The following is a 56,182-nucleotide window of genomic DNA, read 5'->3' on the forward strand; positions in this document are numbered from 1 at the left end:
ACTACATCGCCAGATCGCTCCTGGAGACCGGCGGGTTCAGGCCGCGACTACACCCTGGATCCTGAAGAGCCTAATTGGCGGCACGGTGACAGAGGTAGATGGCGCTGCGCGGTTCCCCAGTTTGGCTTTGTGGCGGCCGGCGGGGACGGTAGACCCTCTCAGTTGGAGTAGGGAGGCGCCCCGGGCTGTGCTGCCAATTATGTCCGCCGTGTTCGTGGACGATCGGACCGTCCGGTGGTGCTCAATCGCGTTGTTCTACCGCATCCTCGTCTGGTCGATGCTGCGGCCGAGGTGGGCTTCCTCGGTGACGTGGACGGCCGTGTGTGTCAGGGTCGCCAGCAGTGTGATGTCGGAGACGAAGTCGCCGGGCAGGTCGCCCGGGTGGGCGACCAAGCGCGGCCAGCCGTACCCATGCGCCTTGCCCGAGTAGGCGTTGAAAATCCACAGCAGATGCTCGACGAGCAACCGCTGTGGGTCGTCGACGGGGAGGTCGTTGTCCTTCCCGGGGTGCGCAGCGATTCGATCGGCGAGGATCTCGGCCGCCTCACGAAGCATGGTCGCTTCGCCCAGCCGCTCGGTGAGTTCGTGGATGCGGGTACGGCGAACCCGTTGAGCGCTCAGCACTTCTGGGGGTGGGACCAGGCCTGCGAAGTCGACATAACTGGCGTTTCGGTCGTAGCACTGAAAGAGAGAATCGGTTTCCTGTCGCATGACCCGCAGGATGTTGGTTTTCCGTTTCTCGGGCTCAAGAGGGCCGAACATGAAGATCGGGCGCGCACCGGCGAGCAGCGAACCGCGCATGAGCGCTGCGAGGACCATGGGGGTGGTGGTCGGCCGAGGGTCCAGGACGAAGCGCCGGATCTGCGTCAAGCATTGGACGGAACTGTCCAGTGCGCTGAGAGTGGTGAGCCGAGGATCGACGGTCGGATCAGGTAACTCCTCGTGAACCCAGCGATGGAGCTCCGTTCCCGGTTCGCCGAGCAACGCAGGGTCCTCGGGTAGACGGGCCATACGTTCCTCGGCGATGGCAATGACGCGCATGGTCTCCGCCAGGCGCTCGATCGCCCCGGGAGCATCAAGACCGAGATTCATTTCGCCGAGTCTAGCGCCGGGCCGGAAAGCAACCAGGGCTTTGAAACAGCAGTGGGCCGGGAAGGGGGCGTTACGCGTTACGTATTGCCGATGACGAGTGTGCTGGCGGCGGCCTCGACGACGTCGTTGGTGATGGTTTCGAGCTCATTGATCTTCAGCACCCGCTCGATCTGCGGGAAGAGGCGCTCCAGCAGACGGAAGTTCCCGCGGGTGATGCGGGCGATGGCGGTGACGGCCTGGGCGTCGGTGAAGTCCTCCGGGTCCAGGGCCTTGCCCAGCGACCGCCAGTGGCGGTGCAGCACGAACAACAGCTCATCGTGGCCCAGGGGGCGGTACTGGTGGGCGAAGCCCACCCGGCTGTAGAACTGGGGGTAGTGGCTGAACTGCCGCTCCAGCCCGGGCATCCCGATCAGGATCAAGGCGATGTTCTCCCGGTCGTAGCGGTCCCGCAGCAGTTCCAGGGCGGTGGGGCGCAACCGTTCGGACTCATCGACGATGAGCAGCTCGACGTAGTGCTTGCCGTGCTGCCAGTTCAGCGCGGCGGCACCGGCCGGAGCGTGCAGGTGTTGTCGGATGCAGATGTTGGTGCGCGTGATGACCATATCGAGTTCTTCCTTCAGCGCCCGGGGTGTGGTGAGCACCCCGGGGGTGTAGAACACGGTGCGCCGTCTGGCCAGGGCGGCGTAGATCTTCGGGTCGCCCTCGGTGCGCGGGCCCCAGGAGGTCAGAAGGTCTTGGGCAGTGTCCCAGTGGGCGTGGCGGCGGGCGGAGACGGTCTTGCCCACCCCGGCGGCCCCGAAGCACAGGCCGATGGTGCGTTGCTTGCGCACCGCGTCGGCGAATTCGGTGAAGCGGCGGTGTTCCTTGGTGACGATGAAACGCGGACTCACCTCGGTGCTCCTTTCAGTCCTCCTGGTAGGTCTTCAGCTTCGGCCGCTTGGGCGGTGCGAGCGTGTATTGCGGTGGCGGTTCTGTGGTGGTGTGCCCGGCGACCACGACGATGCGTTCGTGGACGCCCGCCCGCAGCGCCCGGCGCTGGGCGTTGCGGGCGGCCTGGATCTCCTTGAGACCGATTTTCTGGCCGTGGTGATCCTGGTTGACGGCTTTGCAGATGAACTCGTCGTGGTCGAAGACGCGGATCTCGGTGATGTCGCGCGGGTCGTAGCGGATCACCACGGGGCGTCCGACGTAGCCGGCCAGGGTGGGCGAGAGGTAGCGCAGGCCTTGGAAATGGATCCCGTCTCGGCGCACCACCCTGGACCGGGCCAGGGTGAGCAGCAGCCCGTCGAGCTCCTCCAAGGATTCGGGCATCCGCGGCAGCCACCCCTCTGCGATCCACCGATCCCGGGGCGAGGCGCCGAGCTCACGGTGCGGGCGGTCATTGTAGACCGTGACGAAGCCTTCCAGGGCGGTGTCCAGCTGCGCCAGGGACAGCTCCGGTGCCGGGGCGGGGTGATCCTTGGTGAGGTGGCCGGGCAGATCGGTGAGGAACTCGGTGTTGACCGTGCCGAAGAACCGCTCGATTTTGCCCCGCCCCTGGGGGCGGGCGACGGTGGAGTGAATGAGCCGGATGTGCAGGTCCACCACGGTGCAGGTCAGATGATGGCTGGTGAAGTCCGTGCCGTGGTCAACGTAGAGCACCTCCGGGATCCCGCACATCGGCCAACCCGGGCGCGCCTTGGGCCAGATCGCCTGGCGCAGCGCCAGGGCGGTGTTCATCGCCGAGGGTGCACCCAGGAACACGGTGTAGCCGCAGATGGCCCGGGAGCAGTCATCGATGATGGCCGTCAGCCACGGCCGGACCGGCTTACCGTCCGCGCCCACCACGAGGATGTCCAGCAGGGTGTGATCGGCCTGCCACACCGCATTGGGGTGCTCGGCGGTGAACCGCAGCGCCAGTTCGTACTTGTCCCGGTAGGCCGCAGCCCCTTCCAGGGCGAGGGTCACCATGCCCGGGTCCAGGGCGGTGATGATCGACCGGACCACCCCGTAGGACGGTACCGGCCACCCCCTGTTGCCGCAGATGCTGGTGACCTTCCGGTGGATCGTGGTGATCGGCGGACGCGGCCGGGTCAGCGCCAGGCCCTCGATCAGTGTGACCAGTTCCGTAGGGAGGCGGTGGCTCCCGGCGTCGGCACGGGTGGGCGTGGCCAGTCCCTCGTAGCCGTGGGCGCGGTAGCGGGCGTGCCAGCGTTCCAAGGTGCGCAGCCCGATCCCGGTGTCCCCGGCGAGGATGGTGAGCGGGATGCCGTCTTCGACGTGCAACCGGAGGATCTCCCACCGCCGCCCCGCGTCCATGGCGTGGCCTACCTCGTGATCGTAGGGGTCGTTGCCCGACGTCGGGCCCGTGACGGCCTCGGGGTCACCGGTGGTTCGGGGGTGCGGGCCAGGGCCCGGTAGATGGTGGTGCGGCTAACCCCGAGGATCTCCCCGATCTGGGTCACGGTCAGATCCTGCTGCTCATACATCCGCCGCGCGGCCCGCACCTGGTCCGCCGACAGCGCCGGGGGCCGCCCACCCTTCCGGCCCCGGACCCGGGCAGCGGCCAGTCCAGCGGTGGTGCGTTCCCGGATCAGATCGCGTTCGAACTCGGCCAACGCGGCGAAGACGTGGAAGACCAGCCGGCCTCCCGAAGAGGTCGTGTCGATAGTCTCCTGCAAGGACCGGAAGCCCACGCCGCGTTCCTCCAGGGCCTGCAGCTGGTCGATCAGGTGTCGGATGGAGCGGCCCAACCGGTCCAGGCGCCACACCACCAGGGTGTCCCCGGGGCGCAACTGGTCCAGCACCTTCGTCAACTCCGGGCGCTGGGCGGAGGCCCCGGAGACCGTGTCCACGAACACCCGGTAGCACCCGGCGGCGCTTAGCGCGTCGATCTGCAACGAGGCGTCCTAGTCGGCGGTGGACACGCGCGCGTACCCGAGAAGATGTCCCACCCCATAAATGTACCGAAACCCGGCACGACCCGGCAGTACCGCACCATAGATACCGGCACAGGGTTCCGCTACAAAAGTGAGGCCATAGCGACCTCTGAACGGTACATTTTCGCCGGCCGACAGGTTTGTAGCGGAATCCTTCGTTTACGGGACGACAGGCGTGTCCAGTAGCACACCGGGCACTTTCCCGGGCGGGTCTTACTGAACACTCGAACAAGCGTGCGTACGCTGACCTGCATCGTTTCCACAAGGGGTTCGCCTTGCGGTGATCGATGTCAGAATCGGAGACATGGAGCCGGTCGAGCTTGAGGCTCTCCCTGGGCGTGGCGGAGAACTGTCCCGAGCGTGTGGAGGTGGAACTTGGTGGTCAGACGTTCACCGTCGCTGCTGGCCTGCGGCCGACGGCACTCCCTCGGTGTGCTCGCCGACGGAACGGTGGTCGCCGCTGGAGACGGCACCGCTGGTGAGTGCGCCGTCCAGCAGTGGCGCGACGTCGTCGCTGTCGCCGCTGGGAACGTGCACTCGGCGCGCAACACGGGCAGATCGCACTCCTTGGCGCTCCGGTCGGACGGGACAGTGCTGGCGACCGGGTGGGACGCGGACGGCCAGTGCCAGGTCGGGCAGTGGCGCGATGTCGTGGCCGTCGCCGCGGGGTGGCGCCGCTCGTTCGGCTTGCTCACCGAGGGGCGGGTCCTCGCTGCTGGACGGACTGCGGAGTCCGTGTGCGACGTCGCGTCGTGGCGGGAGGTCGTCGCGGTTGCAGCCGGCGACTGGCACACCGTCGGTGTCCGCGCGGACGGCACGGCGGTCGCCACCGGCATCGGTCGCTTCGGGCAGTGCGCCGTCCAGGACTGGCGTGACCTGGTCGACGTGGCGGCCGGCTACTTGCACACCGTCGGTCTGGGCAGCGACGGGACGGTCGTGTCGGCCGGTCGCAGCGACGCCGGCGCCTGCGACGTGGGCGGCTGGAGGGACGTCGTCGCGGTGGCGGCTGGTAGTCATCACACCGTCGGGCTGACCTCCGATGGCAGCGTGCGCGCGGCGGGCGCCAACGGTCACGGCCAGTGCGCGGTGAGCGGCTGGCGTGACGTCGTCTACATCGCGGCCGGTGCCGTGCACACGCTTGGATTGCGCGCTGACGGCACCGTCCTTGCTGCTGGTGACGACTCCGACGGTCAGTGCGCCATCATCGGGTGGGGCTGTAGGAGTCGATGACTGCGGAGCTACGACGCCCACGGGGCGCTCTGGATACGATGATCGGTTTACGCAACGTCAGCCAGCGCAGTCCCGCCTGCATCGACGGGAGTAGAGGCCGCCACGGAGCGTCGACAGAACCCCGCCACATAACGGCGATAGCCACACGAGTCGGGATTTTGAAAGCTGTGGCCGGCCCTCGTCGGCGGACCGGCCACTATGGATTCCGAGCCAGGGACCGGTAGAGCGTGGAACGGTCGATGCCCAGCTGACGAGCCACTTGGGCCTTGGGCACCTCGGTGGCGATCAGCTCACGCGCGCCCGGAGTGCTTGTAGCCCCGGGGTGGTCGCCGTGGCAACAGCGGTTCGACTCGCTCCCACAGCGAGTCCGGCACGAGATCCCCCATCATGCCCACCAGGGTCGCCGGGGACTCCCTCAGCGCTCAAGAGCTACGGCCAACTCAGTATGAATAGATTTTTTAGTCATCGTCGACCCGTTGCTCGGCCGCGGCCTTCCTCGCCTTGGCGGCAGCCTTAGTGTCCCCGGCACGCTCGAGGTCCTCGGTGAACTCTTCGAGTACGAGCGCGGCGGCCGCACGCTCACGGCGGATCTGGGCGTCGACCCAGGACAGGGGCGGTAGGGCGTCGATGAACGGCTCGAAGGGGTGGCGGGGCAGGGCGTAGGCAGGGGTGGCGATGTCGTCGGCGCCGACCGTGCAGTCGTTGCCCCAGTCCCAGAATTCGTTATTTCCGTAGGCGGTGTAAGGGACGCCCCACCCGTTCTCGCCCTGGGTGGAGCCCGAGCCCCACAGCCGCGTGCCGGCCGGCAGAGCCTGCAGGTCGGCGATGGTGAAGCACTTGGCCAGGGACCCGTAGAAGCGCTGCGGGTCACCCGGGTCGTCGTAGGTCAGTCCGGGCGGGCGCGGGCTGGTTAGGTCCTCCGCGGCGTCGTGGGCGCGTGAGGTCCAGAAGCCTTTGTCGGGGCCGAGGAAATCGTCGGGGTTGGTCATCTGCTGGTCATCTCCTAGGCAATGTGGCGTAGGTTGAGGCTACCTGCTGTGGGTCTGGATCTAGGAGATTGCTGCCTCTATCGCCACGTAGAGTCCCTGGAGTTTTCTTTCCTCCGCGTCATGGGATGAGACCGTTCCGGCGAGGTGCGGGTCGCCCGCAGCCACCGACACGAACCACGAACGAATCGGGGCATCCCTATGTCCCCTGCTGCCTATCGGCTACGGGGCCGTCGCCTGTCTGACCGGGATTTTGTTCAGCATGGTAGCCACGCAGCTGGTGGGATTGCTCTATGAGGCTCTTCCGCCGCAGACCGTTATTGCCGGGGCGATCATCGAGTTCGTCAACAAGGTCGTCGGCGTCTGCTTCGCTTTCCTAGGTACCGCGCTGAGCGCTGTGGGCAGTGTCCGGTAGCCGGGCCATATGTAAAGCCGGTAGGGGTGAGCCGTCCCCGCGCGGATGTCTTCTAGGGTGTGGCCATGAGCGAGCCCACCCGTCCCAGTGTCCTGGCCGATGCCCGCGCGATCGCCGCCGCCGATCCCGCCGGCCAAGGCACCGCGGCCACGCTGCTGAGCTATCCGGGGCTGCACGCGGTGGCCGCCCACCGCCTCGCCCACCGCCTGTGGTCCACCCGGTGGGGCAAACCGGCCGCCCAGGCGATCGCCACCGCCACGGCAAAGGCCACCGGGATCACCATCCACCCCGGGGCGGTGATCGGGCACCGGCTGTTCATCGACCACGGCAGCGAGGTCGTCATCGGCGAGACCAGTGTGATCGGCGACGACGTGACCATCTATCAGGGGGCCAGCTTCGTCGGCGACGGCACCCCGGGCCGACGCCACGCCCTCGTCGGGAACGGGGTGCTCATCGGCTCCGGGGCCAAGGTCATCGGCCCCGTCACGATCGGAGCCGGGGCGAAGATCGGCGCCGGGGCGGCGGTGACCGGCGACGTCGCGGCCGGCACCACGGTGATCGGCATCGAGGCCTGACTGTGAGGATTCCTTTTGCAGCCTGATGGTGCTGGGCTGTGGGCAGGTGACCACGAGCGTGACCCTTGGCCTGACTGGCTTCGTGCCTTGCTGAGGACTTGTCCGCTGGTGGTTGCCGGCCCCGGCCCGGTCGGAGCGACTGGCCTGATCAGGAGCTTGACCGTCCGGCGTTAGCGGCGCCGGGCGTGTCCCGTCACAGTCCTGCCGTGACTCCTCCCGGACCGGAACCTACGTCCGCTCCGGAGCTTGGGAGGAACGCAATGTCCAGTCTGACCGATCTACGAGAGGTCGTCGACGTCGTCATCGGCGTTGACACCCACGTTCACACCCATTCCGCCGCCGCCGTGGATACCGGCACCGGTGGCGTGCTCGGGGAGATCACCGTGGAGGCCACCGCCGACGGGTACGCCCGCCTGGTGGATTTCGCCGATGAGCACGCCCGGTTGCGGGCCTGGGCGATCGAGGGCACCGGCGGTCACGGGGCCGGGCTGGCCCGCCACCTGGCCGGCGGCGAGGAGATCGTGGTCGAGCTCGACCGCCCCCAGCGGGCCCAGCGCCGCAATGGGGCCAAATCCGACCCGCTGGACGCGATCCGGGCCGCGCGCGAGGCGCTGTCCCGGGCCCGGTGGGCACCCCGCGTCACGGCGGTGACCGGCAGGCGCTGTCGGTGCTGCTGGCCGCCCGACGCTCGGCGGTGGAGGCCGCCACCGACGCCCAGCGGCAGCTGTTCAGCCTGATCATCGCGGCCCCGGAACCGATCCGGGGCCGGTTCCGCGGGCAGAAGCTGCCCGGGATGCTCACCATCGCCACGGGACTGCGGGTGCATTCCTCCTGGGACGCGGAGACCACCGTGACCGTCACCGTGCTGCGATCATTGGCCCGGCGAGCCCGTGACCTGGCCCGGGAGGCCTCCGCGCACGAGAAGGCGATCCTGGGCATCGTGCGGTCCTGGCGCCCGGACCTGCTCGCCCAGCCCGGGGTGGGCCCGATCGTGGCCGCGACCGTGCTGTGCGCCTGGTCCCACCCGGGGCGGATCCATTCCGAGGCCGCCTTCGCGATGCTCGCCGGGGTGGCCCCCATCCCGGCCACCAGCGGCCAGGTCACCACCCGCCACCGGCTCAACCGCTACGGCGACCGCCAGCTCAACCGAGCCATGCACACCATCGCACTCTCCCGGATCCGCTACGACCCCACCACCCGCGACTACGTCGCCCGCCGCACGATCGAGGGCAAGACACCCCGAGAGATCAAACGCTGTCTCAAGCGCTACATCGCCCGAGACCTCTACCGCCTGCTCGAGCACCAACCCAGCCCGGCTTGACAGACCATAGGAGCGTCCCCACCCGTGGTGCCTCCGATCGCTGAGCTGCTGGGGAAGGATGGGGCCCATGAGGATCGGTGAGCTGGCGGAGGCGACCGGGGTCAGTGCCCGGTCGTTGCGCTACTACGAGGACCAGGGGCTGTTGCGCGCCCATCGCACCCCGGCCGGGCACCGCCGCTATACCTCGGATGATGTGGAGCGGGTGGTGCAGATCCAGCAGCTCTACGCCGCCGGGCTGTGCAGCCGGGTGATCGCCGAGCTGCTCCCCTGCCTTCACGCCCCACCCCAGGAGCGGACCGGGCACCTGGAGACCCGCCTGGCCCAGGAGCATCAACGCTTGGAGGCCGCGGTGCGGGAGGCGGTCCGGGCCCGGGACAGCCTGGAGGAGGTCATCACCGACTTCGGCAGGCCTTGATCCTCACACCGGTGTGAGGGTCCACCATGGGCCCATGGAACCTGAACAGCAGCACCCACCGGTCCGTCAGCTGCGCGTGGTGGTCGAGGACGAAGACTACGACGCAGCCCTGGCCTTCTTCCGCGACGCCCTGGGCCTGCCCGAGTCGGCTTCCTTCGCCGAAGGACCCGGCGACCGGGTGGCCATCCTCGAGGCCGGCCGCGCCACCCTGGAGATCACCAGCCCCGCGCACAAGCAGGTCATCGACCGGATCGAGGCCGAGGGCCGGCCCAGCCCGGCCATCCGCCTGGCCTTCGAGGTCGACGACACCCCAGAGACCACTGAGCGTCTGCAGGTCGCCGGCGGGGAGGTGGTCTCCGCCCCGGTGCGCACTCCGTGGCAGTCGCTGAACTCCCGGCTCAACGCCCCCGCCGGGCTGCAGATCACCCTTTTCCAGGAACTGCTCCCCGCGGACGAACGTGCCGCAAAACCCGGGTTCAGCACCGAGCACTGACTCTCAACGCAGCTCTTCAACCCGGGCATGAGAGCTACCCACAGGTGCTGGAGCCCGGGCAGGAACCCTTACCGCACCAATACCTCCAACGGCACTGGGCTCTCCGTAGATGTGGCCCTGACGCTCCCCACTTGAGCGTCATAGCCCCCAACATGGCCCCCGGCTAGCCTCCGACCATGAGCAAGCACGTACGCGGTCATGAAGCCTTGGCCCCGTCGAAGCAGAGCACCTCCGTGCCCACGGTCGGCCAGGTGCTGATCCGGGCCATGCCAGCGGCCATCGTGCTGGGGGCAGGTTTCCCGCTGCTGGCCTGGTGGTGGTCACTGAACGAGGATTCCCCGTTCTGGACCCTCATGGCTGTGCTAGGCGGGGGCTTCCTCTTAGGGTGGGGCATTCTGCGGATTACCCAGGCACCCCGTCCTCGTCTCGGCAAGAAGGCTGAGCGCAAGTCCCAGCAATACGCAATCGCCAGCACTGCGGAGAACGGCGTACCCCCCACTGACCCGTCGCAGCGAGCAGCGGCGGGTGCTCTCGCGTGCGAGTCCGTCGAGTGGATCCCCTTGGGTGCGGGCGCCGTCATGGGCCATGTCATCACCGCCTTCCTCACGGGTGATCCGACCTGGGGCGTGGTTGCCGCCGGACTCACGTTTAATTCAATGTTGAATATGCGCCAGACCCGGCGCAGCTGGCGCTACCTCAAGGCCATACACACCGCGCCCCGGACCATCTAATTGAGGCTTTTCAACATGTCGGCGGGGAGCCCCACAGGCGTGGCACGGTGGCCCCGACAGGAACCTCATTTGCCCCACCTGATGAGCGGGATGCGCGCAACGATCCTCGCTCCACGATGCAGTCGCTTGACCACCAGCGCGTCTCTTGCCCTAGCCATCCGGCACTCAGTCAAGTGGAGTAGAGTTCACGAGGCTTAGAGGGAGGTGCACGGAAAATGACTACGGTTGCGACCTGCTCTTCAGCACCAGCGGATCGCTGCGTGTTGGATGCCTTCCACGCTGAGGCGGAGCTTGCCAGTCCGGTCCGGTCATGGCTCCATGCGCAGCGAAATGTTTTGGCAGTAATAGATGAGGTGGATGCTGGAAATGGGATCGCTGACCTTGTCGCAGGACTATCTCCAAATCTGACTCTGCCCATTCGGACAGCCGTCCCCGACCCACTGCAGCTGCGCGTTCTTGAGCTGACTCAGCGACCGACATCCGAATCAAAATTGCGCTCCTGGGCGCCTCACGGGTGGCAGGGATTGCGTCAACGCGCCATTCAGCCCCTCATAGAGGGCGGTATGTTGACGGTTTCCTGTGAGGAAGATCCAACTTACCGGGCCGCCGCGGAGGCAAGCGATCCATTCACCGAGCTGATTGCTGTGGAACTGAAGTTGCGCGATTGGCGCCGCGGTATTGCACAAGCCGGTCGCTACCGACTATTCGCTGAGTGCAGCTATCTGGCCATGCCATATGAACGCATCACCGAAGCTGCCACCCACCAGGCAAGGCGAAATCGGGTCGGAGTGCTGGGGGTGGACCCTGACGGGGGAATCACTGTTGCCCTGAGGGCACCATCAAGTAGCCCCTTACAACCTCAACGCCGGCGATGGGCCGCTGAGCAGATGCTGGCAGCATTGCGTTCTCCCTCAAGTCGTTCAGCGGGTAGCCCAATCCGTTAGATAGCCCTACAAGACGCTGCTCCAGGCGTCCAGGAACGCCGCCGACTCCCCAGGACCCGCAACCGTAGGCAGGACTCCAAATGTTCCTTGGGCCGCGTGTACCCACTCCCGCATGTGCGAGACCCTGGATGCTGGGGGGCTACCAGCAAGTTTCCTTGCCTGGCAGCGCATGGCGGTCAAGTTGTGTTGTAGCAGAAGGATGCGCTGTTCAGTCGTCAGCGTTTCCAAAGTCGGGTTCTCGGCCAGCAACTCGTGGGCGTAGGGAGTGTCCAGTCCCACCCGTTCTGGAGCGACATCGACGAACTGGCGATACGTGGGCGTTGTGACTGCGGTTAGCAGTTGCGGCACGTAAATGCGGTCGTAACCGGGGCCACCGCTTGCTTCCGCCTCAGGATGCGGTGTCATGTTTTGCTGGACCCCAGAGACACCGACAGTCCATCCTGCATAGCCCAAGGCCAGCCCGAGCAGCCCCTCCGAGGAACGCCGTCCCAACACGACAGGAACTCCCGCCTCTCGCATGACCGCGATCAGGTCGGCCAACCCCTTGAGAGTTCCGACATCACTGAGCGGAGCCGATGACGACTGTTGGGTATGCACCAGTAGGTGCAGTGTCTCGATCGGTTGGGAGGTAAGGGCGGTCATCAGTTCATCGCGGGTCTGTTCCTGGGACAACCATGATGCGGCCACGGCGACAGTCGTCCAGATTGGTTCGAGCTCCCCCTCTCGCTCAGCGGCCCGTTCCTGGAGGAGCTCATCGGTGACGGCTGCGCATCGAAGGCTTTCCTCAATCCAAGTCAGCTCTCCGGAGCTGGCGTAGAAGTAAGGCGCCATTACCGTCTTGACAGCCCATTGGAGCTGGTATTCCAAGACCGAGCTGCAGAAGGCACGACGGGCAGCATCGTCGGCAAACCCGGTGATGGGCGCCCCGGCACCGTATGGGATCATGCGATAAAAGGAGGGACGCACCGGCATCGGCGATCGAGACAGGTACGAGAACGGATCGATGCTTTGGTGGCAGTCCAGGGGTGCGTCAGGCCCCACGAACTCCCCGATCCTCCCCCGCACCTGAGCCTCGACGACCACGCCGTCTGGGTCGAGACTCTTCAGGAAGTCCTCAGTGGCGTAGTTCTTCTTAGTGCCAACAGCAAGAAGAAATTGAGGTGCAGTGTCAAGGGAATGCTCCGGAACTACCAAGGAAGCCGCAATTTGCTCCAACTCTGCCCTCAAGACCGCTGGCTGCAGGTATCGACGGTGGGGCTGACGAGAAAGCATCTTAGCGAGAAGGTCGGAAAGGGTTGCAGGAACCAATGGGTTCAAGTCGCGTGCTGGCCTTGGCGTCTGCTCCGCAGGTGCGCGCCACGCCTCAAAGATGGATCTGCAGGTGAAGGGGTCGACTCCGGTAATGAGCCGGTAGGCGATTAGGCCGAGCACGTACTGGTCAGAGCGCCAGTCGCCATGGGTTGGATTGAGGCTGACCTGCTCGGGAGACATCCAGCCAGGAGTGCCTGGCGTGGGCAAAACCGTAATGGTCCGGTCGTCAAGATGGCGCGCCATCCCGAGGTCGACAATGACAACCTCGTCTGCTGGAGTGAGCAAAATGTTGTTAGGGCTTAAATCTCGGTGAGCAGTTCCAACAGCCCATAGAGCTGCAGCGCCAGAGATTGCCTGGCGAACCACTTCAACTGCCCGTGGCAGGTCGAATGTTGCCCCATCGGCGAGGATGCGTCCAAGGGTCCGGCCTTCGATGTAGTCCATGGCAAGCCATCGATACTCATTGCCATCATGGCTCACCACGCCCGTGCCTTGATACCCGACCACATTGGCATGTTCTACCCGTTGCAGAGCGTCGAGCTCCCGGGCTGTGCGCTCAACTTCCGACTGGGCAGAATCCACCACTTTAAGGGCATAAACTCTCTCGCCACTCGTGACCTTGAAGGTGCTAGCGAACCCTCCTGTCCCCAGGTGCTCGACAACCGCATCGTCAGAAACGACCTTGGTGGCGACTTGCTGGAGAAGCTGACGATCGGCCGGCATGCGTCCCCTTCCTGGGAGCGGACAAAAGGTAGAGGAATCAGCATTCGCGAATGATCATGCATGACTCTGCAACCATTATGGCCCTGGAAGTCACCCTCTTCCGCACCTGAGGCCTTGGTCAACTCCTCACTGGCCCCCTGTGCTGGGAGTCAACGTGTTCCAGGAGCTGCACTTATCACTTCGTGTGGTGACGCCCGCCCTCCTCCTGCGCGAACGTTAGGGGGACCACTGCTGCTCCAAGCCTCAGCGATGGTGCTGGCGCAAGAAACCAGCTGTGGTTGATGCCCGTATACCTCGCCCGCTGAAATGCCCGCTCAGGTACGGCAAATGCATCATGCTGTCCACAGGGAGCGACGGCATTAGATCGTCGTCGCCTGCGGCAGCTCCCGAATCCGCCGGTACAAGGTGGCCCTGGACATCCCGAGGTCCCGTGCCACCTGTGTGGCCGGCTCCCCACCATCAATCAGGCGCAGGGCGTTGCGGATCTGGGAATCCGTGAAGGTCTGGCGGCGCCCGCCCAGGTCCTTGCCGGCGGCCCGGCGCTTGGCCACCGAGTCGGTAATCCTCTCCCGCTTGATCTCCAACTCCATCTGAGCCAAGGCAGCCATGACGGTGAAGACCATCGAACCCATCGGGGTCGCGGTGTCGACATCTCCCCCACCGAGGTTGAGCACCCGCAGACCGGCACCCCTGCCCCGCAGTGCCTCGGCGAAGGTCAGCATGTTCTGCGTCGACCGCCCCAACCGGTCCAGCGTGGTGATCACCAGCGTGTCACCCTCCTCGAGTGCGGCCACCGCCTTGTCGAAGGCAGGACGCGATGCACGCCCTCCAGACACTCCACTGTCTACATAGATGTCATCGCGCCGTACACCGGCACCCAGCATGTCAGACACTTGACGATCTGCGTCCTGCTGCCGCGTCGACACCCGTGCATACCCGATCAACTTCCCCACGTCTACCTCATCTGTCTCGCAACTAACGTTGAGTATCCAATTCTAGGGGCATGGATAAAGCACAAGGATGCGAGACAGGCTGAACCGCGGAAACATGAGGATGTGACTCTCGACGGTAAATGGCGGTGTTCTGACAAAGTTAATTGGCGGCCGTGGTACTCCTGTGGCCTCAGATGTAGCTGCAGATCTGGGTGGCATCGCACTGGGTGGGGTCGCCTTGGGAGGCGGCCTGGTAGTGCTCGGCCACGGAGGCCCTTAGAGCGGTGAGCTCAGCGATGTGCTGGTCGAGGTCGGTGAGTTGCTGGGCCAGCTGAGCGGCTACGTGGGCGCAGGGGGCCTGCCCGGCGTCGCGGACCTGCAGGATCTTCCGGATCTCGGTCAGGGTGAGTCCGGCGAGTTTGCTGCGGCGGATGAACTGCAGGCGGGCGACGGTTTCTGGTGGGTAGTCGCGGTACCCGTTGGGACCGCGGTGCACCGGGGCGAGCAGTCCTTGCTGTTCGTAGAACCGTAGGGCTTTGGTGGTCATCTCGGCCGCTGCGGCGGCTTCACCGATCCGCACGATGTACCTCGATCCTGGACTGTCTTGTGGCCTTCCACGGTAGAGGAAGGTTCCGGCGCAGAGTTCTGCCTGACCCTGAGGGGCCGGTGGTCATCCGGGTTCGGTGCGGGAGCGGTCGGTTTCGACGGCCTGCCAAGTCTTGCGGGCGGCGATGAGCACCGGGTCCCACACCGGGGAGAAGGGTGGGGCGTAGGAGAGGTCGATGTTGAGCAGCTCCTCCACCGGGGTCTCGTGCCACAGCGCCACGGAGAGCACGTCGATGCGTTTGGCCGCGCCTTCTTCCCCGACGATCTGGGCGCCGAGCAGTCGTCCGGTGCCGCGTTCGGCGATGAGCTTGGTGCGGATGGGTTTGGCCCCGGGGTAGTAGCCGGCCCGTGTGGTGGAATCGACCACCGCGGTGACGGGATCGAACCCGGCTGCCTGCGCTTCGAGCTCCCCGAGGCCGGTGCGTCCGACTTCGACGTCGCAGATCTTGGTCACGGCGGTGCCGAGCACTCCGGGGAAGGTGGCGTAGCCGCCGCCGAGGTTGATCCCGGCGGTGCGGCCCTCCTTGTTCGCGTGGGTGCCCAGCGGGAGGGCCACGTGGCGGCGGGAGACGCGGTGGAACTTCTCCACGCAGTCCCCGCCGGCCCACACCCCCTCGATGCCGGTGCGCAGCCGGCGGTCCACCGTGATCGCCCCCGTCGCCCCCAGGGGGATCCCGGCGCGGGCGGCCAGGGCGGTGTTCGGGGTCACACCCAGGCCCAGGATCACCAGATCGGTGGGGATGGTGGCCTGGTCGGTGACCACGGCGGTGACCTTCCCGTTGTGGGTGTCGAAGCCGGTGACGGTCTCCTCCATCCGCACCTCCATCCCGAAGCCTTCCATCGCGGAGGCGATGAGCGCGCCCATGTCGGGGTCCAGGCCCGGCAGCGGGGCCGGGGGGCGTCCGATCACGGTGAGGTCCACGCCCCAGGCGCACAGGGCCTCGGCCAGCTCCAGGCCGATGTAGCCGGCCCCGACGACCACCGCCCGGCCCGGCCGGTCCTGCTCCAGCACTGCGCGCAGGGCGAGGCCGTCGTCGAGGGTCTGGACCCCGTGGATGCCGTGTGCCCCGATCCCGGGCAGGGGCGGGCGTGCCGGGGTGGCGCCGGTGGCGACCATGAGCTGGTCGAAGCCCTCCCACCTCTCCCGGCCGGCGGCCAGGTCGCGGACCAACACGGCGCGGCGGTGGAGGTCGATCTCCAGGACCTCATGGCCGGTGCGGGCGTCGATGGCGTGGTGGTCGCGGAACTGCTGCGGGGTGCGGGCGATCAGCTCCGTGGTGTCGGCGACGTCCTTGCCGATGAAGTAGGGAATGCCGCAGGCCGAATACGAGGTGTAGTGACCGCGTTCGAAGGCCACGATCTCCAACTGCTCCCGGGGTAGCTGGCGGCGGGCGGCGGAGGCCGCGCTCATCCCCGCGGCATCCCCGCCGATGACGACCAATCGCTGGACCATGACTACCCCTTTCGTGCAGTGGCTCGTGAAGCGTGGGCCTGAGGCCGTGCTCGATGTTCAAGGCCTCTGGCTCCACCCGTGGGTGGAGGGCCGGCCCGCTCGAGGCCGGTCCTCAGGCGGCGCAGCAGGAGAGTTTGGAGACGTCGGTGCGGAAGGACTGGGCGGCGATCTTGAGTCCTTCGGCCATCGTCAGATACGGGCACCACAGGGTGGCGACCTGATCCACCGTCATCGAGGCGGAGAGCATGTAGACGCCCGCCGCGGCAAGCTCCCCGGCGTCCTTGGCCACCGCGGTGATGCCCACGACGCGTCCGGTCTCTGCCTCGGCGACGATCTTGACGAACCCGCGGGTGTCACGGTTGACCAGCGCCCTCGGCACGTACTCCAGGGGCAGCACCCGGCATTCGCAGGCCAGACCGGCCTGCCGGGCCTGCTGGTCGGTCATGCCCACCGCCGCGATGGCCGGGGTGGTGAAAGTGACCCGCGGCAGGTGGGTGTAGTCGATCTCCTGGCCGGTGTGGTGAAAGGCGTTCTCCACTGCGGTGACCCCGTGGGCCGAGGCCACGTAGACGTACTGGGGGTGCCCGGTCACGTCCCCGGCCGCCCACACCCTGGGGTGGGAGGTGGCCATCCGGGCGTCGACCACGATCTCGCCGTGCTCACCGGTGTCCACCCCGACCGAGCCGAGGTCCAGGTTCTCGGTGACCGGACGGCGCCCGACCGCGACCATGAGCCGGGTCGCCCGCAGGGTTTCCTGCCCGCCCGGGCCCGTGACGGTGGCCACCACCTCCCCGGTATCCCGGTCGGGAGCCACGGAGGAGACGGTGGCCCGGCGGAGCACCCGGATGCCCTCCTCGGCGAACACGCCCATCAAGGTGCGGGAGACCTCCGGTTCCTCATGGGAGGCCAGCCGGGACCGCACGACCATGGTGACCTTCGAGCCCAGGCGGGCGAAGAGCTGAGCCTGCTCCATGCCCACGTACCCGCCGCCGATGATCAGCAACGACTCCGGCACCTCGTCCAGGTCCATGGCCGTGGTGGACGTCAGGTAGTCCACCTCCGCCAAGCCCTCGACGTCCGGGACGATCGGGGTGGAGCCGGTGGCCACCAGATAATGGGCCGCCCGCACCTGCTGACGGGTACCGTCGGCTCCGGTGACCTCCAGCGCCGGGTCCTCGGCGGTTCCGGTGAACACGGCTTCGCCGGTGGCCAGTTCCCAGCCGTAGTCGGCGATCAGATCGAGGTACTTGTCCGAGCGCATCCCCTCCACCAGCGCGTCCTTACCGGTGATCAGCCCGGGCATGTCCACTCCGGCGGCCGACGTGCTCAGGCCGGGGAACCGTCCTGTGGCGTCCAGCGCCATGTGGCGGGCCTCGGCGGCGGCCAGCAGCGCCTTCGACGGCACGCACCCGGTGTTCACACAGGTACCCCCGACCATGGCACGCTCGACCATCACCACTGATTTGCCGAGATTGGTGGCCCGGATCGCGGCGGCGAAAGCACCACCGCCGGAACCGATGATCGCCAGGTCCACTTCGTGCGTTCCAGTCTCAGGCATGGCCGGCCTCCGTAAATCCGTGATGAAGGCCCCGAGTGGCCTTCTGTGTGCTGCGCTCTGCGCCCAGCCTGCACCTTCCCCTAGAGAGGAAGGTCAAGACGTCGTCGCGGCAACGTCGTGTGCACGACCGTATTCGCCGCAGACCCGGCGGCCTTCTCGAGGAGTCGCTGCCAAAGGCCACTGTCTGGCTGGTGGATCTCAGGAGCCGGTGGCCGGCCTGTGTGGTCAGTGACCGATGAGGAGTGCGTCGCGGGCGGCTTCGACGACTTCGGGGGTGACGGTGGCCAGGTGATTGATCTCCAGGATGCGTCTGATCTGGGTGAGGAGGCGGTCGACGAGGCGGAAGTTGCCGCCGGTGATCCGGGCGATGGTGGCGACTGCGACCGTCTGGGTGAACTCGTCGTCACCGGCCAGTCCGTCGGTGTGCCAGCGGCGGACCAGGACGGCGGTGAGCTCTTCAGGGGTGAGCTGGCGGTATTCGTGGGCGAAACCGACCCGGCTGTAGAGCTGGGGGTAGCGCCCCAGGCGCTTGTCGATGCCGGGCATCCCGATGAGGATCATCCCGATGGTGTGGCGGTCGTAGTAGTCGCGAACCTGTTCCAGTCCGGTCGTCTTGAGCCGGTCGGCCTCGTCGATGATGAGCAGCTCGGTGAGCCCGGAGGACCGCGATTCGGGGTGCACGAACGGGTCGACCCGGCCGTGGCGGTGGTAGTCGATGGCGTAGGAGATCTGCTGGCAGGACCGCGGCAGGGCTTGGTCGACCTGGCGGGGGCTGGCGTTGACGGTCGGGGTCCACAGCGCGGTGCGGGCCTGCAGGACCCGCTCGGGAATGGGGCCGGGCCCGCGGTCCTCGCCCAGGTCTCGTTGCCACTGCTCCCATTCCGGGGCCCCGGCGTAGTGCCGGGCCGAGAGCGTCTTGCCGACCCCGGGTGGGCCCCAGCAAACGCCGATGTAGCGGTGGGCGCGGACGGTGTCGGCGAACTCGGTGAAGCGGCGGTGCTCCCGCGTGGGCAAGAACGCCGGTGCGCCCGGATACGGGGGTGAGGTGAGCCCGTTGATCTCTCCGAACGTGCCGGAGAGGAACCGCCGGCCGTCGTCGTCCTTGCCCAGCAAGCTCCGCGTGGAGTCGGGCTCAGTCGGTGGCATAGGTCCGCAACCGGTGTCGGGGCGCCGGCTCCGCTGGGGGGTCAGCCTCCGGGCCCGGCGCCGGGGCGGGTGGTGGTGCCCAGCGGTCGTCGGCGGGCAGGGCGTCGGCGAGGCTCCGCCGGGCGCGCACCTGCTGCTTGAGCGCGGCGCGCCGGGCGCCCCGGGCCTGTTGCAGCTGCTGGAGGGTGATGGTCTCGGCGGCCAGTTCGGGGGCGATCGCCCGACACAGGTAGGTGTCCTGGTGGTAGACGCGGACCTCGCCGGCGTCGCGGGGGTCGTAGCGGATGGTCACGGTCTCAGAGACATAGGCGGCCAGCACCGGGGAGATGTAGCGGGTGCCCTGGAAGCGGATGCCGTCGCGCTGGACGATGCGGGTGGTCGCGGCGGTGAGCAACAACAGGTCGAGGTCCTCGCCCCGGGCCGGGGCCCGGGGAATCCACCCGGCCCCGATCCAGCGGGCGGCCGGGGCCTGGCCGGTCTCGGAGTGCACCCGACAGTGGTAGTCCTCGATGAGGTAGCGCCCCAGCACCGCGTCGAGCTGCTCCAGGCTCAGGGCGGGTGGTGAGGTGGGCCTGCCGCCGGTGCCGTGCGGGATGTACCCGGGCAGGTGCGGGAGCACCTCGGTGGTGATCGTACCGTAGAAGCGTTCGATCTTCCCCCTCCCCTGCGGGACCCCGACGCGGGAGTGGATCAGCCGGATGTGGGTGTCCAAGCAGACCCGCTCCAGCCGGGTGCTGGTGAAATCGGCCCCGTGGTCGCTGTAGAGCACCTCGGGCAGCCCCTGCACCGGCCACCGCGGGTCAGGCTTGGCCCGCACCGCCTGGTGCAAGGCCAGGGCGGTCTGCTCGGCATTCGGGGCGCCGAGGAAGACCGTGTAGCCGGCGACCGCGCGGGAATAGTCGTCGAGGATCACGCTCAGCCACGGCCGCACCGGGCGCCCCCGGTGGTCGAGGATCGCCACGTCGAGCAGGGTGTGATCGGCCTGCCACTGCTCATTGGGCCTCACCGTAGTCCGGCGGTGCACCAGTTCGAACCGGTCCCGGTAGGCGGTGTCTCCTTCCAGGGCCAGGGTGCGCAGCCCGGGGTCGATGGCGGCGATCACGCTGCGCACGCTCGAGTAGCTCGGGGGCGCCCAGCCGCGCTCCGGGGCCAGGTCGCACACCCGGCGGTGGATGAACGTGGTCGTCGGTGCCGGCCGGCGCAGCGCCAGGGCCTCGATCACCGCGATCAGTTCCTCCGGCAGTTTGCGGTGGCCGCGGTCGCTGCGGACCTGGCGTTCCAGTCCGGCCGCCGAGGAGTCCGCCCGGTACTCGGCGGCCCAGCGCTGCAGGGTGCGGACCGAGACCTGGGCGTGGGCGGCGAGCCGGGACAGCGGCACCCCGTCGTCGAGGTGCTGGCGCAACAGTGCCGCTTTCTCCTGCGGACTCAGCTGCACCACCACCATCACCCCACGTGGATCAGCCCACCGGACCGGGCTCGGGTTCGGCGGCGGTGACCGGTCCGGCCGTCACCGGCTCCGGCGGTCGGGGCGGGAGGTGGCGGTAGAGACTGGTGCGGGTGATCCCGGTCTTGGCCACGATCTCGGCCATCGTGTGCCCGGCCTCGCGCAGGTGCACCGCGTAGGCCAGCTTGTCCGGGTCCACCACCGAGGGCCGCCCGATCCGCCGGCCCTTGGCCGTGGCCACCAATCGGGCGTGGGCGGCGCGCTCGAGGGTGTAGGTGCGTTCCATCTGCCCGAACAACGCCAGCAGCACCACCGCCAGCTGCGCCATCGGATCGTTCGGGTTGGTGGAGTCCACCTTGATCGGATCCGCGAGGTTCCGTACACCCACCCCTCGCTCGGCGAGGTCGTGGATGAGGTTGAGGGTGTCGCGCACGGTGCGCCCGAGCCGGTCCAGGGTGTGCACCACAATCACATCGCCCTCCCGTGCGTAGGCCAGGGCCGCAGTCAACCCGGGGCGCTCCGTGGTGGCCCCGGACTTCTTGTCCACATAGATCCGCTCCGGGGCGATCCCGACCTGCCGGAGGGCATCGATCTGGCGGTCGAGGTCCTGTTTGGCCGTCGAGACCCGCGCGTAGCCCAATTCCATGGGCTTAGCGTACCGGAAGTCGGTTCCGTACGGTCGAGATGGCACTGAATTCTAGGCCTAACTTCTGGCATTCGAATCCATATCCATAGTCCCTGAACATAGATCTCGACGCCGAGCGTCCCACTACCTAGGAAGTGGGACGCCCACCTGGGACCGACCAACACGTCGATCACCTCGAGCTCGGCCGGTCCGACGACTCCGATCGGGCGGCAAGACCTCGATGCCGCCATTTAGCTCCGTCAGAACACCGCCACTTGTCGCTGCGGTTCACACATGAGGACGAAAATTTCCCGGCTGAGACGTCTCGCATCCCATGGGTTACGCGACGGCGGCCTGGCACGGAGGCTTCCAGTTCCCGAGGGGACGACAAGCACCCCGCAGCCCGACCAAGCTGGGCTGTGCGTTACGGTGATCTAGAAACTGGTTGCAAATGGGAAAGGTGCGAGATGAATAAGGCACGGATTCTTGCGGTGACAACGGTAATCTCGCTCGGATTGGTCGGATGCGGCGGCGGGGTCGAGATCGAAGAGGATGCTGCTCCGGCGACTGCCAATTCCCCCGCAACCATGGAAGAGGAAAGCTCTGAGTCCTCTGACGTAGCCCAGTTTGGAGATACCGTCGTCTTTAACGATGGCCTTGCGGTCACTATTCAAAGCGGTGGGCTGATCGAAGCCTCTGAGTACGCCGCCGGGGCGGTCGATGGGAAGATCGCGACGGTCAAGGTCACCGTGGAGAACCGAGGGGATGATCCGATCGACGCAGCAGGCATCTCCGCATTCACCGCCACGGCTGGGGAATCTGGAGCACCGACCACTTCCGCAGCAGATGAAGGAATCGACAATCCCACCCTAGGCACTGTCCTGCCAGGAAACACCAAGACCGGGATGTATGGATTTGGGCTGACCGCTCAAGACGCCCAGCAGATCCAGATCGAGGTCTATGGCTCCGACAGCTCCAGCAGCGCCGTGTTCACCGGCGCTATCGAATAAGCCTACGCACCTCTCCCCCGCCACGTTGAACCACAAAACGGATAGCGCGGTTTACGAATTATTGGCATGTTGAGCGCTTACCCGGCCATGAGCAACCTGACGGATGACAAGACAAAAAGGGCTCTGGCCTACTGGCGGAATTTTTGATTCCTAAAGATGTCGGCCTTAATTCTCCGAACCTGCTGAAGAACTTCCCGCGGCGGGGCCGACAGGTCGAGGTGTCTTAGATGCAATGTGATTCCCCTGTGCCGCACTTGGTGACTGATCGGTGTCTGCGGTCCGTGCGCGTAGATCAGCGTGGCCTCCGGCAGGTCCGTGGCGGTGGCGTAGGCCAGCAACTGGTAAAGGTCGGTTTCATGGCCGGGTCCGGTGTCGCGTTTGTACTTCACATCACCTACGAATCGCCACCGTTCGTCGGTCCGCACGCCGAGGTCCGGAGCCAGGGGGACAAACCCGCTTTGCGCCAGGGACAGTCCTTTGCCTTTCCAACTGTCCGGGAACTCAGCAAGGGAGAGGCCAGCGGCCTCCCGCAAGGCCGTCCGCACGAACCGCTCGAACACCTCATGCAGTCGCAGGGTGAATCCCACCGTGCTCACCGACCCTCCACCAATGTCGGCCATGGAGTTCCCCAGCACCACTCGGGCCAGCCCAAGCACCTGGCGGTAGTGCTCATTCTGTCGGGTCCAACTCAAAGTATTCAGGGCTGCCAGCGGCTCCCGCAGCGGACGAACGTGTTCCAGGGTGCGCCATAGCCGGTCGACCCCGCCGGCCAGCACCGGGTCCGTCAGCCGGCCACGCCGCAGCACCGCTAAGGCCTGGCGGAGGATGCGGTTTTCTGTGATGTCGTCGTCGTGCACTTGGAAGCGGGAGGCGATCGGCAGCGGCGCCAGGCGCCGGGCTTGGACGTTCCACCGTATGCAACCCTTCACCATCGGCCGGTCCGCTTCAATCGTCCGGTAGGACCGCAGCAGCCCGCGCTGCAGGGTCTGCCGGCATGCCGCGACAAACAGCGCCGCCATACCGTCCTGGAGATCGTCCACCCCGGTGATCGCCGACCACGTCTCCTCCCACCGGAACGGGTCCGCGGCGTAGGCCGTCATGAACAGCACCCGGTCTATCGGGATTTTCGGGTGCACCACAATCGGGATACCGCCGACGCTTACGCTGCCCACTACCCCGCCGGGCCGCACGCTGACTTCCTCCCTGGTATCGATGGCTTTGATCTCGGCCTTGAAGCGGTCTTCCAGCACCCGTCGTTGGACGGAGGTCACTTTTAGGGGACCGGAGGGCTCCCACTCAGTCAGCTGCAGCATCGCCTGCCGTCTGCGTGACGGCGGCCTTGAGTGTCTCGAACTCAAGGTCGACGAGGACGTCCGGGCGGCTGTAGAAGACCTCCTGCAGCGTCGGCATGACGGTGTTGCTCCACGCCCGCCGCGCCCAAGTTTCGTCCATCTCCGTGTCCATGAAGTGGCTGGGGCCGACGTATTGGTCCCTGTCCCTGATGATGCTGTTCGCGCGGGCGAGGAGGTCGGCGAGCCAACTCAGCTCCGTATCATGTGTTTGGAGGTAATTCCGGAGCATGCCGTCCACCGGCACCTCACCCGGACGCAGATCGCGGATGTAAAACCGGCGGCGTAGGGCCGAATCCAAGACTGTGATGGAGCGGTCGGCGGTGTTCATGGTGCCGATGAGGAACAAGTTCTTCGGCAAACTGAAGTCGTTGCCCCTGCCGTAAGTCAGCGTGATCTTTTGGTCGCGATACTCCAGCAGATAGTAGAGCTCCCCGAATGCGGCCGGGACGTTGCCGCGATTAATCTCGTCGACGAGCAACACGTAGGTGTCTTTCGGGTGGGCCCGCGCCTGGCCCGCGATCCTGAGCAAGGGACCGTCGACCACTGTGAATGACGTCGGGTTGTCCGGATCTGGTCGCAGCCCTTGGACGAAGTCCTCATAGCTGGTCCCGGGGTGGAATTGGGTGACCGTAACCCGTGCGGGGTCGCCGGCGAGGAACTCGGCGAGCTTGCGGCCGATGTAGGTCTTTCCCGTGCCAGGAGGGCCCTGAATGATCAGTTGACCCTTGTGTTTCAGCAGGTCCACGGTCTCTTCGAGCCACTCTCGTCCATCCTCGTCCATGGACAGGGACGCCGCGAGATCCTCAAGCATTGTGGGCGGCGGCGGCTTCGCCACCAGAGTTGCTGCTGGCGAGGTAACTGCCGTGGTCGAGGTGGGATTGCTGATCTTGGGTGTCAACGCGACGGCCTTGCCTGCGCGCCATGCCTCAAAAATCTGCCAATCCGAAGTGGCCCAGTCTTCTGGTTGAGACGTCCGCACGAGGAGGTCGGCGAGAACCGCTGCGTTGAGATGGTTTCCCCATAGTTCCTGTGGGGTGCCTAGGGCACAGCGGATCATGTCAATGCACTCTAGATACAGGTCGTACTTCTCCCCTACTGTGGCCGCTTGCTGAGGTGCATAGCCACCCGTGAGCCGCTGGGTCGTGGGGGCTGTCATCGTTGGGTAGAGGGGCCAGTCCTCGGCGCCCTGAGACATCAGCAGGATGGACGTCACTGACAACTGCTGGGCCTCTGCGGGGCGGGCTTCCAAAGGTAGTCGGTCAAGGAACTTGTCGATGGCTTCGGCCCCCCGGAACTCGGTGTACGCGCTCAGGGCGTGCCGGGCGGCGTCCTCATTGTTTTCGACCCAGGTCAGGAACGGCTCGGCAATCCCGTTATTGGCGAACACTGCACGCAATGGCGCGCTAATAGCCCTACCGTGCTGGGCCGCGCGGATGACCTCGGCGGCATGCTGTGCCTGCTCAAGCCACTGCATACGCAATGTATCGAGGGCGTCGGAGAAGAGCGATGCCCAGGAAACGTAGTCATCCATCTTTTGGCTGGATTTCTGCCACTGCGCGCGGTATGGGGTGCGGTAGAAGTCGACGCAGAGCCGCTCGCCATAGCGGACGTTCGGCTCGAGCCGTCGGGCAATCTCATCTACGGCAAGTACGCCGCCCAACTGGCCCGCGAAGGCGTCGCTGATGGCTTGACGGTTGTTCCTGCTCAAAACCTTTGGGGCACGGTCAGGAAAGAGCAGATGCTCCAGAGCGTGACGCTGGGTCAAGACTGACTGGTCATCGAGGCCGTCCAACAGTTGCTTGAAGGTGTCCCAATGGGCAAGAGCCTCCGCACGTTCCGACGGAGGTAGCGCCTTCACCGCCACCACGAAGCGGATGAGATAGGCGAGCATCTTCCAGCGGTAGGTCTGGTACGCGGGGCCAGGGTCGGCCACACCGCAGGCCAGAGCCTGAGCGAGGTCATCGGGGATCGCGGAAGTTCCGGATTCTCGGAAATCCAGAATTATCTGCACCTGGTCCTGTTTTTTCGCTGCCTTGACCGCGCCCGGGGAAGCGATGAGGTAGTGGACGAACAGCAACTCCGCGGCCAGCTGGACGGCCGCAGGACTGACGTCGGCCAGCTGCTCCTCGAGCTTTCCGTAAAAAGTTCCTGTTCCAAGGTCTGGCCGCAAGACGTACGCCTCCACCAGTTCTTGCGCCGCCGCGGCACCGTCCAACAGCTCACCGCTGAACAAGCTGCGATTCTCAATGAGGGACTCATTGCGCCACCGCTCCGCCGCCTGGTACATCGGTTGCGCAGAAGGCAGCACCACCCTGCATCGACCGGTCATCACGTCGTCGTTGTCGCCCATGTCCACCATTCTGCCCATGCCGACCGAGCCTGATGGCCATCACTACCGCGGTGGCCATCAAACATTTCCGAGCTGAGTAAAGAACCCAGCTCATATGGGAAGGAGACCCAGTCCGTCTACGACGGGGACGTCCTCCCATCGCGAAGCTGTCAGCCCTTCGGGCCAGCGTTCACCCAGCGGTACAGGCCAGGAACTGACTCACACCGCAGATAGCCCTGATCGCGGTACTGGGAATCATCAAAAAACCGCTTGTATGTCACCGGACTTTCACCGCATTCGCGATGCAGAATCGCCCCAGCCTGCCCGGCAGTGAGACCAAGGTACTGCACCCCACCGACGAACACATTGTGGCGGTCCTTCGGCGCCGCCGCCGCTGGCGCGGCCGCTGTCCCAATGACTAGTGCCGCAACTCCCGCAGAAGACGCCATCGACTTAATCCAAGACTTCATTATTCCCCTAATGTTGTGTTACCCCACCACACCAACGTATGCGTATGGGGACTGCCCCGAGTTTGACTAACTCTCGGGGTTGACGGTTTTTAGGCGGCTCGGAGGCCGTGATTAATGGTCTCAAACTCGACCGGTGTGAGGCGACCCAGACGGCGTTGGCGGCGCCGGCGGTGGTAGGACTTCTCGATCCAGGTCACGATCGCCAGGCGCAGTTCTTCGCGGGTGGACCAGCGTTGCCGATCCAGGACGTTCTTCTGGAGCAAGGCGAAGAAGGATTCCATGGCGGCGTTGTCCGCGCACGCCCCGACTCGGCCCATCGACCCCACAAGGTCGTGGTGGGCGAGCTCGTGCACGAACTTCCGGGCTCGAAATTGACCGGGTTCAACCGGTGGTTGCAACACCGGCTTGTTGGAGCAACAGTAGCTGCTTGTTGAAGGCCTCGGCAGGGGTCTTCCAGCCCAGCGTCTTGCGGGGCCTTGTATTGAGTGCGTGAGCGACGGCTTCAATCTCCTGGGCCGTCCAGCTCGACAGGTCAGTGCCCTTGGGGAAGTACTGGCGCAGTAGTCCGTTGGTGTTCTCGTTCGTGCCGCGTTGCCAGGGGGACTGCGGATCGGCGAAGAACACCGGGATGCCCGTCTCGACCGTGAACTGTGCGTGAGCGGACATCTCCTTGCCGCGATCCCAGGTCAACGACCTCGCCAGTTGGGCGGGCAGCGTCGACATCGTGCTCGCCAGCGCGTTCTTCATCGTGATCGCGCCATAGCCGACCAGCGCGGGGCCGTTCTTGGGTGTTTCCTTGTGTCGGTATCCCTTCTCACGGGGGAGGTGGACCAGCATCGTGAACCTGGTCGTGCGGTCGACGACGGTGCCAATCGCTGAGCGCTCGAGCCCAATCAGCAGGTCACCCTCCCAATGGCCGGGAACAGCTCGGTCTCCGGCTTCTGCGGGACGTTCGCTGATCAGCGTTCCAGCAGTGACGTGCGCCCAAGTCTTGCGGCGTGACCGTTCCCGCGGCGCGCGCAACGCCCGGCCCGTGCGCAGACACCAGACAAGCTCGCGTTTGAGCGCGCCGCGGCCCTGAATGTAGAGGGATTGGTAGATCGCCTCGTGACTGATGCGCATGGACTCATCATCGGGGAAGTCGAGCCTCAACCGGTTGCTGATCTGCTCCGGACTCCACGCCGTGGACCACCCGCGGTGCTTACGGTGGGGCTTGTTAATCCCCGTGAACCGTGGAGGCTCGGGACCGATTATCACCTTGCCATCAGGCGTGGCGATCTGCCCCGATAATCGGTCCTGGACGTAGGTATGCAACCGCACGTTCGTGATCAGCTTCGCCGCCTTCGGGCGTTTCGCGACCATGTCGGCCTTCCACTGCGCAACCGACGCTCGATACCCGCGACTTCCGTAGCGGACGGCCGCATTCCGGGGCAGCTCACGGGAGATCGTCCCCGGGTTACGGCCTAGAGTTCGAGCGATCTCGCGCACGCCGCGTCCCTGAGCACGCAGGAATGCGATCTCCTCACGCTCAGCGAACGACAGGTAGCGTCCGGTTGGCGTGAACTTCAGATCGAATGGAGGCATGCCGCCAGCGTGGCGGAACCATCGCTGACCGACAGCTTGCGCCACGCCGACCACGGCAGCAGCCTCGATGGGCAATAGCCCCTTGGCGATCTCCGCCCAGAACGCCGCCTCGACATGCCGTTGGAACTTCGGATGCCCAGGGGACCGAAGCTTCGGTCGCTCCGCCCGATCTGCTGCCTGCTGACGACGAACCATCTGACACCTCCCGATCGAGGTGTTGCGACGACCAGTTGAATCCGCCGACTTCCGCGCCCTGGACACCCTGGGCGAACTGACGGTGCTGGGTGTCGCCGGGCTCACGATCGCCGCCCTGCTGCACGGGCGCCGCCCCGCCGCGGACGACCCCGCCCCGATCGACGAGCAATCTCCCGTGAGCGACCCGGAGACCAACACTGTGTTCGTGCGCACCGCCGCGCGCCTGCTCGGGCCCGTGATCGTGGCGATGTCCGTGATCCTGCTGCTGCGCGGACACCACGAACCCGGCGGCGGCTTCATCTCCGCGCTCGTGGGCGGGGCCGGCTTCATTCTGAGCTACCTGGCCGCGCCGTCCGACGAACGCGCCCGCGTGCGCCTGCCGTACCTGTGGTTGATCGGGGCCGGCGTGGCCGTAGGAACCGTCACGGGCCTGCTGGGGTACCTGGACGGGTCCTTCCTGCGGCCCCTGCACCCGCGCATCCTCGGATTCGAGATCACCACCGCGCTCGTGTTCGACGTGGGCGTGTACCTCGCGGTGATCGGCGTGATCCTGGCCGCGTTCAACCTGCTGGGGCGGCCGCCGTCGGACACCACCAAGGTGCTGCCCCGCGAACCCGAACCCGGTGCCGCGGGGCCGGACGACCAGCCCGGTTCCGGCGCGTCCCCGGGCGCGCGCGCCGGGGCCGGCGAGCGCCGTCGTGCCGCCCGGAGCGGTACCGCCGCGAGTCCCGCGACGACCCGTTCGTCACACACGACCCACGAGACCGGAGAGGTGACCCCCCGATGAGCGCAGCCGTGATCGCCGGACTCCTCGTGTTCGGTGCCGTGTACCTGCTCATGCAGCGCGAGATGCTGCGCGTGATCCTGGGCTTCGTGCTCCTGGGCCACGCGGGCAACGTGGTGCTCATGGCCGCGGGTGGCAGCGCGCGGCGCCACGAGCCCTTCGGTGCCCCCGAGGACCTGTCCACCGTGGCGGATCCCCTGCCCCAGGCGTTCGTGCTCACGGCGATCGTGATTGCGTTCTCGATCACGATCGTGATACTCGTGCTGGCCGTGACCGGCCAGGACGATGACGACGACACCGAGGCGAAGCCCGAGGAGGTGCGCTCATGAGCGGCGCCCTCCTCCCCCTGTTCGTCGCACTTCCCCTGCTCGTGTCCGCGGTGTTGTTGATCGTGGGCGACCGCCGCGTGCTGCACGCCGTGGGTCTCCTCGGGACCCTGCTGCTCGCGATCGCCGGAGGCGTGTGGCTCGTGACCGATTTCGCCGGCAGCGGCGCGGCACCGGGGCACCGAGCGGCAGGTCATGGGTGCGCGGTTGTACGTGACCCTGAACCTGCTCACCTCCACGATCTTCCTCATGGGCGTGGGCTTCATCTACGGCACCGCGGGCACCGTGAACATGGCCGAACTGGCCGGCCGCGCCGCGACCGACGGCACCGTGGCGATCTCGACCGCCGTGTGCTTGTTCGCCCTGGCGATCAAGGCCGCGGTGGTCCCCATCCACGGGTGGCTCGCGGTCGCCTATCCGGCCACCTCCCCCGCGATCACCGCACTGTTCTCCGGGCTGCACACCAAGGTGGCCAGCTACGCGATCTACCGGATCTACGCCGTGGTCTTCGACGGCGACGCCCATTGGCTGTGGATCGGCGTGGCACTGTGCTGCCTCACGATGGTCGCAGGCGTGCTGGGCGCCGTGGGTGAGAAGACCACACGCTCGATCCTGGCGTTCCACATGATCAGCCAGATCGGGTACATCCTGCTGGGGGTCGCACTGTTCACCCTGGCCGGGCTCGCGGCGGGCATCTTCTACCTGCTTCACCACATGATCGTGAAGGCCTCCCTGTTCCTGTCCACCGGCGCGATCGAGGTGCGCTACATGACCGGGAGGATCGGCGCGCTGTCCGGGATGGCGACGCGCGAACCGGTCATCGCGGTCGCGTTCTTCGTGGCCGCGCTGTCCCTGGCCGGGCTGCCGCCGTTCTCCGGGTTCGTGGCCAAGTTCTCGCTCATCCTCGCGGCGGTCGACACCGGTCACGTGATCGCGGTGATCGTGATGCTCGCGGTCAGTCTCGTCACGCTGCTGTCGATGCTCAAGATCTGGAACGGCGTGTTCTGGGGCTCCGCGGGCGAGTCGTCGCTCGAGAACGGGGGCGGTTCCGGGGCCCTGGCGGGGCCCGCCGTCGTCACCGCGTGCCTGACGCTCGCGCTGGGCCTCGGCGCGGAAGTGCTCATGGGCGTATCCACGACCGCCGCGGAGGGCCTGCTGGACACCTCGACCTACGTGAAAGCGGTGATGGACTCATGAGTTGGCTCACCTGGCCCGTCCGGGTCCTGGGATTCCTGGTGTGGTACGCCGGGCAGATCATCTCCTCGAGCACCGCAGTGCTGCGGGACAACCTGACCCCGGGGCAGAACTCGACTCCCGGTGTGGCCCGCGTGCGGACGCGCTGCCGCTCGGACCTGGAGGTGACCCTGCTGGCCGCCCTCATCACGCTCACCCCCGGCACGCTCACGCTGGGGATGCACGACGCACCCGTGGCGGCGCAGCGCCGTCGTGATGCGGAGGACATCCGCACGCTGTACGTCCACTCGCTGTACTCGGGTAACGCCGACAGCGTGCGGGTCGAGGTCCGGGAACTTGAGACACGACTGCTGCGCGCGGTGCGCCGCACGGGAGGGACGTCATGATCGGTGTGACCGTGGGGATCGTGATCCTCGCCGTGGCCTGCCTCGCGGCGGCCTTCCGGATCCTGCGCGGACCCTCGGAGGCGGACCGCGCGGTCGCGGGTGACCTGTTGCTGTTCGGGTTCGTGGGTCTGATCGCGTTGTTCGGTGTGCGCGTGGCCAACGAGTACACCTTCGACATCGTGCTCGTGGCCGCGCTCGTGGGATTCCTCAGCGCGCTGTCCCTGGCACGGGCTCTGACCAGGGGGAAGCGATGAACGAAATCCTGACCGTGCTGGGCAACGTCCTGATCGTGGCCGGGGCCCTCGTGTTCGCGACCGCCGCCCTGGGGGTGGCCCGTTTCCGGGACGCGTACATGCGGGTCTCGGCCGTGGGGACCGCGGGCGGGCTCGGCATCGTGTTCGTGGTGACGGGGGCATTGCTGCTGCAGCCGTCCGTGTCCAACGTGGTCAAGGTCGTGCTCATCATCACGATCCACCTGATCACGTCCGCGGTGGGGACCATGGCGATCGCGCGATCGGCATATCTCACGGGGACTCCCCTGAAGCGGTACGCGTTCGACGAGCTGGCCGCGGATTCGCTCGGCACGGAGCGGGACCCGGAACCCGCACGGAAGCCTGCCGTGGACTGAGGACCGCACGTCCCGCCCCCAGCACCGGGTGTGGATCGCGGTCCCCTCGTGGCGTACGACTGGCGCTTCAGCGCCCGGAACGGTCACCCGGGGTCAGTGTGCGGCCCGGCTGAGCCGGTCCACCGCCTCCACGACGGTCTCGGGCGCGCACGCGAGGTTCATCCGGGCGAAGCCCTTGCCCGCGTCACCGAACATGGGTCCATTGGACAGTGCCACCCCGGCGTGCTCGAGTGCGTAGGCGGCGGGATCATCGCCCCATCCCAGGGCGCGCATGTCGAGCCACGCGAGATAGGTCGCGTGACCTCGGCGCACGACGACGCCCGGGAGCTTCTCGCTCACTTCGCGCTCGAGCAGCTCGGTATTGTCCTGGATCGCGGTGATCGTCTCGTCCAGCCAGTCGAGGCTGTCACGGAAACCCTCCCGCGTGGCGAGCAGACCGAAGCTTCCGGTGCGGTTCGCCACCTCTTCCGGCAGGTGCTCGAGCCACCGCGCCATGGGCTCGGAATCCACCACGAACAGCGCGGTTTTCAGACCGGCCAGGTTGAACGCCTTGCTCCCCGACTCCGCGGCCACACCGTGTTGGCGCGCGGCATCGGACACCGAGAGGTACGGGGTGAACTCGGTCCCGTGATGTGTGAGCGGGGCGTGGATCTCGTCACTGACCACGAATCCGTCGTGCTCGGCCACGATCTCGGAGAGCCTTTCGAGCTCCTCGCGGGAATGCACGAGCCCCACGGGGTTGTGGGGATTGCACAGCAGCACGCCGCGGGCACCCGCGCGCAGGGCGGCGTCGATGCCGGGCAGATCAAGACGGTAGCTCGCGGCGTCGTCGAGCAGCGGGACCTCCACGACCCGCCCGCCGGCCTCGACCACGAGGTCGAAGAACGGCGGGTAGACGGGCGGGGTGATGATCACGCCGTCGCCTGGCGCCATGAGACGGCGCAGCGACTCCACGATCACCACGCTCACGTCCGTGGTGTACGAGATCCGCGCCGGGTCCGGGCGCCACCCCCACCGCTGCGCGGCGAAGTCCGCGAACGCCTCCGCAGCGCCTCGATCGGTCGAGGTGGCGTACCCGGTGTCGCTGTTCTCGATCGCATTCTGAAGCGCCTCCTTGATGGCCGGCGGCGTGGGGAAGTCCATTTCCGCGACGAACATGGGCAACACGTCCCGCGGGTACGTGCGCCACTTGGCGCTCGTACGACGCCGCAGGGCGGGCATGTCATCGGCGGTCGTCACGGTCCAGCTCCCGGTAGCGAACGGCACTCAGGACTCTGTGAGCTTCTTGGCCTGGCCCAGGCGCAGCGACTCCAGGGTCTTCTCCTGATCCTGGGCGCGCTCGTAGAGGTTCTGCAACAGATCCTTGTCCAGCCGCTCGTCCGGGACTTCCAGGAGCAACCGCCACCCGAGGCCTTTGGCGTGCACGGCGGCCACGAGGCCCTCGAGTTCCTCGATGTCCGACAGCGGCGAACGTTCCTTGATCCGCTCGTTCGGCTTGAGGCGTGCGAGCTTCTCGCCCGCCTTCGCGGGAAGATCCTTGTACAGGGCCGGCTTGGCCCCGACCATGGCCATGATGTCCTCCAGGGACGTCTGATCGCGGGCGATCTCCGGGACCAGCCGCTCAACCTGTTCCCGCACCTCCGGGTCCCCGTGACCCTCGGCCACACGGCGGAACACATCCACCCCCGCGGCCGATCCGGCGTGGTGGTCCTGCAGGTACGTAGTGATGACGTTGGTCATGGGATACCCCTTTCGTCGTGTCCTCCCACCTAAGCATGCTGAGCTCCGCACGGTCACACCCGAGTGGGTACATGACGTGCATATTTACCCGATGACCTGCGCCGCCCCGCCTGCCACCCCCATGTTCTAGTGCAGCAAAAGCAGCTTTGGTGCACCGAATCACGCTTTAGCTCAGTAAAAACAGAGGGGTGCGGCGTCGTCGTCCGCCGTGCGTGCGCGGCATACTGGACGGGTACGCGCCGTGCCGGGGGGAATCGGGGCGGATCATCTCAGGGGGGACAGTGGCACCGGAAACTTTCGTGGACTTCACCGCGCCAAACGGACTGAGCTCGTGGTACCACGTGTGGGACTCGGGCACCGCGGGGATCATGTACTACTTCGACGGGGACTACTGGGACCTGGACGACACGTCCATCAACTGGCCGGACGAGGGCGATCTGGCCCGGCTCGCGGTGGCAGCACGGGCCCGGGACCTCATGTTCGTGGCCGTGAACACGCCGGACGAGGACGGCTCCGGCGACGGCTACACGTGGTGGGAGGACTGCAAGGCGAACGGCAAGTACTTCCGGGCGCTGCACGAGCACCTCGTCGAGCGGAACCCGCAGGTGGACGCGAGCAACATCTGGCTTGTGGGGTACAGCGGCGGCGCCGAGTTCATCACCTACGAACTGCTGGACCGGGGTATTTCCGGGATGACGCACGGCGGCGCGGTGATCATCGGCGGCGGCGGAGCGAACGCGCCGGTGGCCACCAAAAAGAAGGCCCGGCCGTGCATCGGCAACACGGCCATGCACTGGTGGGTGGGCGATCAGGACGTGGACGGTGCCACGAACCCGCCCGAGTGGAGCGCGCTGGGCGCCGCCGAGGAGGGCGTCGCCGCGTTCCAGACCGCGGGTTTCGACACGAACCTGCACGTCCTGCCGGGCGTGGACCACTCCGGGTACGACGCCGTGGCATGCCTTTCGCACGCACTGCCCGCGGTCTCGCGCAAGGCGGGCCTGCGCGCTGCGCTGTCCGACGGATGGGTACGGCTCACGCGGGACACCTGAGGAGTGACGAGGAACGGCCGAGCGGCGGGTCATGATTCCTAGTGGAGTTAAAACAGCTTCGCCGCACCGAAATGTGCTCTAACTCCACTAGAAATTCGGGTGGTAGCCATGAGCGAGACCGTGCACCAAAAACCGGCTCCGGCCAAGGATCTCTGCCTGGCCGGAGCCGGTTCACTCGGTCGGGATGACAGGATGTGAACCTGCGACCCCTTGACCCCCAGACGTCCAGACTGCTCCGGCCAGACCGGATTCTGCGTGATCCCGGGCGTCAGATCATGCAGAACACGTCACGAGATGCATGGAGTGCATGATTCTGGTCCCCTTCTGGTCCCCCTCGTGGGCAAGCTCAGTTCGCGGCCAGAGCCGTGAGAGGCGCTACGGCGGCATGGAACCTGTTGCCCACCAGCAGCACGACGATCTTGTAGCTGGCGCTGCCTTGCTGTGGTTCTCCGGGTGGTGATGTCGGGGGCGGACGGGCCAGCTCAGGCCGGTTGCGGGATGGCGGCGATGTGCGCGAAGACCGCGACGATCGCGGCTGCCCAGGGCCACGACTCCGGGATCTTAAAGCGAGTTGATATGTCCGAGACGCTATAGGGCAGGAGAGTCGCCATCCTCGCCGCCGATGGGGTCGAGCGAGTCGAGCTCGAACAGCCCCGCGAGGCACTGGAGCGGGCTGGCGCACAGACCGAGGTGCTGTCGATCCATGACGGTGAGATTCAGGCGCGTGAGAACGATCTGGATGCAGCAGGCACGTTCACCGTTGACGGGTTGGTCGCGGACGCCTCTGTCACCCACTATGACGCCCTGCTTCTCCCGGGCGGCACGGTGAATCCCGACCAACTCCGGGTTGACCCCGACGCGGTCTCCTTCGTCCGCGAGTTCGTCGAAAGCGGCAAGCCCGTTGCGGCGATCTGTCACGGGCCGTGGACGCTGATCGAGGCCGGTGTGGTCGAAGGCCGCACCTTGACGTCCTTCCCGAGCATCCGCACGGACCTGCGCAATGCCGGTGCTGACGTCGTCGACCAAGACGTCGTGGTGGACGGGAACCTGATCACCAGCCGCTCGCCCGATGACCTGCCTGCGTTCTGCGATACGATGGGGGCGAAATTTGCGAGCAATTCGACCCGGGAAGAGGTGATGTCATGAGCGTGACTAAGGGACTGCTTGTCAGGCTGGAGGCCCTGCCCGGCAAGGAAGACGAGGTCCAGGAATTCCTCGGCATCGGGCGAGGGCTCGTCGAGGAGGAACCGGCCACCGTCGCATGGTTCGCGATCCGTCTCGGCCCATCCTCCTTCGGGATCTTCGACGTGTTCCCCGATGACGATGGCCGCGACGCGCACCTGTCCGGCGCAGTTGCCACCGCTCTCGGCGAGCAGACCGGCAAACTGTTCAGCGAGCCCACGATCGAGAAGTTGGACGTCCTGGGCTCCAAACTCCCCGCCTGACACCACAGACCGGGAGTACTGGCCCAGAGAGGAGGGGTCGTTGCGCGCGGTGACTTCGGGCTTACACAGCCCGCTGACGTCGTGGCAGCGGCCCCTTCTCTTGCGGCCTATCGCTAATCACCAACGGATCGAGGAACCGCGATGACAGGAACTGACGACGGCGTTGCCACGACGCGTTCACCCGAGGTAGCAGTGATCGGGGGCGGGATCGTCGGTCTGTCCACGGCGTACGCGCTGCGGGAGCAGGGCGTGCCGGTGCGCTTGTACGAGGCTGGTCTGCCCGGGACGGGTCAGTCCGCAGGCGAGTCGCGGATCTTCCGGCATGCCCATGACGACCCGCGACTGGTCGCTTTCGCGCGCGAAAGCCGCGGCGTATGGGATGAGTGGGCCGAACACTTCGACGTCGAGCTGGTCTCATCAGACGGTGTCCTGGCGATCGGAGACAGCGCCCTGGCGCGGCTGCGGGTGCTCGACCAGGTCGGCGGCGTGGAAGCGCACGAGATCGACGCGGCCGAGGTCGCCCAGCGGATGCCGCTGCTCGCTGGGTACTCGGGGCCAGCGGTGCTCGACGAGTCGGGCGGCGCGATCCGCACCCGCGCCGCGATCACGGCACTCACGGGTGCTCTCGCAGATGCGATCACCACCGGTGAGGTCATCTCCATCGATCCCCGCGCCGACGGGACGGTCGAGGTGCGCAGCGTCACCGACCGGGCTGTCTACTCCAAGGTGGTCGTGTGCGCCGGCCGCGAAACCGCCCGCCTGGCACGCAGCGTCGGCCTGTCGCTGCCGGTTCGCCTCGCCGCACACGTACGGCTGACCTTCGACGTGAAAGCCGCCGCCCCGGCACGAGTCGCGTGCCTGCAGGACAGCAGCGGCGTCTTCGGCGAAGTCGGCGTCTACGCCACGCCGCTACCGGGCAACAGCAGCTATTCGGTCGGACTCAGCGACACCGTCGGCGTCCGCGACGACGGAACTTTCATCGACCCGGCGGCGATTCGATCGCTGGACGAACGCGCACGCGAATACGTGACACGGGCGCTGCCCGGTCTCCACCCAGAGCCGCGCGACTTCCTCCACTGCTGGGTGACCGACCTCCCGTGGAGTGAGGACGGCGTGGCCGTGTGGGAGGCAGGCTCTGTCTTCTTCGTGGCCGGTCACAATTTGTTCAAGCAGGCACCTGCACTGGGTCGCGCTCTTGCCCGGGCTGCGACCGGCGGCGGTCTCCGCGCCGAGCTCACGCCCGAAGCGCGCCTCGGCGAGGCCCAGGGCTAGCCCCGGTCTTTCATGACGGCGGTCGGGATCGTGTCGGAGCCGTGTGGTCGAGTGCGCCCGTGTGCGGAGTGACTGCGGGTACGACGACGGGCTGGCTGGCGCTGTCGGGCTGCGGTTCTCCGGGTGGTGATGTCGGGGGCGCACCGGCCAGCTCAGGCCGGTTGCGGGATGGCGGCGATGTGCGCGAAGACCGCGACGATCGCGGCTGCCCAGGGCCACGACTCCGGGATCTTGAGGCGACGTCGGCGTGCGCTGTGAGCGAGTCGGGCGGGCACGTGGAGGAATCGGTAGCGCAGCGCCTTCGGGTCGCAGGTTGCCAACGTGGCGGCGTCGCCGATGCAGCCGAGCAGGCGGGTCCACGCGGTCAGGTCGGCCGCGATCTGGGTGATCATCAGCCAGGTCTGGTTGATGTTGAACTTCCGCGACGGAAACCGTCCCAGGCCGCTGTCCTTGGCGTGGCGGATGCGGTCCTCGACCCGTGCATGGGCCCGGTGCCGGGCCTCGAGAAAGGCGAGCTGGCCGGCCGTGGTGTTGGTGTCGAAGACTTCGTAGCGCCAGCCGTCGCGTTCCTCGAACAGAGACAGTTGCGCGCCGGGGTGGGGGCGTTCGCGGCGCACGATCACCCGCATCCCGGCTGGCCACTTGGCGAGAACCTTCGGGTCGATGAGGCCGGTCAGCTCGGCGACGTCGCCGCCCTCACGAACGCCGCCGTCGGCATCGAGTGCTGGGGTCCAGACCTTCTTCGGGACCAGATCGATGGCATCGCGGAGCTTTCCGGTGATCGCGAATCCCACGCTGTACTCGACGCTGCGGCCGCGGACCGTGCCCCGTCCGGTGAAGGAAGGGGGTTCAAGGCGCTCCGTTCGGCCACAGGCGACCGCCGGCGAGAGCGCCAGGGGGGACCAGAAGGGGACCACGAAAAACGACCGCCGGACATGATGAAGCCCAGGTGAGAAACCTGCTCTCACCTGGGCTTTTTTGTCGGGATGACAGGATTTGAACCTGCGACCCCTTGACCCCCAGTCAAGTGCGCTACCAAGCTGCGCCACATCCCGCGACCGTGTTCGACACCGTTTCCGGCCCCGAACACCCGAGTTACATTACCCCAACCCTGCCCGAATTTCACATCGGCGCGAGCGACTCGCGAGCCGCCCGCGCCGACTGGAAACCGAGCCAGTAGGGGCAACCACTCAGCGCTTGCGCTGGCGCTTCTCCCGCACCCGCATGGTGACCTCCAGCGGGGTGCCCTCGAACCCGAAGGTCTCACGGATCCGACGCTGGATGAACCGGCGGTAACCGGGGTCCAGGAACCCGGTGGTGAACAGCACGAACTTGGGCGGCCGGGAGGCCACCTGCGTCCCGAAGAGGATCCGGGGCTGCTTGCCACCGCGCACGGGGTGCGGGTGGGCCGCCACGATCTCTCCCAGAAACGCGTTGAGCCGCCCGGTGGGGATACGGCGGTCCCAGGAGTCCAGGGAGGTGTGCAGCGCCGGGACCAGCTTGTCCTTGTGCCACCCGGTCTTGGCCGAGAGGTTCACCCGGGGAGCCCAGGACACGTGGGCCAGATCCCGTTCGATCTCGCGTTCCAGGTAGAACCGGCGCTCGTCGTCCAGGGTGTCCCACTTGTTGAACGCGAGCACCAGCGCGCGGCCCGAGTCCACGGCCATTTGCAGGATGCGCACGTCTTGTTCGGAGAGCACCTCGTCCACGGCGAGCAGCACCACGGCCACCTCGGCGCGTTCTAGAGCGGTCTGGGTGCGCAGCGACGCGTAGAAGTCCGCCCCCTGCTGCAGGTGCACGCGGCGGCGGATGCCGGCTGTGTCGATGAACCGCCACGGTTCCCCGCCGAGCATCACGATCTCGTCCACGGGGTCACGCGTGGTGCCGGCGGTCTCGTCCACGACCACGCGCTCGGAACCGGCGAGCTTGTTCAACAGGGAGGACTTGCCCACGTTGGGCCGCCCGATCAGGGCCACGCGGCGCGGTCCACCCTCGAGCTCGGCCTCGGCCACCTCCGAGTACTCGGGCAGCGCCGCCACGAGGGCGTCCAGCGCGTCGCCAGAGCCCTTGCCATGCAGCGCGGAGACCGGGAACGGCTCCCCCATGCCCAGGGACCACAGCGCGGTGGCCTCGATCTCGAGCTGCGGGGAATCCGCCTTGTTGGCCACCACGATGATCGGCTTGGTCACGCGCCGCAGCATGGACACCACGGCCTCGTCGGTCGCGGTGACCCCCACGGTCACGTCCAGCACGAGCAGCACGGCGTCCGCGTTCTCCACGGCCAGCTCCGCCTGATCGGCCACGCGCTTGTGGATGCCCTTTGCGTCCTGCTCCCACCCGCCGGTGTCCACCAGGGTGAAGTTCTTCCCGTTCCACTCCGCCTTGTAGGACACACGGTCGCGCGTGACGCCCGGGGTGTCCTCGACCACGGCCTCGCGGCGCCCGATCACGCGGTTGACCAGTGTGGACTTGCCCACGTTAGGCCGGCCGACCACGGCCACCACGGGGTCGGGGCGGCGGGCGTCCCGCTCGTCGTCGCCGTCGACCCAGTCCGCGAGCAGCGCGGCGTCCTCATCATCCAGCTCGTAGTCGCCCAGCCCTTCGCGCAGGGCCTGCGCGCGGGCCTCGGCCTCGGCGTCGTCGATCGCGGCCAGGCGCTGGGAGATGTCCTCGTTGCCCCCGCCCAGGACGGACTGTTCGTAGGAGTCCACCGTGGGCTCGTCCGATGCGCTCATGGTTACCTCGCTTCCTCGGGGGCGTTGGCGCCCGTGTCGTGAGGCGCGGCGAGCGCCCCGTCGTGTGTGGTGGCGCGGATGATCAGGTCGATCACGCCCTGCACCGTTTGTTCCATGGTCAGTTCGGAGGAGTCGAGCAGGTGCACGCCGTCCTGCGCCGTAGTGAAGTTCACCACGGTGGAGTCCTTGGCGTCCCTGCCCACCACACGGGCCTCCAGGTCCGACGACGCCGCTGCGCCCACCTGTTTGCCCCGCCGCGCCATCCGCGCGGCCTCCGAGGCGGTCAGCAGGATCCGCACCTGGGCGTCCGGGGCCACGACCGTGGTGATGTCCCGGCCCTCGGCCACGATCCGGTACCCGCTGTCCCGGATGATGTCCTGCTGCATGCGCACCAGGACCTCGCGGGCGGGGATGGTCGTGGAGACCGCAGAGACGTGGTCCGTGACCCGGTTACCGCGGATCGCCGTGCGCACGTTCTGCCCGGCCACCGTGATCCGCTCCTCATGGGGATCGGTGCCCATCTCCAGGGCGACGGTCTCGGTTGCGGCCGTGACGGCCTGCGGATCGGTGAGATCCACCCCGGATTCGAGGCACCACCAGGTCACCGCGCGGTACATGGCTCCCGTGTCCAGGTAGGCCAGGTCGAAGCGGCGGGCCACCTCCTTGGACACCGAGGACTTCCCGGAGCCCGAGGGCCCGTCGATCGCGACCACGAGTCGCGCGTTCGTGTCCCATGCGTTCATCACTGCACCACCTTCCAGCCGCGTTCCTGCAGCTCGTCCACGAGGCCTTCCCGGCGGTTGGGATCCACCGAGGCCACGACCAGGCCCACCGGTTGCCCGGGTGAGTGTTCCAGGCGCAGGTCCTCCAGATTGACCCCGATCTCCCCGATCTCCGTGAGCAACTTGGCAATGGTCCCGGGGGTGTCGTCCACGGCCACGGTGAAGGTCGCGAAGGCCCGCGGTGCCCCGCCGTGCTTGCCGGGGATCCGCGCCTGGCCCGCATTGCCCTCGGCCATGAGTTGGGCAATGTCCAGTCGCGCACCGTCCGCCGCCGGGTCCTCCAGCGTGGCGATGAGACGTTCGATGTCCTCGCGCACCTCGTACAGCGAGCGCACCACGGGCCGGGCGTTCGCGGAGAGGATCTGCACCCACAGACCGGGGTCCGAGCCCGCGATCCGGGTGGTGTCCCGCAACCCCTGCCCCGCGAGGGACAGGTGGTGCAGCGGGGTGTCCTGCAACCGGGAGGCCAGCAGGGATGACATCACCTGCGGTACGTGGGAGATCAGCGCGACGGTCTCGTCGTGTTCGGTGGGGTCCAACACCGTGATCGTGGCGCCGAGGTCCACCGCGAGGTTCTTCGCCGCCGTGATGGCGCCCGCACCGGTCTCAGGACCGGGGCAGATCACCCACGGCATGGATGTGAACAACTCCCCGCGCGCGGCCACGGGCCCGGACTTCTCCCGCCCGGTCATGGGGTGGGTCCCCACGTACCGGGTGAGGTCCGCACCGGAGGCCGTGACGGCGGCCAGGATGGGGGCCTTGACGGAGGCGATGTCCAGCACCGTGGCACCCGGGTGATCGGTCAGTGCCTGCACCACGAGCTCGGCCACGACGTCCGGAGGGGCCGCGACCACCACGAGCACGGGCTCGGGCACGTCCCCGCCCGCGGCGCGCACGCTGCGCCCCGCGCCGATGTCCTGGGCCACGGCCTCCGTGGTGGGCGAGGAGTCCCGCAAGTACACGCTCACACCCAGGTGCCGCAGGCCCAGGCCGATGCTCGCCCCGAGCAGACCGGAACCGATGACCAGCACCGGTCCGGTCGTGGATGCTGTCACGGGAACCACGATCACATCCCCACGGACGCGAGGAGGTTGCCCACCTCGGTGTGCGAGAGCTTGCGCACGGTGCCCTGGCGCTGGTCCCCGATCGCAATGGGGCCCACGTGGGTGCGCGCGAGCTTCTCCACGGGGTGGTTCACGGCGTCGAACATGCGGCGCACGATCCGGTTGCGCCCGGAGTGCAGCACCACCTCGATGAGCACGTGCCCGGGGGTGGAGTCCACAAGGCGGAAGTCGTCCACCTTCGCATCGCCGTCCTCGAGCCGGATGCCCTGCTTCATCTGATTGCCCACGCCCTTCTCCACGGGCCCGTGCACCTGGACCAGGTACGTCTTGGGGACCTCGTAGGAGGGGTGGGTCAGGCGGTTGGTGAGCTCGCCGTCGTTGGTGAGCAGCAACAGACCCTCGGTCTCCACGTCCAAGCGGCCCACGTGGAACACGCGTTCGTGCTTGCGAGGGTCCAGGAAGTCGCTCACGCAGCGCCGGCCGTCCGGGTCCTCCATGGTGGAGACCACACCGGTGGGCTTGTTGAACGCGTAGTAGACGAGCTTCTCGTCGGTCTGGATGCGCATCCCGTCCACGTGCACGGCCTGCAGCACAGGATCCACGCGCACGCCCAGCTCGGTGACGATCTCACCGTCCACGGACACGCGCCCGTCCTGGATCATCTCCTCGCACACGCGCCGGCTCGCCACACCCGCCTGGGCCATGAGCTTCTGCAGCCGCACGCCGTTCTCGTCGTGCACCTCCAGCCGGTCCACGGGCGGGTTCTTGGGACGACGACGCCGGTGCGGGCCGTGCTCCTTGATCGCCGCCGCGCGGCGCTCGTACTTGTCCACGCCCGAGAACGCGCGAGGTTTCTGGGGTCCCTTGCGGGACGCCGCGGCCTTGGGCTTGCCCGCCGCCTTGCCGCGCCCGGCACCCGGGCCCTTGGAGTAGCCGCGCCCGGCTGCGTCGCCCGAGCGGGATCCGGAGGCCTTACCGGGACCCGAGCGGAAGCCGGCCTTGGGCCCGGATTTGGAGCCCTTGCCGCGACCCTGGGGGCCGCGGGCTCCCCCGCCGCGGGATGGGTTGTTGCGTGATTGTGCCATGCGTCGATCAGTCCTCTATGTCGTCAAGTTGGTCGGTTCCCGGCAGTAGGGGTGCGATGTCCGGGAGCTCGTCCAGCGAGCCGAGACCGAGTTTTTCCAGGAAGAGCGGGGTGGTGGAGTACAGGACGGAGCCCGTGGCCTCCTCGCGCTCGTGGGCCGTAAGCAGCCCGCGCTGCACCAGGGTGCGTACCACGCCGTCCACGTTCACGCCGCGGATCGCCGAGACGCGGGAACGGGAGACCGGTTGCAGGTAGGCCACCACGGCCAGGGTCTCCAGGGCGGCCTGCGACAACCGCGAGCTGCTGCCCTCCACCACGAAGTCCGTGACGAGCTGCGCATGCTCGCTGCGGGAGTAGATTCGCCACCCGCCGGCCACTTCGCGCAGTTCGAAACCACGCACGCGGGCGGCGGGCACGGCGTCGTCGCGGGAGGCCGACCGTCCATCATATCCGGCGGCGCCGTCCCGTGGTGAGCGCGCCGGGGTGTTTCCGATCACGCCGTCGTAGTCGGCCTTGAGGTGTTCCAAGGCGCTGCGTACCCGGTGCACGGGCTCGCCCGTGACGCGCGCGAACTCCTCGAGCTGCACGGGGGCCGCGGCCACCATGAGCACGGCCTCCAGGGCCGAATACAACTGCGCGTCGTCGAGCCCTGTGGACTGTTCCGAGTCGTGGGTGTCGACGATGTCGACATTGGGGGGTCGTGCGGGGCTGGGTTCCGCCACGCGCTCATCATCTCCTTCGGTACGGTTCACACCGATCCTGTGCGGGAATCATTCTCCCAGGTTTTGCTCCCCGGCGCTCGCCGCCGGATCCGCCTCCGCGCCCGTGTACTCGCTGCTCAGGGACTCGGCGGTCCAGTCGTCGGAGCCGTCCCAGCGCACGAGCAGGGGTCCGAGCACCTCGTCCTGGCGCATGCGCACCACCCGGTCTCGGTACATCTCGAGCAGGGCCAGGAACCTCACGACGATCACGAGCGTGGACGTCGCGTCCGCGATCAGTGACCGGAACGTGTGTTCCTCGCCGTCCCGCAGCGCCTCGGCGATCGTCTCGGCCTCGTCCGCGACCCGCACCCGCGCGCCGTGGAGGTGAGCGACGTCGACCTCTTCCGGGACGTGCCGCTCGGGGTCCAGCGCCACGACGGCCAGGTGCGCGAGCTGATCGGGTGTGAGCGTCCACATGAGCGGCGGCAGGGCCGTGACGACCGCGGGGTCCAGGTCCACGTGGCGCGGGATCCGCACGGACTCCGCGGCGAAGCGCGCGTTGAGCTGCCCCGCGACCTCCTTGAATGCCTTGTACTGCAGCAGGCGTGCGAACAGCAGGTCGCGCGCTTCGAGCAGTTCGACGTCGTACTCGTCCTCGACCTCGCCGCGCGGCAACAAGCGCGCCGCCTTGAGATCCAACAGGGTGGCCGCGACCACGAGGAACTCGCTCGCCTCGTCGAGCGCCTTGGGCGAGGCGATCTCCTGCAACTCTCGCACGTACTGGATGAACTCGTCCGTGACCGCGGACAGGGACACCTGGGTGATGTCCATCTCGTGCTTGGCGATCAGGGACAACAGGACGTCGAACGGACCCTGGAAGTTCTCGAGCGCCACGGTGAAACCCGCGGCCGCCCCGGACGGCGCGTCCGACGGCTCGCCGGAGGACCCACCCGACGCCGCGTTCGCCTCGAGCTCGACGGTGCTCACGAGTGCGTGGGGATCACGGCGCCCCGCCGCGCGAGATCAGCTCGCGCGCGAGCTGACGGTAGGACTCGGCACCGGGGTGGTTGCTCGCGAAGTTGAGGATCGGCTCCGCGGCCACGGTGGCGTCCGGGAACTTCACGGTGCGCTTGATGACGGTGTCGAAGACCTTGTCCCCGAACGCGTCCACGATGCGCGCGATGACCTCGCGCGAGTGCAGGGTGCGGGAGTCGAACATGGTGGCCAGCACGCCGTCGATCTGCAGCTTGGGGTTGATCCGCTCCTGGACCTTGGAGATCGAATCCACGAGCAGTGCGACCGCGCGCAGCGCGAAGAACTCGCAGATCAGCGGGATGATCACGCCGTGGGAGGCCGTGAGCGCGTTGACCGTGAGCAGCCCCAGGGATGGCTGGCAGTCGATCAGGATGACGTCGTAGTAGTCCTCGACCTTGCGCAGCGCGGACGCGAGCACCTGCTCGCGGGCCACCTCGGTCACGAGCTGGACCTCCGCGGCGGAGAGGTCGATGTTGGCGGGCAACAGGTCCACGTTCTCCACATGGGTCTGCTGCACCACGTCCCACACGTCCACGGAACGGTCCATCATGACGTTGTAGATGGTCAGGTCCAGCTCGTGGGGGTTGGACCCGAAGCCCGCGGACAGCGCGCCCTGCGGGTCGAAGTCCACGAGCAGCACCTTGCGCCCCAGCTCGGCGAGCGCGGCCCCCAGGTTGATCGTGGACGTGGTCTTACCCACCCCGCCCTTCTGGTTGACCATCGCGATGATGCGGGCGGGGCCGTGTTCCGTGAGCTCGGGCGGGTCCGGGAAGGTCCGCACGGGGCGGCCGGTGGGGCCTACGGCGTCCGACGCCGGGTTCTGCTGGGGCGTCTCATCACTGGCGTTGCTCACGGGCGACAGCCTTCCTTCCTGGGCGTCCGTTCAAGTCTCAACGCCCTACCCTACCGCCCGGGGGTGCACCCGGCCGGTACCAGCTGCGCTCCCCCGCACGAACGTGGACATGCACCGGGCCCCACCGCGGTGACGGCGGGGCCCGGTGCGGGGGCTCGGCGGCGTGACCTGGGGAGTCAGTGCTCCCGCGGGGTCACGGGCCGGGATTCCGGATGTCCCTCCAGGGCCTGCTCCGGGGCGGTCGGGGAACCGTGCGGGTCCACCGTGAGGGATTCCTCGTCGAAGGGCTCGTCACCCGAGAGCACCCGGCGCACCCGGTCCTTGTCCACCTGCTTGACCCACGTGCCCAGCACCAGGGTGGCCACCGCGTTACCGGAGAAGTTGGTCAGGGCGCGGGCCTCGGACATGAAGCGGTCGATCCCCACGATCAACCCCACGCCGTCCACGAGGTCCGGGCGGTGGGACTGCAGGCCGGCGGCCAGTGTGGCGATGCCCGCGCCGGAGACACCGGCCGCACCCTTGGACGCGATGATCATGAACAGCAGCAGCGTGATCTGCTCCCCCAGCGCCAGCGGCTTGCCCATGGCGTCCGCGACGAACAGTGCGCCCATGGTCAGGTAGATCGCGGTGCCGTCCAGGTTGAACGAGTAACCCGTGGGCACCACCACACCCACGACCGGCTTGGACACACCCAGGTGCTCCATCTTGGCGATCAACCGCGGCAGGGCCGCCTCGGAGGAGGACGTGGAGAAGATCAGCAGGTACTCGCGGGCCAGGTACCTCATGAGCGAGAAGATGTTGACCCCGGAGACGAGCTTGAGGATCAACCCCAGGACCACCACGATGAACAGGATGCACGTGACGTAGAACGCGAGCATGAGCCCAATCATGGACACGATGGCTTTCATGCCGGTGGCACCGACCACCGCGGCGATCGCCCCGAGCGCACCGATGGGTGCGAGCCACATGACCATCATGAGCAGCCGGAACACGACCGCCTGGATGTAGGTCACGGCCTTAAGCACGGGCTTGCCGGACTCCCCCATGGCCTGCAGTGCGAAGCCCACGAGCAGCGCGACCAGCAGGGTCTGCAGGATGTTCCCGGAGGTCAGGGCGGAGAACAGCGTGGTGGGGACGATGCCCAGCACGAAGCCCACGGCACCGCCCTCGGCCGAGTGGTCTCCCCCGGAGGCCAGCCCCGAGGAGTCGTACTGCGCGTTGGCCAGGTCCAGTCCGGATCCGGGCTGGACGATGTTGCCGACCACCAGACCGATCGCGAGCGCGAACGTGGACATCACGATGAAGTAGGTCAGCGCGAGCCCACCCACCTTGCCCACCGTGGCGGCGTGGGCGATGGACCCCACCCCGAGCACGATCGTGCAGAAGATCACTGGCGCGATCATCATCTTAATCAGGGCGATGAACCCCGTGCCGAGCGGCTTCAGCGCCACACCGACGTCCGGGAACAACAACCCGATCAGCGCGCCGAGCACCACGCCGGCGATCACGAAGATGTAGAGGTAGTGGGTGCGGTCCTTCTTCCGCGGACCGGCGCCCGCGGCGCGGGCTCCCCCGGGGACGCTGCCCCGGACGCGCGTGTCTGACATGGTGTCTCCTGACGGATCGGAGGTGGAATGGTGATCAGCCTCACGCACCATCCGCGCCCGCGTCGCGTTGTGGTCATATCGTTCATGACCGGGATCACAGTGCCCGCCGCGGACCTCCCGCTGCCCGCCCGTACGACCCGCACCATTCGCTCGGAGCCGCCATGTCCCTCGCCCGCCGTTTCCTCGCCCTGCAGTTGGGGCTCGTGGTGGTCATCTCGCTCGTGGTGGCCGGTGTGATGGTGTGGCAGACCCACACCCGGGTCACGGAGCAAGCCCAGGCGGTCACGCGGGTGGCCACGGGAGCACTCGTGGACGATCCGTTCGTGCGGGACGCACTGCTTTCCTCCGACCCCCACCCGAGGCTGCAGGAGTTGACGAGCACCCTCGAACGGGACACCGCGGTGGACTTCATCACGATCATGACCCCGGACGGCACCCGGATCACCCACCACGACGAGGGTTTCGTGGGTCAGCAGTACCTGGGCGACCGTTCGCAGGCGCTGCACGGCGAGGTGCACACCGCGACCGAGGTGGGTCGGCTGGGTCCCTCCGTGCGCACGATCGCGCCCGTGCGGGACCGGGATGGGACCATCATCGGACTCGTGTCCTCGGGGGTGCTCGTGAACCGGATCGCCGCGGAGAGCCGCCACGAGCTGCCAGGACTCGCCCTGATCGTGGGTGCGCTGCTCGCGGCGGCCTCGGTGGTCTGCGTCCTGGTGGCGCGCTACCTCAACCGCGTCACGGACGGGCGCTCCCCCGAATCCCTCGTGCGCGGTCTCGCGCTCAACCGCGCGGTGCTGTCCCGCGCACGGGAGGGGCTCGTGTTGCTGGACCCCGCCGACCGCCCGGTGCTGAGCAACACGCGCGCCGGTGAGCTGCTCGGCGTCACCCCCGGCGAGCAGCGCGGCTCCTCGCCGGAGGACACCCGCTTCGAGCCGTACGACAACGCCCGCTCCGGCCCCGGGAGCCCACGACGCAGTCGCGGTCTCTCGGGTCCACGCGGGATCGCCCGACGACGACGCCGCCCCGCCGCCGAGCCCGTGCCCCCGGCCGTGGCCGAGCTGCTCGCCCGGGCGGACATGTTCACGGACGAACGCTGCACCGTAGAGGGACGCACCCTGGTGGCCTCGTGCACCCGGGTCTCGGAGGACTCCGGGCTGCGTGTGCTGATGGTCCAGGACCAGACGGAGCTGAGCAGGATGTCCGGCGAGCTGGACACCGTGCGCACGATGGCCGCTGGGCTGCGCGCTCAGACCCACGAGCACGCCAACCGGATGCACACCGTGGTCTCGCTGCTCGAACTCGAGCGCTACCCCCAGGCCCGGGACTTCGCGGCCTCGACCCTCGAGGGGTCAGTGCGATTAGGTGTGACCGCCCGGGAGATCGAGGACCCGTATGTCGCGGCATTGCTCGCGGGTAAGACCGCCACGGCCCACGAACGCGGCGTGGAACTCGTGGTCGTGACCCACGAGCGGGTGCCACCGCTCGCCGTGGACCCCTCCGAGCTCGTGAGCGTCCTCGGCAACCTCGTCGACAATGCCGTGGATGCGGTCAGCGATGTCGAACGGGACGAACGTCCGGACGACGAACCGCCCACCGTGGAGGTGGAACTCGTCCCGTCCCGAGACGGGCGGTTCGTGCACCTCACGGTCGCCGACAACGGGCCCGGCATCCGACCGGACGTGCGGGAGCGGCTCTTCGACCCCGGGGTCACCACCAAGCCCGCCACGGACGCACCCCGCGGGGTGGGCCTGGACGTCGTGCGCCGGGCGGTGGAGGGCTGGGGTACCGAACTCACGGTGTCCCACGAGGCGGGCGCCGTGTTCTCGGTGGACATCCCCGCGCAGCACCCCGCCCTCGATCGAAAGGAGAACCGATGATCCGCGTGCTCGTGGTGGACGACGAAGCCCTGACGGCGTCCGCGCACGCCGAGTACGTGGCCCGCTGCGCGGGATTCGAGGTGGCAGGGGTCGCGCGCAACGGCACGGCGGCCGTGCGCGCGGTGCGGGAGCGGGCGGCGTCGTCGGCCCCGGTGGACCTCGTACTGCTGGACCTCACGCTCCCGGACATCTCCGGGCTCGAGGTGGCCCGGGCCCTGCGAGCACAGCGCGCGGCCGTGGACCTGCTGATCGTCACCGCACATCGGGACGTGGCCACGGTGCGGGACGCCACCGCGGTGGGGGTGGTGGGCTACCTCGTGAAACCGTTCACGTTCGACGAGCTGCGGCGCAAGCTCGAGGCCTACGCCGCCTACCACCGGGTGCTCGCGGCGGCCACGCCGGACGACGCCGCGATCGAGCAAGCGGAGCTCGACAGGATCTTCGCCGCCCTGGTTGCTCGCCCCGCTCCCGCGCCGCCCAAGGGTCTCGCTCCCGACACCCTCGAAGCGGTCGCGGGATTCCTGCGGGAGGCCTCCGATTACCACTCCGCGGGTGAGCTCGCCCGTGAACTGGGGTTGTCCCGTGTCACGGCACGGCGCTACCTCGAGCACCTGTGCGCGGCGGGTTCCGTGGACCGGCGGGCGCGCCACGGCACCCCCGGGCGCCCCGAACTGGAATACGGGTGGCGCCGCTGAACTCAGCGGCGCCACCCGTACGGTGATCGATCGGTCGTGGGGGGGACTACTCGGAGGTCACGGCGCTGCTTTCCGCGCGGGCACGACGGCGCTCGCGGCGGCGTCGTACGAACGGGACGTGGACCCTGGCCACGAGCCCGCGGTGCGCGCGGTGCCTCAGCATCTTCAGGGGCCCCGCGAGAAACGGCGCCGCCACAGGCCGGAGCCGAACACCAGGAACAAGGCGACACCCACGTACACCGCGAGCGTGCCCCACGTGTTCCATCCCGCGGGCAGCTTGCCGACCAGTCCCAGACCGAAGTCGTAGAAGATCACCGAGAAGATCAGGTTCTGCAGCACGTAACACGTCATGGCCATCCGACCCACCCAGCTCAGCCCGGTGCGCACGGCCACGAAGGTCTCCAGGCCTTCCGCGACCATCCCCCGTACGACTCGGTGTTGCGCAGCCCACCGCCGCCGTTGCCGACGGCGCCCAGGAACTGCTGGACCTCCCCCGGGGAGAGCCCGTGCTGGGTGGTGAGCGCCTGCACCTGCTCGGGAGAGGCAGCGGAGGGTAAGCGTTCGAGGTCCGCGAGGAACTGCTGGGAGATCTCCTGGGACCCGGAGGCTCCGTCCGCGGGAGCGCCCTCCATCAGGGCGCCCTTCATGGGCACGCCGTCCATGGGCACGCCGCTCGGGGGCGCGGTGGCCCCGTTGACCGGGGCGGGTGCGTTGCCTTTCGCGGCGGCGTCGCTGGCGCCGATGGACGAACGGCTCGAGGACTGGCCGGGCAGCAGGGTGAGCACCGTGATCATCACGGCGTGCAGCGCCAGGCCGATCCAGAGCCAGATCTTCTAGGCCTGGGGACTCGTGGCCAGCACCGCCGCGACCACCAGGCCCGCGAGACTTCTTACGGACGAGCTCGAGAAGAGCCAGATGTTGGTCAACAGGGTGCCCAGGATCGCCAGGCCGCGCAGGACTTCCAGAGCCACGAGCCGTCTGCTCGTACTCAGGGCGAGGGCCTGGGTCCCCGTCCACCGCACCTGCCGAGTCACCGGACGGCGGGTGACAACACCCCGCGAGCGGTCCTTGACCGCGCGGGCGGGGAGTGTTTGTGCGGAGTCAGAGTGTCTACGTGACTGCCGAGTGCCCGCGCGGATCCTGTCGGTCCGCGCGAGCCGCTACCCCTGCTCGCGCGGTGCCAGCACGGCGTGCAGCGCCTCAAGTACGGAATCGTCCTCGATGGTCGAGGGCACCGTGTACTTCTCCCCGTCCGCCATCTGACGCATGGTCTTGCGCAGGATCTTCCCCGAGCGGGTCTTGGGCAGGGCGTCCACCACGGCCACGTCCTTGAAGTCCGCCACGGGTCCTATCTGCGAACGCACCATGCCCACGAGGTCCTCGCGCAACTTCTGGGGTTCGATGTCCGATCCGGTCTTGAGCACCACATACCCGCTGGGGCGCTGACCCTTGAGGGGATCGTTCACACCGATCACCGCGCACTCGGCCACGTCCGGGTGGGTCGCCACGACCTGCTCCATGTGCCCCGTGGACAACCGGTGCCCGGAGACATTGATGACGTCGTCGGTGCGGCCCATCACGAACACGTACCCGTTCTCATCGATGTAGCCCGAGTCCCCCGTGGCGTAGTAGCCCGGGAACGCCGAGAGGTAGGAGGACACGAACCGCTCGTCGTTGCGCCACAGGGTCACCAGGGTGCCCGGCGGCAGGGGCAGCCGCACCGCGATGTTGCCCTCTTCCCCCGGATCCAGCGGCTCACCCACGGGGTCGAGGATCTCCACGTTGAACCCGGGCACGGGGACCGTGGGCGAGCCCGCCACTATTGGCAGCTTCTCGATCCCGAAGGGGTTGGCGCAGATGGCCCACCCGGTCTCGGTCTGCCACCAGTGGTCCACCACGGGCACCCCGAGCACGTCCGAGGCCCAGCGGTGGGTCTCCGGGTCCAGTCGCTCACCGGCCACGAACAGCGCCTGCAGCGAGGAGATGTCGTATTCGCGCACGAGGTCCCCCTGCGGATCGGCCTTGCGGATCGCGCGCAGCGCCGTGGGAGCGGTGAACAGCACCTTGACGCCGTGCTCGGCCACGCGCTTCCAGAAGGCCCCGGCGTCCGGGGTGCCCACGGGCTTGCCCTCGTAGACTACGGTGGTCGCGCCGGCCAACAGGGGCCCGTAGACGATGTAGGAGTGGCCCACGACCCATCCCACGTCCGAGGCGGTCCACATCACGTCACCGGCGCCGATGTCGTAGATGTTGCGCATGGACCAGCTCAGGGCCACCGCGTGCCCGCCGTTGTCCCGCACCACGCCCTTGGGGGTGCCCGTGGTGCCGGAGGTGTAGAGGATGTAGAGCGGGTCGGTGGCCTTGACCGTCACGGGCTCCGCGGGCGTCACGCCGTCCTGCGCCTCGGTCCACGACAGCCACGCGGGCCCGCCGTCGCCGGCCCGCTCGCGCGCCTGGGCCACGGTCGTGACGAAACCGTCCCGTTCGTGCACGAGCACCGCCGACGGCGCGTGGTCGCTCAACTGCAGGGCCTCCTCGATCGCGGGCAGGTACTCGATCCGGCGCTTGGGCTCCACGCCACCGGACGCGGTGACGACGACCACCGGGACGGAGTCGTCGATCCGGCTCGCCAATTCTTTGGGGGCGAAACCCCCGAACACGACGGAGTGCACCGCACCCAGTCGCGCGCACGCGAGCATCGCGATCAGAGACTCCGCGATCATGGGCATGTAGAGCAGTACCCGGTCCCCCTTGGTCACCCCCTGGGCGGCGAGCGCACCGGCGAAGCGGGCCACGCGCTCCTGCAACTGCGCGTACGTGATGTGTTCCTGGGTGTCCAGCACGGCGGAGTCGTAGATCACTGCCGTGCGTTCCCCGTGCCCCGCGGCCACGTGACGGTCCACGGCGTTGACGCACGTGTTGAGCTCCCCGTCCGGGAACCATCGGTAGAGGGGGGCGGCGGAGTCGTCGAGTGCGCGGGTGGGTGGGCTCACCCAGTCCACGGCGTCGGCGGCGTCGAGCCAGAACCGCTCGGGGTCCTCCACGCTGGAACGGTAGACGGATGCGTACGTGGCCTCGGACATGGCTTCCTCCGCGGGTGGTCGAGGTGAGGATCGGTGCCACCAGGATAGTGTCCCTGATCACACAACACAACAGCTTTGTATACACACGACGCGCAACTTCCTCTTTGGTCCGGGAAAACTCTTGGATCATGACGGGCTCGTGTATACACTGAAGGAACTTTCGATCTTCAGGAGGAGCCATGCGAGCGGGTGAGCGTGCCTACCGCGAACTGCGCGCGGACATCGTGTCGTGGCGCCTGGTCCCCGGGCAGGTCCTGGGCGAAGTGGACCTCTCCGAACGGCTCGGCATCTCCCGCACCCCCGTGCGCGAAGCGCTGTCCCGGCTCACCGCGGACGGGCTCACCGAGCCGCACAACGGCCGCGGCGTCGTCGTCAGCGCCCTATCCGCGGACGACGTGCGCGCCCTCTACGAACTGCGCGACACGCTCGACTGCCGGGCCGCCGAACTCGCCGCCCAGCGCGGCGACCCCGAGACGTTCCGAACGCTCGCGGACGAACTGTCCCACGCGGCGGAGCGGCTCTCGGATGACCCCGACCACCCTGCGTACTACGAGCTCGTGGACCGCATGGACGAACAGATCGACGCCGCCGCGGGCAACCCCTACCTGCAACAGGCTCTCGAGAACGTGCGTCTGCACCTCGCCCGCGTGCGCCGGCTCGCCACCTCCGATCCACAGCGGCTGGCCGCCGCGGCCGCCGAACACGAGGCGATCGCCCGCGCGATCGCGCACGGGGACGCACCCCTGGCCGTCGCGACCACGCGCGTGCACCTGAAGAACGCCCTGAGCAAGGCCCTCGGCTCACCCGCGCTCGCCGTGGCCTGCCCGGAGGCCTCCTGACCGGGGCGTACGCCCCACGAACCATCCGCAAACCCGCGGAGACATCCCAGAGACACCCCGCAGCGAAAGGAACGCCCGTGACCGTCGAACACACCGTGCGCACGTACTCGTCCAAGGAGGAACTGCCCCGCGAGGAGCAGCTCGCCCACAAGCTCGCGAGCGTCGCGACCGACCCGGTGGCCGTGGAGCCCGAGGTCGTGGACATGGTCATCAACCGGATCATCGACAACGCGTCCGTGGCCGTGGCCTCCCTCAACCGCGGGCCCATCGTCTCCGCGCGCTCGCAGGCCCTGTGCCACCGGGTCGTCGATGGCGGTGGCTTCTCGGGCACCGGCGCGCTGCTCTACGGCGCCCCGGACGACGACGCCGCGGTCTCCCCCGAGTGGGCTGCGTGGGCCAACGGCGTGGCCGTGCGCGAGCTGGACTACCACGACACGTTCCTGGCCGCGGAGTACTCCCACCCCGGGGACAACATCCCGCCCATCCTGGCCGTCGCGCAGCACGTGGGCAGCTCGGGCGAGGACCTCGTGCGCGCGATCGCCACCGGGTACGAGATCCAGGTGGACCTGGTCAAGGGCATGTGCCTGCACGAGCACAAGATTGACCACATTGCGCACATCGGTCCGTCCGCCGCCGCGGGCATCGGCACGCTGCTCGGCCTGGACACCGAGACCATCTTCCAGGCGATCGGTCAGGCACTGCACACGACCACCCAGACCCGGCAGTCCCGCAAGGGCGAGATCTCCACATGGAAGGCCCACGCGCCAGCGTTCGCCGGGAAGATGGCGGTCGAGGCCGTGGACCGCGCAATGCGCGGGCAGACCTCCCCGACCCCCATCTACGAGGGCGAGGACGGCGTGATCGCGTGGCTGCTCTCGGGCCCGGAGGCCCGCTACACGGTGCCCCTACCGGCCCCGGGTGAGCCCAAGCGCGCGATCCTGGACACATACACCAAGGAGCACTCGGCGGAGTACCAGGCCCAGGCGTGGATCGACCTGGCGCGCAAGCTGCACCGCGAGCACCCGGAGGTCACCGACCCCGCCAACGTGGCCTCGGTGCTCATCAAGTCCTCACACCACACCCACTACGTGATCGGTTCCGGGGCCAACGACCCCCAGAAGTACGATCCCACGGCATCGCGTGAGACCCTTGACCACTCGATCCCGTACATCTTCACCGTGGCCCTGCAGGACGGCGCGTGGCACCACGTGGACTCCTACGCCCCCGAGCGTGCGGCCCGCCAGGACACCGTGGAGCTGTGGCACAAGGTCACCACGCAGGAGGACCCGGAGTGGACCCGCCGGTACCACTCCCTGGACATCTCCGAAAAGGCGTTCGGCGGTTCCGTGGAGATCACCCTCACGGACGGCACCGTGATCACGGACCAGATCGCCGTGGCGGACGCCCACCCGCTCGGTGCCCGCCCGTTCGCGCGGGAACAGTACATCACCAAGTTCCGCACCCTGGCCGAGGGCATCGTGGCCCCGGAGGAGATCGAGCGGTTCCTGGACGCGGTCCAGCGCATCCCCGAACTGGGTGCCGGGGAGCTCGGGCAGCTGAACATCACGGCCGCCGTGGAGCTGGAGACCTCAGCGAAGGGAATCTTCTGATCATGCTGTACACCACCGTGACCCCGGCCGAGAAGCGCGAACGGTTCCGCGAACTGCTCGCGGCCCCGGAGATCGCCCGTTTCCCCGGAGCGTTCACGCCCCTGTCCACCAAGCTCATCCAGGAGCAGGGCTTCGAGGGCGTCTACATCTCCGGCGGCGTGCTCGCCAACGAACTGGGCCTGCCGGACATCGGTCTCACGACCCTGACCGAGGTGGCCACGCGCGCCGGTCAGATCGCGCGCAGCACGGACCTGCCGTGCCTCGTGGACGCGGACACCGGATTCGGTGAGCCCATGAACGTTGCCCGCACCGTCCAGGAACTCGAGGACGCCGGCCTGGCCGGTTGTCACATCGAGGACCAGTTCAATCCGAAGCGCTGCGGCCACCTGGACGGGAAGAACGTGGTGGACACCGCCACGGCCACCAAGCGGATCAAGGCCGCCGTGGAAGCCCGCCGGGACCCGAACTTCGTGGTCATGGCCCGCACGGACCTGCGCGGTGTGGACGGACTGGATGCCGCGATCGACCGGGCCAAGGCCCTCGCCGACGCCGGCGCGGACGTGATCTTCCCCGAGGCCATGGCGGACCTCTCGGAGTTCGAGCGCATGGCTGAGGCCCTGGACGTGCCGATCTTGGCCAACATGACCGAATTCGGCAAGTCCCAGCTGTTCACCACGCAGCAACTGCACGGTGCAGGGGTGTCCATGATCATCTACCCCGTGTCCCTGCAGCGCCAGGCCCTCGGCGCCATGGAACGCCTGCTCACCACCATCCGGGAGGACGGCACCCAGCAGGCGCAGGTAGAGAACATGCTCACCCGTAAGCGGCTGTACGAACTCGTGGACTACAACGGGTACAACCAGTTCGATTCCGGGGTGTTCAATTTCGAGGTCCCCGAGACCCCGGACGCCTGAACCCCTCTGTTCCCACCACGCCAAGTGTGGTGTGGTGGGAACACTCAGTCCGTGCACGAGCCCGATCGTCGAAGGAGATCACCGTGGCCGATACCGAGATCCACAAAGGACTCGCCGGGGTGGTGGCTGACACCACCGCCGTGTCCAAGGTCAATGCAGAGACCAACTCGCTGCTCTACCGGGGCTACCCGGTGCAGGAACTCGCGCAGAACTGTTCCGCGGAACAGGTGGCGCTGCTGTTGTGGAACGGCGAGCTGCCGTCCGAGGACGAGCTCACCGCGTTCCAAAAGCTCGAGCGTTCCCACCGCGCGCTGACGCCCGAGCTCAAGCGCGTCATCGACGAGCTGCCCACCACGTGCCACCCCATGGACGTGTGCCGCACCGCCGCCTCGGTGATCGGCGCGCAGCACCCGCACGCAGAGGACAACTCCCCCGAGGCGGAGCTGCGCAAGGCCCAGGAACTGTTCGCCGTCATGCCCGCCGTGGTGTGCTACGACCAGCGCCGCCGTCACGGCCAGGACCTCGTGGATCCCCGCGAGGACCTCGATTACTCCCAGAACTTCCTGTGGATGGCCTTCGGCGAGGAACCCGCCCCGGAGGTCGTGGACGCGTTCCGGG

General features: G+C 67.6%; 56 protein-coding genes, 1 tRNA gene and 2 pseudogenes (1 of these 59 cut by a window edge). 25 read left to right on the top strand and 34 right to left on the bottom strand.

Annotated features, from left to right (window positions below; genetic code table 11):
* Positions 1–255: 255 nt before the first annotated feature.
* The 4 genes from RF646_RS11560 to RF646_RS11575 form a co-directional block, all read right to left on the bottom strand.
* A complete protein-coding gene (locus RF646_RS11560) occupies positions 256–1,092 on the bottom strand; it encodes a hypothetical protein (protein WP_368836034.1) in 837 nt (278 codons plus the stop codon).
* A 77-nt stretch (positions 1,093–1,169) separates the two neighbouring features.
* A complete protein-coding gene (locus tag RF646_RS11565) occupies positions 1,170–1,982 on the bottom strand; it encodes an AAA family ATPase (RefSeq protein ID WP_368836035.1) in 813 nt (270 codons plus the stop codon).
* A gap of 13 nt (positions 1,983–1,995) precedes the next feature.
* Entirely contained in the window at positions 1,996–3,390 is a 1,395-nt protein-coding gene (locus RF646_RS11570; RefSeq protein WP_368836036.1) for a Mu transposase C-terminal domain-containing protein, read from the bottom strand.
* A gap of 8 nt (positions 3,391–3,398) precedes the next feature.
* On the bottom strand, positions 3,399–3,971 hold the full coding sequence (locus RF646_RS11575) for a recombinase family protein (protein WP_368836037.1): 573 nt from the start codon (positions 3,969–3,971) through the stop codon (positions 3,399–3,401).
* Positions 3,972–4,388: 417 nt separating this feature from the next.
* Here RF646_RS11575 and RF646_RS11580 point away from each other — a divergent pair, with 417 nt between their 5' ends.
* Complete coding sequence (locus tag RF646_RS11580) at positions 4,389–5,240, top strand: RCC1 domain-containing protein (RefSeq protein ID WP_368836038.1); 852 nt, start codon at positions 4,389–4,391, stop codon at positions 5,238–5,240.
* A gap of 196 nt (positions 5,241–5,436) precedes the next feature.
* Here RF646_RS11580 and RF646_RS11585 read toward each other — a convergent pair whose 3' ends face one another.
* Positions 5,437–5,514: a helix-turn-helix domain-containing protein gene (locus tag RF646_RS11585; protein ID WP_368836080.1), complete on the bottom strand. Its 78-nt coding sequence runs from the start codon at positions 5,512–5,514 to the stop codon at positions 5,437–5,439.
* A gap of 184 nt (positions 5,515–5,698) precedes the next feature.
* Entirely contained in the window at positions 5,699–6,229 is a 531-nt protein-coding gene (locus RF646_RS11590; RefSeq protein WP_368836039.1) for a hypothetical protein, read from the bottom strand.
* A gap of 259 nt (positions 6,230–6,488) precedes the next feature.
* On the opposite strand from RF646_RS11590, the gene RF646_RS11595 reads away from it, so the two are divergent.
* The 7 genes and pseudogenes from RF646_RS11595 to RF646_RS11625 all read left to right on the top strand — a co-directional run bounded on the left by RF646_RS11595 (position 6,489) and on the right by RF646_RS11625 (position 10,176).
* Positions 6,489–6,641 carry a hypothetical protein gene (locus RF646_RS11595; protein ID WP_270451987.1) on the top strand — a complete coding sequence of 51 codons (153 nt, stop codon included), beginning with the start codon at positions 6,489–6,491 and terminating at the stop codon, positions 6,639–6,641.
* A gap of 65 nt (positions 6,642–6,706) precedes the next feature.
* Positions 6,707–7,216, top strand: a complete 510-nt coding sequence (locus RF646_RS11600; RefSeq protein WP_368836040.1) for a serine O-acetyltransferase — start codon at positions 6,707–6,709, stop codon at positions 7,214–7,216.
* 260 nt (positions 7,217–7,476) lie between these two features.
* A complete protein-coding gene (locus RF646_RS11605; RefSeq protein ID WP_368836041.1) occupies positions 7,477–7,953 on the top strand; it encodes a transposase in 477 nt (158 codons plus the stop codon).
* Between the two features lie 239 nt (positions 7,954–8,192).
* Positions 8,193–8,537, top strand: a pseudogene (locus RF646_RS11610) (transposase); the annotation flags it as partial.
* A gap of 67 nt (positions 8,538–8,604) precedes the next feature.
* Positions 8,605–8,952, top strand: a complete 348-nt coding sequence (locus RF646_RS11615) for a MerR family transcriptional regulator (RefSeq protein ID WP_368836042.1) — start codon at positions 8,605–8,607, stop codon at positions 8,950–8,952.
* A 34-nt stretch (positions 8,953–8,986) separates the two neighbouring features.
* Positions 8,987–9,445 (top strand): VOC family protein, encoded by a 459-nt coding sequence (locus RF646_RS11620; protein WP_368836043.1) that lies wholly within the window; start codon positions 8,987–8,989, stop codon positions 9,443–9,445.
* 176 nt (positions 9,446–9,621) lie between these two features.
* On the top strand, positions 9,622–10,176 hold the full coding sequence (locus RF646_RS11625; protein ID WP_368836044.1) for a hypothetical protein: 555 nt from the start codon (positions 9,622–9,624) through the stop codon (positions 10,174–10,176).
* Between the two features lie 950 nt (positions 10,177–11,126).
* On the opposite strand, the gene RF646_RS11630 is transcribed toward RF646_RS11625, so the two are convergent.
* The 8 genes from RF646_RS11630 to RF646_RS11665 all read right to left on the bottom strand — a co-directional run bounded on the left by RF646_RS11630 (position 11,127) and on the right by RF646_RS11665 (position 20,939).
* The gene (locus RF646_RS11630; RefSeq protein ID WP_368836045.1) at positions 11,127–13,154 is read right to left on the bottom strand and encodes a serine/threonine-protein kinase; all 2,028 of its coding nucleotides are present in this window, start codon (positions 13,152–13,154) and stop codon (positions 11,127–11,129) included.
* A gap of 359 nt (positions 13,155–13,513) precedes the next feature.
* Complete coding sequence (locus tag RF646_RS11635; RefSeq protein ID WP_368836046.1) at positions 13,514–14,107, bottom strand: recombinase family protein; 594 nt, start codon at positions 14,105–14,107, stop codon at positions 13,514–13,516.
* Between the two features lie 169 nt (positions 14,108–14,276).
* The gene (locus RF646_RS11640) at positions 14,277–14,666 is read right to left on the bottom strand and encodes a heavy metal-responsive transcriptional regulator (protein ID WP_368836047.1); all 390 of its coding nucleotides are present in this window, start codon (positions 14,664–14,666) and stop codon (positions 14,277–14,279) included.
* A gap of 90 nt (positions 14,667–14,756) precedes the next feature.
* Positions 14,757–16,145 (bottom strand): FAD-dependent oxidoreductase, encoded by a 1,389-nt coding sequence (locus tag RF646_RS11645; protein WP_368836048.1) that lies wholly within the window; start codon positions 16,143–16,145, stop codon positions 14,757–14,759.
* Positions 16,146–16,257: 112 nt separating this feature from the next.
* Positions 16,258–17,703, bottom strand: a complete 1,446-nt coding sequence (merA, locus tag RF646_RS11650; RefSeq protein ID WP_058857606.1) for a mercury(II) reductase — start codon at positions 17,701–17,703, stop codon at positions 16,258–16,260.
* Between the two features lie 225 nt (positions 17,704–17,928).
* Complete coding sequence (locus RF646_RS11655; protein WP_083529208.1) at positions 17,929–18,849, bottom strand: AAA family ATPase; 921 nt, start codon at positions 18,847–18,849, stop codon at positions 17,929–17,931.
* A complete protein-coding gene (locus RF646_RS11660) occupies positions 18,836–20,293 on the bottom strand; it encodes a Mu transposase C-terminal domain-containing protein (protein WP_368836049.1) in 1,458 nt (485 codons plus the stop codon). The genes RF646_RS11655 and RF646_RS11660 overlap by 14 nt, the downstream gene beginning before the upstream one ends.
* A gap of 13 nt (positions 20,294–20,306) precedes the next feature.
* Complete coding sequence (locus tag RF646_RS11665) at positions 20,307–20,939, bottom strand: recombinase family protein (RefSeq protein WP_368836050.1); 633 nt, start codon at positions 20,937–20,939, stop codon at positions 20,307–20,309.
* Positions 20,940–21,385: 446 nt separating this feature from the next.
* On the opposite strand from RF646_RS11665, the gene RF646_RS11670 reads away from it, so the two are divergent.
* The gene (locus tag RF646_RS11670) at positions 21,386–21,928 is read left to right on the top strand and encodes a DUF4352 domain-containing protein (protein WP_368836051.1); all 543 of its coding nucleotides are present in this window, start codon (positions 21,386–21,388) and stop codon (positions 21,926–21,928) included.
* Positions 21,929–22,056: 128 nt separating this feature from the next.
* Here RF646_RS11670 and RF646_RS11675 read toward each other — a convergent pair whose 3' ends face one another.
* The 4 genes and pseudogenes from RF646_RS11675 to RF646_RS11690 all read right to left on the bottom strand — a co-directional run bounded on the left by RF646_RS11675 (position 22,057) and on the right by RF646_RS11690 (position 27,858).
* Entirely contained in the window at positions 22,057–23,241 is a 1,185-nt protein-coding gene (locus RF646_RS11675) for an McrC family protein (RefSeq protein WP_368836052.1), read from the bottom strand.
* Positions 23,225–25,630, bottom strand: a complete 2,406-nt coding sequence (locus tag RF646_RS11680) for an McrB family protein (RefSeq protein WP_368836053.1) — start codon at positions 25,628–25,630, stop codon at positions 23,225–23,227. Before RF646_RS11680 ends, RF646_RS11675 begins: the two co-directional genes overlap by 17 nt.
* 538 nt (positions 25,631–26,168) lie before the next feature.
* Positions 26,169–26,453, bottom strand: a pseudogene (locus RF646_RS11685) (IS3 family transposase); the annotation flags it as partial.
* 7 nt (positions 26,454–26,460) lie between these two features.
* Positions 26,461–27,858 carry an IS30 family transposase gene (locus RF646_RS11690; RefSeq protein ID WP_368836054.1) on the bottom strand — a complete coding sequence of 466 codons (1,398 nt, stop codon included), beginning with the start codon at positions 27,856–27,858 and terminating at the stop codon, positions 26,461–26,463.
* A gap of 22 nt (positions 27,859–27,880) precedes the next feature.
* Between RF646_RS11690 and mbhE the strand changes: the two genes are divergently transcribed.
* The 6 genes from mbhE to RF646_RS11720 all read left to right on the top strand — a co-directional run bounded on the left by mbhE (position 27,881) and on the right by RF646_RS11720 (position 31,176).
* A complete protein-coding gene (mbhE, locus tag RF646_RS11695; protein ID WP_368836055.1) occupies positions 27,881–28,645 on the top strand; it encodes a hydrogen gas-evolving membrane-bound hydrogenase subunit E in 765 nt (254 codons plus the stop codon).
* Positions 28,642–28,971, top strand: a complete 330-nt coding sequence (locus tag RF646_RS11700) for a cation:proton antiporter subunit C (RefSeq protein WP_368836056.1) — start codon at positions 28,642–28,644, stop codon at positions 28,969–28,971. The genes mbhE and RF646_RS11700 overlap by 4 nt, the downstream gene beginning before the upstream one ends.
* Before the next feature lie 192 nt (positions 28,972–29,163).
* Positions 29,164–30,165, top strand: a complete 1,002-nt coding sequence (locus RF646_RS11705; RefSeq protein ID WP_368836057.1) for a proton-conducting transporter membrane subunit — start codon at positions 29,164–29,166, stop codon at positions 30,163–30,165.
* The gene (locus RF646_RS11710) at positions 30,162–30,548 is read left to right on the top strand and encodes a Na+/H+ antiporter subunit E (RefSeq protein ID WP_144996912.1); all 387 of its coding nucleotides are present in this window, start codon (positions 30,162–30,164) and stop codon (positions 30,546–30,548) included. Before RF646_RS11705 ends, RF646_RS11710 begins: the two co-directional genes overlap by 4 nt.
* Positions 30,545–30,802, top strand: a complete 258-nt coding sequence (locus tag RF646_RS11715) for a monovalent cation/H+ antiporter complex subunit F (protein ID WP_144932323.1) — start codon at positions 30,545–30,547, stop codon at positions 30,800–30,802. Before RF646_RS11710 ends, RF646_RS11715 begins: the two co-directional genes overlap by 4 nt.
* Positions 30,799–31,176, top strand: a complete 378-nt coding sequence (locus tag RF646_RS11720) for a monovalent cation/H(+) antiporter subunit G (RefSeq protein ID WP_085105885.1) — start codon at positions 30,799–30,801, stop codon at positions 31,174–31,176. Before RF646_RS11715 ends, RF646_RS11720 begins: the two co-directional genes overlap by 4 nt.
* Positions 31,177–31,269: 93 nt before the next feature.
* Here RF646_RS11720 and RF646_RS11725 read toward each other — a convergent pair whose 3' ends face one another.
* Together RF646_RS11725 and RF646_RS11730 are read right to left on the bottom strand one after the other, a co-directional pair.
* Positions 31,270–32,415: a MalY/PatB family protein gene (locus RF646_RS11725; protein WP_368836058.1), complete on the bottom strand. Its 1,146-nt coding sequence runs from the start codon at positions 32,413–32,415 to the stop codon at positions 31,270–31,272.
* Between the two features lie 27 nt (positions 32,416–32,442).
* Positions 32,443–32,916: a hypothetical protein gene (locus tag RF646_RS11730; protein WP_144996919.1), complete on the bottom strand. Its 474-nt coding sequence runs from the start codon at positions 32,914–32,916 to the stop codon at positions 32,443–32,445.
* 281 nt (positions 32,917–33,197) lie between these two features.
* Between RF646_RS11730 and RF646_RS11735 the strand changes: the two genes are divergently transcribed.
* The 4 genes from RF646_RS11735 (at position 33,198) to RF646_RS11750 (ending at position 36,682) form a co-directional block, all read left to right on the top strand.
* Positions 33,198–33,965: a hypothetical protein gene (locus RF646_RS11735; RefSeq protein WP_368836059.1), complete on the top strand. Its 768-nt coding sequence runs from the start codon at positions 33,198–33,200 to the stop codon at positions 33,963–33,965.
* Between the two features lie 609 nt (positions 33,966–34,574).
* Entirely contained in the window at positions 34,575–35,111 is a 537-nt protein-coding gene (locus tag RF646_RS11740; RefSeq protein WP_368836081.1) for a type 1 glutamine amidotransferase domain-containing protein, read from the top strand.
* On the top strand, positions 35,108–35,410 hold the full coding sequence (locus RF646_RS11745; RefSeq protein ID WP_064847389.1) for a putative quinol monooxygenase: 303 nt from the start codon (positions 35,108–35,110) through the stop codon (positions 35,408–35,410). The genes RF646_RS11740 and RF646_RS11745 overlap by 4 nt, the downstream gene beginning before the upstream one ends.
* Positions 35,411–35,551: 141 nt before the next feature.
* Positions 35,552–36,682 (top strand): FAD-binding oxidoreductase, encoded by a 1,131-nt coding sequence (locus RF646_RS11750; protein ID WP_193519378.1) that lies wholly within the window; start codon positions 35,552–35,554, stop codon positions 36,680–36,682.
* A 152-nt stretch (positions 36,683–36,834) separates the two neighbouring features.
* On the opposite strand, the gene RF646_RS11755 is transcribed toward RF646_RS11750, so the two are convergent.
* The 10 genes from RF646_RS11755 to RF646_RS11800 form a co-directional block, all read right to left on the bottom strand.
* On the bottom strand, positions 36,835–37,650 hold the full coding sequence (locus RF646_RS11755; protein ID WP_368836060.1) for a transposase: 816 nt from the start codon (positions 37,648–37,650) through the stop codon (positions 36,835–36,837).
* Between the two features lie 13 nt (positions 37,651–37,663).
* Positions 37,664–37,737: transfer RNA gene (locus tag RF646_RS11760), tRNA-Pro, on the bottom strand.
* A gap of 135 nt (positions 37,738–37,872) precedes the next feature.
* Positions 37,873–39,417 (bottom strand): ribosome biogenesis GTPase Der, encoded by a 1,545-nt coding sequence (gene der, locus RF646_RS11765; RefSeq protein ID WP_368836061.1) that lies wholly within the window; start codon positions 39,415–39,417, stop codon positions 37,873–37,875.
* A gap of 2 nt (positions 39,418–39,419) precedes the next feature.
* Complete coding sequence (gene cmk / locus RF646_RS11770) at positions 39,420–40,160, bottom strand: (d)CMP kinase (protein WP_368836062.1); 741 nt, start codon at positions 40,158–40,160, stop codon at positions 39,420–39,422.
* Positions 40,160–41,269 carry a prephenate dehydrogenase gene (locus tag RF646_RS11775; protein WP_098055211.1) on the bottom strand — a complete coding sequence of 370 codons (1,110 nt, stop codon included), beginning with the start codon at positions 41,267–41,269 and terminating at the stop codon, positions 40,160–40,162. Before RF646_RS11775 ends, cmk begins: the two co-directional genes overlap by 1 nt.
* Entirely contained in the window at positions 41,266–42,348 is a 1,083-nt protein-coding gene (locus RF646_RS11780; RefSeq protein WP_368836063.1) for a pseudouridine synthase, read from the bottom strand. Before RF646_RS11780 ends, RF646_RS11775 begins: the two co-directional genes overlap by 4 nt.
* Before the next feature lie 7 nt (positions 42,349–42,355).
* A complete protein-coding gene (locus tag RF646_RS11785) occupies positions 42,356–42,952 on the bottom strand; it encodes an SMC-Scp complex subunit ScpB (RefSeq protein WP_220700332.1) in 597 nt (198 codons plus the stop codon).
* A 165-nt stretch (positions 42,953–43,117) separates the two neighbouring features.
* Positions 43,118–44,035, bottom strand: a complete 918-nt coding sequence (locus tag RF646_RS11790; protein WP_368814754.1) for a ScpA family protein — start codon at positions 44,033–44,035, stop codon at positions 43,118–43,120.
* Positions 44,036–44,048: 13 nt separating this feature from the next.
* Positions 44,049–44,936, bottom strand: coding sequence for a ParA family protein (locus tag RF646_RS11795; protein WP_064847382.1), 888 nt, complete (start codon positions 44,934–44,936; stop codon positions 44,049–44,051).
* A gap of 176 nt (positions 44,937–45,112) precedes the next feature.
* Entirely contained in the window at positions 45,113–46,543 is a 1,431-nt protein-coding gene (locus tag RF646_RS11800) for a cation:dicarboxylate symporter family transporter (protein ID WP_368836064.1), read from the bottom strand.
* A gap of 161 nt (positions 46,544–46,704) precedes the next feature.
* On the opposite strand from RF646_RS11800, the gene RF646_RS11805 reads away from it, so the two are divergent.
* Together RF646_RS11805 and RF646_RS11810 are read left to right on the top strand one after the other, a co-directional pair.
* Positions 46,705–48,423, top strand: coding sequence for an ATP-binding protein (locus tag RF646_RS11805; RefSeq protein ID WP_368836065.1), 1,719 nt, complete (start codon positions 46,705–46,707; stop codon positions 48,421–48,423).
* Complete coding sequence (locus RF646_RS11810) at positions 48,420–49,118, top strand: response regulator (RefSeq protein WP_094067057.1); 699 nt, start codon at positions 48,420–48,422, stop codon at positions 49,116–49,118. Before RF646_RS11805 ends, RF646_RS11810 begins: the two co-directional genes overlap by 4 nt.
* Before the next feature lie 165 nt (positions 49,119–49,283).
* Here RF646_RS11810 and RF646_RS11815 read toward each other — a convergent pair whose 3' ends face one another.
* The 4 genes from RF646_RS11815 to RF646_RS11830 form a co-directional block, all read right to left on the bottom strand.
* Positions 49,284–49,511 (bottom strand): DUF418 domain-containing protein, encoded by a 228-nt coding sequence (locus tag RF646_RS11815; RefSeq protein WP_368836066.1) that lies wholly within the window; start codon positions 49,509–49,511, stop codon positions 49,284–49,286.
* Entirely contained in the window at positions 49,490–49,915 is a 426-nt protein-coding gene (locus tag RF646_RS11820; protein ID WP_368836067.1) for a hypothetical protein, read from the bottom strand. Before RF646_RS11820 ends, RF646_RS11815 begins: the two co-directional genes overlap by 22 nt.
* A 36-nt stretch (positions 49,916–49,951) precedes the next feature.
* The gene (locus RF646_RS11825) at positions 49,952–50,089 is read right to left on the bottom strand and encodes a hypothetical protein (RefSeq protein ID WP_368836068.1); all 138 of its coding nucleotides are present in this window, start codon (positions 50,087–50,089) and stop codon (positions 49,952–49,954) included.
* Positions 50,090–50,278: 189 nt separating this feature from the next.
* The gene (locus RF646_RS11830) at positions 50,279–52,201 is read right to left on the bottom strand and encodes an AMP-binding protein (RefSeq protein ID WP_368836069.1); all 1,923 of its coding nucleotides are present in this window, start codon (positions 52,199–52,201) and stop codon (positions 50,279–50,281) included.
* A 179-nt stretch (positions 52,202–52,380) separates the two neighbouring features.
* Between RF646_RS11830 and RF646_RS11835 the strand changes: the two genes are divergently transcribed.
* The 4 genes from RF646_RS11835 to RF646_RS11850 form a co-directional block, all read left to right on the top strand.
* Positions 52,381–53,040 (top strand): GntR family transcriptional regulator, encoded by a 660-nt coding sequence (locus RF646_RS11835; RefSeq protein WP_368836070.1) that lies wholly within the window; start codon positions 52,381–52,383, stop codon positions 53,038–53,040.
* Positions 53,041–53,117: 77 nt separating this feature from the next.
* Entirely contained in the window at positions 53,118–54,650 is a 1,533-nt protein-coding gene (locus RF646_RS11840; protein WP_239321723.1) for an MmgE/PrpD family protein, read from the top strand.
* 2 nt (positions 54,651–54,652) lie between these two features.
* The gene (prpB, locus tag RF646_RS11845) at positions 54,653–55,564 is read left to right on the top strand and encodes a methylisocitrate lyase (protein WP_064845376.1); all 912 of its coding nucleotides are present in this window, start codon (positions 54,653–54,655) and stop codon (positions 55,562–55,564) included.
* A gap of 83 nt (positions 55,565–55,647) precedes the next feature.
* Positions 55,648–56,182: the beginning of a bifunctional 2-methylcitrate synthase/citrate synthase gene (locus RF646_RS11850; protein WP_144996955.1), read on the top strand. It continues 605 nt past the right edge of the window; the window shows 535 of its 1,140 coding nt (coding positions 1–535); the start codon lies at positions 55,648–55,650; the stop codon falls past the right edge of the window.

Source organism: Kocuria sp. CPCC 205261 (genome assembly GCF_040981025.1).
Lineage (GTDB): Bacteria > Actinomycetota > Actinomycetes > Actinomycetales > Micrococcaceae > Kocuria > Kocuria marina.

What these genes read in the sequence shown, in the direction of transcription:
- RF646_RS11590 (WP_368836039.1), bottom strand. Translation starts at nt 6,229, where the DNA reads ATGACCAACCCCGACGATTTCCTCGGCCCCGACAAAGGCTTCTGGACC.
- RF646_RS11570 (WP_368836036.1), bottom strand. Translation starts at nt 3,390, where the DNA reads ATGGACGCGGGGCGGCGGTGGGAGATCCTCCGGTTGCACGTCGAAGAC.
- RF646_RS11660 (WP_368836049.1), bottom strand. Translation starts at nt 20,293, where the DNA reads ATGGTGGTGGTGCAGCTGAGTCCGCAGGAGAAAGCGGCACTGTTGCGC.
- RF646_RS11750 (WP_193519378.1), top strand. Translation starts at nt 35,552, where the DNA reads ATGACAGGAACTGACGACGGCGTTGCCACGACGCGTTCACCCGAGGTA.
- RF646_RS11745 (WP_064847389.1), top strand. Translation starts at nt 35,108, where the DNA reads ATGAGCGTGACTAAGGGACTGCTTGTCAGGCTGGAGGCCCTGCCCGGC.
- RF646_RS11655 (WP_083529208.1), bottom strand. Translation starts at nt 18,849, where the DNA reads ATGCCACCGACTGAGCCCGACTCCACGCGGAGCTTGCTGGGCAAGGAC.
- RF646_RS11600 (WP_368836040.1), top strand. Translation starts at nt 6,707, where the DNA reads ATGAGCGAGCCCACCCGTCCCAGTGTCCTGGCCGATGCCCGCGCGATC.
- der (WP_368836061.1), bottom strand. Translation starts at nt 39,417, where the DNA reads ATGAGCGCATCGGACGAGCCCACGGTGGACTCCTACGAACAGTCCGTC.
- RF646_RS11700 (WP_368836056.1), top strand. Translation starts at nt 28,642, where the DNA reads ATGAGCGCAGCCGTGATCGCCGGACTCCTCGTGTTCGGTGCCGTGTAC.
- RF646_RS11675 (WP_368836052.1), bottom strand. Translation starts at nt 23,241, where the DNA reads ATGCTGCAGCTGACTGAGTGGGAGCCCTCCGGTCCCCTAAAAGTGACC.
- RF646_RS11785 (WP_220700332.1), bottom strand. Translation starts at nt 42,952, where the DNA reads ATGGTGGCCGCGGCCCCCGTGCAGCTCGAGGAGTTCGCGCGCGTCACG.
- RF646_RS11710 (WP_144996912.1), top strand. Translation starts at nt 30,162, where the DNA reads ATGAGTTGGCTCACCTGGCCCGTCCGGGTCCTGGGATTCCTGGTGTGG.
- RF646_RS11800 (WP_368836064.1), bottom strand. Translation starts at nt 46,543, where the DNA reads ATGTCAGACACGCGCGTCCGGGGCAGCGTCCCCGGGGGAGCCCGCGCC.
- RF646_RS11625 (WP_368836044.1), top strand. Translation starts at nt 9,622, where the DNA reads ATGAGCAAGCACGTACGCGGTCATGAAGCCTTGGCCCCGTCGAAGCAG.
- prpB (WP_064845376.1), top strand. Translation starts at nt 54,653, where the DNA reads ATGCTGTACACCACCGTGACCCCGGCCGAGAAGCGCGAACGGTTCCGC.
- RF646_RS11615 (WP_368836042.1), top strand. Translation starts at nt 8,605, where the DNA reads ATGAGGATCGGTGAGCTGGCGGAGGCGACCGGGGTCAGTGCCCGGTCG.
- RF646_RS11665 (WP_368836050.1), bottom strand. Translation starts at nt 20,939, where the DNA reads ATGGAATTGGGCTACGCGCGGGTCTCGACGGCCAAACAGGACCTCGAC.
- RF646_RS11730 (WP_144996919.1), bottom strand. Translation starts at nt 32,916, where the DNA reads ATGACCAACGTCATCACTACGTACCTGCAGGACCACCACGCCGGATCG.
- RF646_RS11645 (WP_368836048.1), bottom strand. Translation starts at nt 16,145, where the DNA reads ATGGTCCAGCGATTGGTCGTCATCGGCGGGGATGCCGCGGGGATGAGC.
- RF646_RS11780 (WP_368836063.1), bottom strand. Translation starts at nt 42,348, where the DNA reads ATGGCACAATCACGCAACAACCCATCCCGCGGCGGGGGAGCCCGCGGC.
- RF646_RS11680 (WP_368836053.1), bottom strand. Translation starts at nt 25,630, where the DNA reads ATGGGCGACAACGACGACGTGATGACCGGTCGATGCAGGGTGGTGCTG.
- RF646_RS11715 (WP_144932323.1), top strand. Translation starts at nt 30,545, where the DNA reads ATGATCGGTGTGACCGTGGGGATCGTGATCCTCGCCGTGGCCTGCCTC.
- RF646_RS11830 (WP_368836069.1), bottom strand. Translation starts at nt 52,201, where the DNA reads ATGTCCGAGGCCACGTACGCATCCGTCTACCGTTCCAGCGTGGAGGAC.
- RF646_RS11705 (WP_368836057.1), top strand. Translation starts at nt 29,164, where the DNA reads ATGGGTGCGCGGTTGTACGTGACCCTGAACCTGCTCACCTCCACGATC.
- RF646_RS11630 (WP_368836045.1), bottom strand. Translation starts at nt 13,154, where the DNA reads ATGCCGGCCGATCGTCAGCTTCTCCAGCAAGTCGCCACCAAGGTCGTT.
- RF646_RS11620 (WP_368836043.1), top strand. Translation starts at nt 8,987, where the DNA reads ATGGAACCTGAACAGCAGCACCCACCGGTCCGTCAGCTGCGCGTGGTG.
- merA (WP_058857606.1), bottom strand. Translation starts at nt 17,703, where the DNA reads ATGCCTGAGACTGGAACGCACGAAGTGGACCTGGCGATCATCGGTTCC.
- RF646_RS11835 (WP_368836070.1), top strand. Translation starts at nt 52,381, where the DNA reads ATGCGAGCGGGTGAGCGTGCCTACCGCGAACTGCGCGCGGACATCGTG.
- RF646_RS11670 (WP_368836051.1), top strand. Translation starts at nt 21,386, where the DNA reads ATGAATAAGGCACGGATTCTTGCGGTGACAACGGTAATCTCGCTCGGA.
- RF646_RS11605 (WP_368836041.1), top strand. Translation starts at nt 7,477, where the DNA reads ATGTCCAGTCTGACCGATCTACGAGAGGTCGTCGACGTCGTCATCGGC.
- cmk (WP_368836062.1), bottom strand. Translation starts at nt 40,160, where the DNA reads ATGAACGCATGGGACACGAACGCGCGACTCGTGGTCGCGATCGACGGG.
- RF646_RS11690 (WP_368836054.1), bottom strand. Translation starts at nt 27,858, where the DNA reads ATGGTTCGTCGTCAGCAGGCAGCAGATCGGGCGGAGCGACCGAAGCTT.
- RF646_RS11560 (WP_368836034.1), bottom strand. Translation starts at nt 1,092, where the DNA reads ATGAATCTCGGTCTTGATGCTCCCGGGGCGATCGAGCGCCTGGCGGAG.
- RF646_RS11595 (WP_270451987.1), top strand. Translation starts at nt 6,489, where the DNA reads ATGGTAGCCACGCAGCTGGTGGGATTGCTCTATGAGGCTCTTCCGCCG.
- RF646_RS11805 (WP_368836065.1), top strand. Translation starts at nt 46,705, where the DNA reads ATGTCCCTCGCCCGCCGTTTCCTCGCCCTGCAGTTGGGGCTCGTGGTG.
- RF646_RS11720 (WP_085105885.1), top strand. Translation starts at nt 30,799, where the DNA reads ATGAACGAAATCCTGACCGTGCTGGGCAACGTCCTGATCGTGGCCGGG.
- RF646_RS11810 (WP_094067057.1), top strand. Translation starts at nt 48,420, where the DNA reads ATGATCCGCGTGCTCGTGGTGGACGACGAAGCCCTGACGGCGTCCGCG.